The sequence below is a fragment of the Shewanella sp. SM74 genome (assembly GCF_025653725.1).
Lineage (GTDB): Bacteria > Pseudomonadota > Gammaproteobacteria > Enterobacterales > Shewanellaceae > Shewanella > Shewanella oncorhynchi.
In genome coordinates this window covers 173,015-230,685 of sequence record NZ_JAKKRZ010000001.1, presented here as the reverse complement: position 1 = coordinate 230,685, position 57,671 = coordinate 173,015, and the positions used below count along the sequence as shown (strand labels likewise).

Here is a 57,671-nt window from a genome sequence, read left to right as displayed (position 1 = left end):
ACTATTTTCAAGGATATTAATTGCAGTTTGTACTGCCACTAAGCTGTCACCCCCCTCCTCTAAGACTTTTGAGCCTTTATCGACCGCTTCCTTTAACTTATCTTTGTAGGCTTGGCGTTGTTCAGGGGTGAGATTAGCTTTAGAAATCGTCCCTGCGCCGCCGTGGATCGCAATGGCGAACGGTTTATCATTGGCAAAGGTGTTATGTGACATAAAAAGTAGGCCCGAAATAATTAAACTAAAGGTGGCTAATTTTGTTTTCATTCTTTACATCCCCTTAAAAAGTAGCGTCCTTTGTAACCATTTCATCGTGTAATTTCAATCATCTCCTTGCCTGTTGGTTTTATTCTGGCGACAATGATGCCAAATCACAGGGACTATAAAGTGCAGCCATTTTTGCAAATCACCTCACATTACATTCGTCTTTGCTTGTTTCTGAGTCTGATTTCAGTCACATCAGTCGCGGCAGCAGATGATTTTATCAAATTATCTGTTACAGGCGTGAATGAAGCGCTTCGAAGCAACATAGTTGCTCACTTAGGCGCTTTACCTGAATCTGAGGTGCAGCGCCGTGCCTTTTTGTTTAATGTCGATGACAATATCAGCACCGCCTTAGAATCCATGGGCTACTATCACGGTGAAGTAGAAGAGAAGCTGATTGAGCATGACAAGGGACCGTGGGAATTAAAACTTGAAATCAGCCCCGGCGAACCAACCATTGTTCAGTGGGTCGATATTAATTTTAGTGGTGAAATGCTTGATGACCGAGCCTTCGATCAATGGCTCGCAAAGGTCAACATTAAACCCGGCGATGTGTTAAATCACGGTGTTTACAGCGACGTAAAATCGCAACTCGTCACCTTAGCCTTGGCACGAGGTTACTTCGATGGCGAATTTACTGAATCACAAATTAAAGTTAACCGCGATATTAATACCGCACAGGTAAGTTTGCATTTTGATTCAGGCAAACGTTACCGATTTGGCCAAGTCAGTTTCGATGGCCATAACTTAGAACCCGATATATTAGAGGATCTTATCCCCTTTAAAGAAGGTGCTTCATACTCAACTCGCCGTGTAAGCGCCTTGAATCGTCAGTTATTAGATACTGGTTATTTCGCCAATATCAAAGTGATCCCGCAAATCGATAACGTCGAAGATAACCATATTCCAATGCGAGTCGAATTAACGCCTAAGGCAAGTCACGCAATTGAACTTGGTTTTGGTGGCGATATTGGCAAAACAGATCAAGCCTTTGATCCGAGGGTGCGCGTGACTTGGCGTACACCACAAATCAATAAATACGGGCATTCCCAAGAAACCAGTCTCGAATGGTCGCCCGATAGACCAAAGTTATTAACCACTTATACGATTCCGCTCACACATCCCTTAGACGATCAATTGAAGATCCGCCTCGGTTTACTGCGGGATAAATATGGTGTGACTCAAGTATATGATGCCGAGAATCGTGATTTTAGTAACACAGGCCAGCTCGAGTCGACTAAGTACCTTCTGGGGCTATTACGTCAGCAAAGACTAGAAAATCAATGGCTAATGAGTTATTCGTTGGAGGCCATACGCGAAGAATATACCCAGTCTGACGTCGATTATATGCCGTCGTTTTATCTGGCAGGAATTAACTTTTCTCGGACTAGCCGGGGTGATAACTCACTGGATCCTAAATCCGGGTTTAGACAAATTTACAGCCTAGACTATGCCGATCCCTATTTAGGATCAGAAACCCGCCTAGCCCGCTTGCAAGCTAAATTTAAATGGATTGATACCTTCTTCGATAACCACAGAATCGTCGCTCGTATTGATTTAGCTGCCAACTTAGCTAACGAGAATGATCTTGCCTCTATCCCACCATCACTACGCTATTTTGCCGGTGGCGATCAGAGTGTCCGCGGTTATGGTTATCAAGAACTCGGCCCCTATTTAGACTATGTTGCTGACGATGGAAAAACCAATCGCGAGGTTATCGGTGGCCGCTATTTAATGGTTGGTAGTTTGGAATATCAATATTATGTGACCCCCACTTGGCGGGTCGGCACATTTATCGATGCGGGTAACGCCTTCGATAATAATCAATTTGAACCTGTCGTATCTGTCGGTGGCGGTATCCATTGGATCTCCCCGATTGGTCCAATCAAATTAGATTTAGGGGTCGGATTGAAAGAAACTGAGACCATTGAAAGATCATGGCGAATTCACCTAACCATGGGGACAGATCTATGAGCCAGCCCCCAGAGCATAATAAGCCAAGCGAACAAGATATCGTTGATAATCCCATCATTGAAGCCAGTGAAGCCGAAGCCACTGAAACCATAGTGACCTCTGTCACCCCATCGGTGTCATTCATTCAAAGACTGTGGCGGCAGTTCAAACTCTGGACTCGGATTATTATCTATGTGCCATTAGGGCTTTTAGTGTTAATCGCCCTATTACTCGGCACTGAATTTGGCTCGCGCATTACCGTGGGTTTAGCCGATCAATTTGTACCCGATCTTGAACTGACTTATACCTCTGGTTCCATTAACAAAAACTTAGCCCTATCTCACGCGGCTTGGTCTATGGCCGGAATGAACGTGCAACTTGAGGATCTGCATTTACTGTGGCAACCCGCCTGTTTACTGCAAAAACGCTTATGCGTGAATAGCTTATCTGCGGCTAAAGTCGATGTCACTATTGATACCCTAGCGCTTTCTGCAGACTCAAACGAAGCGCCAGTCGCGCCACTTGATGAAGAACCCAGCGAGCTTCTATTACCCTTTGATATTGTTTTAGATTCTGCTGAACTCAATGGTGTTAATATCCAAGTGGATGATATGCAATTTACTGCTAATCGTCTTAACGCAGAAGCACAATGGTTTACCGAAGGTTTGTCGGTTAAACAGCTATACAGCGAAGGATTATTCATACTGATCCCTGCATCAACCGATGTAGCAACGCAAGCCAGCACGGCAGCGGTAACGAATGCAGCAGATCCCAGCACTGCTACGAATACAACACCGACACCATCGGCCAGTCCGTCGCTAACAAAAGAGGCTGAATGGGCTTTAGCACAATTGCCACAAGTATTTATGCCTTTCCCTGTGACGGTCAATGCCCTAACGCTAGACAACACCACGCTGCAAATCGGCGATCGTAAAGATGTTTTTAGCCATGCAGAACTACAAGGCAGTTTCCGTGAATACCAATTGACCTTAGACCATCTCGCCATCAGCCACACCGATGGCAGCGTCGATATCACAGGCAGCCTAACACTTGATAAAGATTATCCACTCGATTTAGAGGCAAATCTCACCCTTAACCAACTAGTCGAATTGCCAGATCTCACTCATCAAGTATTAACGTTAAAGCTGAGCCAAAGTTTAGGGCAACTTCAGGTGAATGCCGTCGCCAAGGGCGATGCCGACTTTACGCTAGATGGCCAAATAACACTGCAAGACCCTAACCTGCCCTACAAGGTGAAACTTGAACAGACACGGCTTCAGTGGCCACTGAAGAACCCTGAATACTCGGTAAGCAATGCCACGCTCGATAGCCAAGGCGACCTCGTTCGGCAAGAGGCGAGTCTTACTGGCCAACTGATCACACCCTTTCACAAAGTGCTCGACATAGACACTGACATCCATCATCAAGATGCTAAGTTAACTATCAATAATCTTGATGTAATGGGCGCGATTGGTAAGGTCAAACTCACGGGCGAACTCGATTATCAAAAAGCCATTAGCTGGAACGCCAATCTCTGGATCAATGACATCAAATTACAAGAAATACAGCTGCCACAAACGGATACAGCGCAAAGTACAACGGGTTTACCGGACAGTTTGATTTCAGGAAAATTACGCACTAAAGGCTCATTTGCAGACCCCCGTTGGCAAGTATCCCTGAGCGATACTGAGCTCACTGGCACTTTGCAAGGTTATCCCTTCGACATTACAGGGGATATCAGTGTGAATGACTCCCTGTATGTCAGTACTAAAGGGCTGAACGCCAAAGTACTAGGTTCAACTCTGGCACTCAAAGGCGAAGCCAATGCCAATTGGGATCTCCAAGGTGAATTACAAGTGCCCGACTTTGGCCTATGGTTACCTAAGGCCAGCGGCCAACTACAGGCGCAGATCAATGTCACTGGTGACGAGAAACACCCCCAGGCCGAGCTTACAGCGCAGCTGGCAGAACTTTACTATCAAAACATTAAACTGCAGGAATCTAATTTAAAGGCCTATTACAAGCCGCTAGATCAACATGAGTTTGCTATCTCGCTAAAATCAAAAACCTTGCAGATTGCAGAACAAAATTTAGATACAGTGACACTCGGGGCGAAAGGTACCATTAACGCTCAAAAACTCACCCTCAATGCCACGGGCGATCTTGGGCTCGATGCAACGATGAGCAGCCAATACGATGTGAAGAAGTCACGACTACAGCTCGATGTTGATCGTTTAAATCTCAACACGCCCGTAGGCCTATGGCAGCTCGATAACACCATTAATCTGGCTTGGGACCAAATCAAGAATCAAGGCAGCATTACGCCCTTTTGCCTCATGAATCCCAATAGCCGTATCTGCCTAAACAGTAATACACCAATAGGTAAAAAAGGCAGTGCACAGGTGAGCTACTCAGGTAATCCAGGGCAATTACTTGTCACAATATTACCAACAAATATGCGTTGGAATGGCCCTGCATCGCTATTAGCCAATGTTGCATGGGCTGCTGGCCGTAAGCCTACTGCCGATGTGAACTTTGATTTTGCCCCCGGCAGCATTATGCTCAAACGGGATAAAAATCGTGAAGTCACCATTAATTACCAAAACCTGTCATTAAAAGCGACCTTAGATGCAAAACGGCTGGCGACGGTTTTAGATTTTGAATCAGAAGGCGTGGCCAGTTGGCAGAGTGAGATTAACGTCAATGTCACACCCGATCGCACCCTGTCAGGTTATGCCAATATCAAGCAAATCAACTTGCAGCCACTTGGAGAGTTTTTTCCTCAATTAAATACAGTGCAAGGTTTGCTGACGAGTCAACTTAACTTTGCGGGTAGTCTAGATGCGCCCGAAGTATCGGGGAGCATGGCCTTAACTGAGGGCGCCTTAGCCCTAACAGCAAACCCAACATTAATCGACAAAATTGACATGTCGATGTCATTTGCGGGTCAACAAGCGCAGCTTAAGGGACGCTGGATGATGGGCAATGGTTTAGGCAGAGTGAATGGTCAACTGCAATGGCCCCAAGGTCAATTTAGTGGCGAGTTAGCCCTCGAAGGCGATAAGCTCGCCGTGATCCAACCACCACTGGCTATTCTCGATGTCTCCCCCGAGATCAACTTAACCTTCAACAGTAAGCAACTAGCAGTAAAAGGAAAAATAGCGGTGCCTTCTGGCAACATTAAAATTGTGCCATTAGCGGAAGGCGGTGTCGCAGCCTCCGAAGACGTGGTATTTGACGATTCCATTGCCGCCACTCAGCCTAAAACTAGCCCCTACGCCATCGTTGCAGATCTGAATATCAGTGTGGGGAACGAACTCAGAATTGATGGTATGGGTCTCAAAGGTAAACTCCAAGGGACCTTAAAGCTACAGCAGCAAGCTTTCCGTCCTCCTTTGCTCTTCGGTAATATCAAAGTCAATCAAGGTAGCTACAAGTTTATGGGCCAAACCCTAAAAATCCGTACTGGTGAAGTGCAATTTGTGGGGCCAACGTCATTACCAAACCTGAATATTGAAGCGATACGGGAAATTAAGACTGAAGACTTAGTGGCAGGTGTACGCGTCACAGGCACGCCATCACGCCCAGTGGTGACCTTATTCTCCAATCCCGCCAAAGAGCAGGCCGAAATCTTGTCTTACATTATCAAAGGCAGTGGCTTTAACAGCGCCAACAATGAGCAAAATAACTCGCTGATGATGGGCGCGGCACTCGGTTTAGGCTCACAGGTGGGCGGTGGCGCAATTAACAACCTAGGGAATACTGCGACAGGACTCATTGAAGAATTTGGTTTCTCTAACGTGCAACTCGACACTAATGATGAAGGGCGTGTGGCGATCAGTGGCTTTATCGGCGATAACTTAATGGTGAAATACGGAGTAGGTGTATTTAACCCTGGTTACGAAATGACAGTCAGGTATTACTTGCTCTCACAACTCTATCTAGAAACCGTGTCAGGCACTTTAGGCCAATCACTTGATATCTATTACAACTTCAATATCAAATAACCATATGAATACCAAAATATTGATACTACAAAATTAGCATCCAATTACTCTAGCCAAACAACCTCAAAATACGAGTTACAGTATGTTGAGGTTGTTTGGGTAAAGCCTAAGTGTCTACCTATAAATACAAACAACTAAAAATCAGCCACAAAAAAAGCGCCCTTAGGCGCTTTTTGCTTCAGTTACGACAATTAAGCGTAAACGAAGTCAACATGTTCAATGATTGGCTTGAACACGTGGCGTTGCATAGCTTGTGCACGAACACCCACTTCTTTACCATCAACAACGATAGTCAGAGTAGAAGTGTAGAAGTCAGCATTAGCTTGAATGTTAATGATATCTTTGTGATCAAAAACAATAGAAACTGGCTCTTTGCCTTGGCCATAAATAACAGCAGGTACTTTACCAGCATGGCGTAGGCGGCGGCTCGAACCTTTCCCTATTTCAGTGCGGGTTTGTGCTTGGATAGTGTAAGACATGTGTTTCTCACTTAAATTTAGAGTAAAAAGTTGCCGGCATTTTCGACCAATGACGGCTCATATAAAGCGCGCGAATACTAACATAGATACCCAAGGCGCACAAGAATACCGCAAGCCCTCTATTTATCGGCGTCAGCGTTAGCAAAACAGACCGCTATTTATCAAATTGAGGAACTTGTATCTTGGCTGTTACGGCAGAGAAAAGGCTTTGATCTCAAACAAAAAACACGAGATCTAGATCACACTGGGAAATTGAGAAGCCTGTTAAGCTCGGGCAAATTTCGATAACTGCTGTGTCAAAAAATGCGTCATGCGCTATACCAGTTACAACAAGAAAATAGACTTTCATGCCAACTGGCCCGTGAACTCGTCTCTCTTATCGAAACCGTTCCTTATCAGCAAAATACCCTCGAATTAAAATTCTTAGAATTGCTTGCCTGCACCCAACAAAAAAACCGCAGCTTGATCTTACTTATGCAAATTATTGAGTCTGTCGATATTGAGTCGCAGAGGCAAAGACAATATCAATTTTCACAACGTCTCAGCCTATTGATCTGTGATTGGCAACAACATAGAGAAATGAACAAACTCAATCAACAATTTATCCCGCTGCTCAGACATTACTTGATCGAATCGCAAGCCTTGGAACAAGATTTTTATCAGCAGATCCAACAACAGATCATTGCTACCAGTGCCTTACCGGACCACAATCGACGTGCACAAAACCAGAATTAGGATAATAACCCACACCACCGAGTTTCAGGGATAAAGCCGCTTCTCTGAGGGTTTTTAGTTTAACGCTAGGGATCGCTATGTCCATCGCCATGCCGCGCATGTGATAACTCTTCTTAGCAACTCCGCCACTGTGGCTCACGAGCATGGCATTGGTTTTTGGTGAACGGTAACCGGAAATCACATGGATTTCATCGTTGGTATTCAAGGTTGTTTTGAGCGAGTGGAGTAAATCAAATAAGCGCTTATCCATAGGTGCTGCCACATTCTGACGATGATCCCGCAGCAAATGATTAAAATTGTCTAACACCTTGCTCTGATAATGACCATCTACCCAGTAACTACCATCATCGCGCTCGCCAGTATGACGATTAAACAAACTTAACTCGCGGATCCCTTTGGTTGAACGACTGGCAACCGCTTTTGAGGGAATAAAGGAACATAATGCCACACCACTAAGGCCTAACAATAACTGCCTACGGGCAGGACATATTAAAGTCACATGATCACCTTTTGTATGCTTTTTGGTCACTAGTAAGGCAAATTATACTGAATAAGCCCTAAGATCAAGTTTTGCCAACCCCATTCTGAGTAGGATTTCAAAATGCCAAGCGAGTTCAGATGGTTATCTTGCTCAGCTTTACAGCACAAAAACGTTAATGTTGTTCCAAAACCGTGGCAGGCACAGCATTCGTCAGCTCAGGTTCCAAATGATAAATATCGCGACGGTATTGCTCCTGCCCACTATCGTCTAACCATGCAGTCCAGTAAACCAGATGCACGGGCAACTTTTCGGAAAGTGAAAACCACTGAGGTTCAGTAATACCAGGGGCTAACTTGTCCCATAAACGTTTGTCTTTTACTAAATGCTCTTTAAACCACTGGGCTAATTCAGTGGCTTTTTCAATACGAATACACCCAGATGATAGTGCCCTATCGTCCTTTTTAAAGAGACTTGGCTCAGAAGTTCCATGTAAATAGACACTGAAACTGTTATCAAAGTGAAACTTATATTTACCTAATGCATTCTTCGCCCCAGGGCGTTGTACAAGCTGATAGGGAAACGAAGCGCTGGCTAAGGCCTGCCATTCCTCTGGCATGCGTTGTACCCGTTGACCGTTATAATCGTACACATCAAATTGACGTTCATTAAGATAATGACCATTTCGCTGAATTTGCGGCAGAATGTCCCGCCGTAAAATGCTGCTAGGCACTCGCCAACTAGGGTTAAGCACCACGCTAGAAATCTGACTGTCCAAAATCGGTGTTTGCCGAGAAGATTTACCCACAATGACCTTGGAACTTAACACTGGCGTACCATTATCGACCAACGTCATCTCAAAAGCGGGCACATTAATCAGCAAATAACTCGGCTCTAATTTACGTTCAAACACTCTTTGTCGAATAGTGTTTTTAGCTAATAGTACCGCCCTCGCCCTTGGCGATTGGTTCACCCAAAATAAGGTCTGCTTACCTATCACCCCGTCCTGTTTTAGCCCATGCTTTTGCTGAAAGCGCTTAATGCCAATCATAAGTTCTTCGGTATAAACTTGATTCACTCTAGGCTCAGTGGCTAAGTCTCCCAATATCCACATACGCTTTGCTATGGTATCAACGATCTGATGACTCATTCCTAAGGTTAACTTTTCATCTAGCACTAAAGTTTCCCATGGTTCAATTGTGTCCAATTGCACTAAATGGGCGATTTGCTTAAGCACCCTTTGATATTGGGGATCCACTGGAATAACGGATGAAACCGTCCCTGGGGCTCCAGCGTTGTTACATTCAGCGGATGTCATCACATAATGCCAGTAACCGGTAACATCAGCTTGGATTCGTACTAAATCAGCAGTAGATAAGGTATTAGGAGAAAGTGTTAAGTCACGATAATGCTGGCCAAATACTGGATTAACGCCGGCGAGATCCAATAGCAACACCTCTGGCACTAAGGCCGCAAGCGGCAGCACAGCAGTAAGATCTTCAGCTTTACCCTCAAGATTTGGCTGCGCAGCAATACTCGAATTTGATGTCAGGGATTGAGCGCCATCAGCTGCACCTACCTTTGACACTAAAATTATTGGAATACAGAAAAAAAGACTGAGTAATAGTTGCGCTAGATAACGCCTCGTCGGCATCGGGTTAATCTGCAATGCTTTCAAGTTCGCGATGTGGAACTCCTGCTCTATCAATTCGAGTTCTCTCACGTTTAGCGTTACACGCATGGATGGGGGCAAATAGCGAATGATCTTTTTCAATATCATAAATACTCCCTTAGCTATTTTTAAGGTCACCTGAGAGCCAGCGGTTATATCAGTTAACAACACTGTTAAATGACTATTCCATGGAGATCAATTAATTACTAGGGGTTAACTCCAGATAATGAAAAGAAAAATGCCACTGAGGTCGTCAGTGGCATTGATATCAAACAAACTCGCATAAATATGCTGAGCAAGTGCTCGTTAGCAAAAAGACACGAGATCTTCTTCGACAAATTGCTCTGGTAATTTCTGTAGGCTACGTAACATCAAAGGATTTGCCAACACCATCGCCATTTCTTGACGATTGAGTAAAGCTAATGCGCTCTGTTGACAACGAGCTTCATGCACCTTCACATGCACTATGGCTTCCATCGCTTCAATTGGTGTACCCGCAGCACGCAAAGGCTGTTTATCCACCATGGCTAAATGCAATTCCATCAACGCAGGGTCTTTAAGTACCTGTGCTAACGTCCAAGGCTCAGCAATGTGTCTTTGGTAAGCGGCGCGCGCTTCTTGCGCTTGCAGACAAATTTGCGCAGGGTTACGTTCTTCTGGTGTTGCAAGAATACCAGCACGCTTGAACACTTCGCCAATTTTAACTGAACCTGTCCATGCCGAAATAGGCACAGCAATCCACAGACCGATCAACGCCGGACTCATCCAAGCTAACAAAGTCAAAGAATCCAAAATAGCCGCATAACCTAACATCACACCTGCCAGCATATGCCAGCGGTGACGATAGATTAACGTCATCCAAGGCATACTGCCGTCATCACGACGTTGCGGCGACCAACCACTGTCACGCCCCATCAGAATTGACATCACAGCACCACAATGGATAAACATCATGATAGGTGCAATCAGCGCTGAAAGTATAACCTCAAAGATCACACTGAATATCGCTTTAATTCGACCACCAACACTGCGAGCAAACTCACCGTCTTTAAGCAGCAACAAGACACCGAATACTTTAGGGCCAAACAAAACCCCCATAGTAATGTAGAACAATCTTAATGCCCTATCCGAGTCCATGATGGGCCAAGTCGGGAACAGTGAAAATTGATCGGTGAAATATTCAGGTCGAATAAAGTGTGCCTGCAGGGCTAACATCAAACCAGTCAAAATCAACATCAACCAGAAAGGAGATGACAAATAAGCCATGATACCCGTCAGTAAATGTAAACGGCTTACCCAGTGCAAACCTTTAGTCGGCAAAATACGCGAATGCTGCAAGTTACCTTGGCACCAGCGACGATCACGCACGGCTAAGTCGATAATCGACGGTGGACATTCTTCGTATGAACCCGGTAAATCATAGGCAATAACCACACTCCAGCCCGCACGGCGGATCAGCGCAGCTTCAACAAAGTCATGGCTCATGATATGACCACCAAAAGGTGGCTTACCCTTAAGGTTGGGTAATCCCGCTGCGGTCATAAAGGCTTCGGTGCGGATAATGGCGTTGTGGCCCCAGAAGTTACCTTCTTTTTGTACCCACCAGCCTAACCCGGTACCAATTACCGGACCATAAATACGCGCCGCAAATTGCTGTAAACGGGCCATTAAAGTGGTGCCATTGATCAACGACGGAATCGTTTGGATCAAACCCGCATCAGGATCGGCCTGCATGCGCTGAGCTAAGCCAGTGATGGTTGAAGACTCCATCAAACTGTCGGCATCAAGCACTAACAAGTGATCATAGCGCGACCCCCAACGACGGCAAAAATCGGCTACGTTACCCGCTTTACGGGCGACGTTTTTACGACGGCGACGGTAATACACCCGCGAATGCTTATGGGTTTCTTGACGTAACACCAGAAACGCCTGCTCTTCGAGCAAAGCAATATCGGGCTCGGTAGTATCACTTAAGATAAACCAATCAAAAGCATGACCATGACCCGTTTGCGACAAGGTTTCAGCCATTACTGAAACCGCCGAGAATACCCTATCAGGAGATTCGTTATAGGTCGGCATCAAAATCGCGGTTCGCGTATGCAGTTCAGTCACTTGCAAATCTTTTGCCCGCGGTTTTCGCAGTAAAATTAAAAAACCTGCAATACCGCTACAAAACGCCAAAGCAATCCAGCAGAAGTTAACCGCAAACAGCACTAGCACTAAATATTCCAGAGGAGTAATTCCGCCAATGCTAAATACCGCCCCCATTTCATAGATAGCAAACAAAGATAATAATAAAGCCCCACCCACCACAAACACACGACGGTAGGTACGCGAGCGTACCCCATCAGCCACAGTGCTACGGCGAGGGAATCCCTCTGGCATCTTACTTAAATTTTGGGGTTCCATAGCGCCAGGCCGTTCATTTGGCATAGCACTACCACCCACGAGGACTTCCGTCTCGAGTACCGAGTTATCGGATACAGTCATATCATGTTGCTCCGTCATGAACCTTAAAGCGTCCAGCGATAGAGCCAGGTTTCAACCTGACGAGGAGTTGGGAACTTAAGTTCAGCGCGCAGTTCGATAAGATCTTTATCTTCTGGCTCTAATTCAAAAGCTAAGCGATAGCCATTTTTAGCGGCATTACGGGCAATCACCACGTTCGTGACCACACCACCAGAAGCTTCAACTTTAGCGACTGGCATTTCATCTGTCATCGGACCTTCAACTTGATAGTCGACCACAAATAAACGTCTTGGAGTCGCCTTAGCAATATCGGCACGACCACTGGCAGAGCGAGAAATATGTACGGCACCGACTTTCGCAGCAGGTTCTTCACCCCAACTCATGCGATAGGCAAAATGAAATTCACCGCCAGCAGGAATAGGCTGACGTGGTTTCCAATAACTAACAATGTTGTCATGAATTTCAGACTCTGTCGGAATTTCAGTCAACACCACTGAACCTTGCCCCCAATTACCCACAGGCTCAATCCATAGGCTTGGGCGACGTTCGTAATGGGCTTCTAAATCTTGATATGACGCATAGTCACGCTCACGTTGGATCAGACCAAATCCCTGAGGCGAGTTGTCAGAAAACGCACTGACTTGTAACTGACGTGGATTAGCCAATGGGCGCCATAAATGCTCACCACGACCATTTAACATCAATAAACCATCAGAATCATGTACTTCAGGTCTAAAATCATCGGTGTCGTGACGACCATTGAGTGAATGTAAGAACATGCTAGTGCTGGGTGCTAAACCAACTTTGCTAAGCTCAACTCGAGGAAACAGTGTCGCTTCTACATCAATCAAGGTGTTATCACCGGGACGGACAGAAAAAGTATAAGCACCTGCTACGCTTGGGCTATCTAGCAAGGCATGCACAACAATCAAGTTGCTGTCATTGTGTGGACGCTCAACCCAGAAGGCGCGAAATATCGGGAATTCTTCCCCTTCAGCGTCAGCCGTTTTTAACGCCAAACCACGGGAAGATAAGCCATAGGCGTTACCTTTACCTAAAGCGCGGAAATAACTCGCACCTTGGAATACCATAAGCTCGTCAAATACACCATTCGTATTCAATTGGTTATGAATACGAAATCCTGAGTAGCCAATGTCGTCATTCGGCAGCGCTTGAGTAATCACTTCACCCGCGGTGAAATATTTAGGCTCATAGGCTAAGTGCGTTGCATTCTGACCTTCTACAATCGCAATCTCGATCAGATCTTGAAAATAGAAACCACGGTGGAACATTTGCATTTGAAATGGCACGCCCTGATCACGCCAAATAGACGCAGTCGGGTTAAAACGAATATCTCTGTACTCATCGTATGACAGTTTAGCAAGGCCAGCTGGCAAAGGATCTTTGAGGGTCACATAAGGTTTCGCTGCCAAACGTTTTGCAATCTTCACGACAGTTTCGCTATCAAAAGCGCCTGTCTTAGTGAATCTGATTTGATTTTTTGTACTGGGCTGAGAAATCACTTTCGGTGGAGTAACCACAGGAACTGCCTCGGCGGGTTTTGTCTCTTCAGCGTACGCGACACCAGACAGGGCGACTACAGCGCCTAGCGTCAGTGAACATATGAGTGACGAATAAGGTTTGGACGATGGGCAACGCAACAAGCTAACCATAGATAGGTAACCTAAAAAATAAACTAAGAAATCAATGTTTTTTATGTATACAGTGAATTTTTTTCACTCTGATTTAGGGATGAAAAAAAACAGTTGCTTACATATCGCGAAAGATATCAGAAGGAGAAAAAAACTCATAAATAAAGATGCAGTTAACCCCTTCTACACAATACTATTTGAGAATAAGCTTATACCAAAAATGAATATTAAAATAACATTATCATGCTTATTTCTGTTTTCAAAGTTACAAAAACAAATTAAGTGATCCAAATGCTACATTATTGAAAGTAAAATGAGCCTTTTTACACCTCAACTAAGTGTTGATGATCATAGATGAAATATCACAATAAGCGAATCAATCCGTTGGTAAGCCTAAGGATTAACACTAAGACAGCAGGAAAATTCAAAATTTTACCCGCTTAAATGTATCAAAACAACTGAGCTGATGTCACTGAAACTGCGGATCTATTTTAACATTTCATTGCCTGAACTATTTTGGCAGAAAAAGTGTCACAGATAATCCACCTTGATCCCTAGGCGCAATCACTAAACGACCTTGGTGCAATTCTATGATGTGATAGCAGATAGACAAACCTAATCCCGCGCCTATGCCTTCATTTTCATTCACACGATAAAAACGTTCTGTCGCATTGGCAATCTGCGGCTCTGTCATGCCTTGGCCTCGATCCGCGACACAAATACAGATTTCATCATCCAAAGCATGGGCCGACACTGAAATCTCCGATTCCTGTGGACTGTATTTACAGGCATTTTCGATAATATTCTTCAGTACAAGTAGCAAATAAAAACGATCACAGGTCACCGTTAGATTGGATGCGATATCGATATTCCATTCATAATCTGTGATTTGTGGCATTAATTGATTAAGCGCATCTTCGACCATAGGCAAAATGGCGTGGGATGACACATTAAGCTCATTAATCGAGTCCACCCTTGCTAATACGAGTAATTGTTCAACGGTATGACTCATGTGCACTACGCCAGCATCTATCGCAGCTAAATGGAATTTCTGCTGCGGATCATCATCAATCAGACTCTCTAAGCCATGTTGATGTAATTTAATCACAGATAATGGCGTTTTAAGCTCATGGGCCGCATCGGCGCTAAAACGACGCTCACGGGCGATAAATCGCGCGATACTATTGATATATAAGTTCAATGCGCGCCGAACAGGGACTAATTCTTTAGGCAATGACATAGTCAACGGGGTCAAATCGTTGGGCGCCCGTCCAATTAATTCTCTTTCAAAGGTTTTTAATGGGCGAAACAAGAGATAAAACAAGAAGCTAACAATAATTAATGTTAAAGGCACTACCATTAAAGGCACAATAACGGCGTTATGCATGATTTGCGATACGAGCTCTTGGCGTACTTCATCCTGTTGAGCTGTGACAATCCAAACATGATTTTTAACCGAAAAAAAACTGAACACATGCCAGAGTTCTCCTTCGAACACTTTCTTATGATAACCCTGTACGAATCGACTGATAGGTTGATGACCAATATTATCCGATAAAACTAAGGCTTCACCCGCCTCACTCCAGATTTGAAACGCCAATTTATGCTCATAGGCCAGTTTCAGCGCATCGGCCTTTTCGGCAAAGGAACTGATCTGGCTATCGGGAACGTGGAGCACTTGGGGTATGACGAGATCCTGAGCTGTTGCATTGGGCTCAGTATGATAGAACAACTCCAACATTTTAGCGGTTTGGAGCATTTGCGCATCGAAGAGTTCTTCGATTTGATGCTTAGAATCCCGAGTGCTCAACCAGCTAGACACAGCGACGGATACTGAAATACCTGACAAAATTAATAATGTCAGTACCAAACGCAGTGAATACACATCTAGCCCCTTTAATCGAATCACTTCTTTTTCCTAACGACTATGCTTCAAGTCATCACTGCGTTATCAGTACCCACAAACGTGGAGCTTGTCACTTAACTCTTCAAATTAATTTATTTCAATCAAGGTATAGCCTATTCCACGCACGGTTTTGATTAATTCATTGGCAAGTTTTTTGCGCAGATGGTGGATATGCACTTCTATTGAATTACTGCCGACTTCATCCCAGCCATAGGTTAACTGTTCTAACTGGCTGCGGGTCAATACACGCCCTGCCGACTGAGCGAGTTCGAGCAGTAATTGAAATTCACGCCGTGAAAGCAGCACATTTTGATCGCGAAAGGTCACTTCACGGGTATTTAAATCAATGCAAAGCGCACCAATAATCAAACTGTTGTGATCGAGCCCATACTGACGCCTGACGATAGCACGAATGCGCGCGGCTAGTTCACGCACATCAAAAGGTTTACCGAGATAATCATCGGCGCCCATGTCTAAACATTCGAGCTTAGTGTCAAAATCCGTATTCGCGGTCAAAACTATTGTGGGAATTGACACTCCCTGCTGGCGCCAAGCTTTAAGTAACTCTTTACCATTACCGTCAGGCAATCCCAGATCGAGCACTATGGCACTGAAGCTTTCATTTTTAACCCCCAGCAAGGCTTGCTGATAACTATTAAGGTGATCAACTTGCATACCCAGCTTTGCCAAACTCAAGCAAATCCCTTGGGCTAATAACTCATTGTCTTCAACCAACATAATACGCATTCAATGTCCTTAACAGAGCCCTAACGGAAAATACTGAACTTAACATCTTGTTGCTGTAAAAAATCTTCCGCGTCTCGCCCCTGCAGCATAGCCATAGTGGCGAGCATACCTGCAGTCACGCAGTTTGGCCCTAACACAGTCACAGAGCGCGGCGCATGGATAACGGGATAGCCAGTGCGTGGGTCGACAATATGGCCGTAACGCTTTCCATCGACTTCAAAAAATCGCCGCGTATCGCCACTGGTCGCTAATGCACCCTGACTAATCGCTAGTACACTCGCAGCATGATCGAGGTGTCGTGGGTCTTCAATTCCCACTTGCCATGGCGTCACTTTGGACACGGGACAAGCGATATCACCGCCAAAATTCACTAACACTGGAATGTCTGGATAACATTCGGCTAACTCATAGGCGACTCTGTCGACCGCATATTCTTTTGCGATACCACCAAAATCCAATTTCATTCCTGTTGGCATCTCAATATGGCGCGAATCAAACTCGATACGCTCAAACCCCACTAAGGCTTTCGCGGCAAGTATGCGGTCATGTTCGGGCAATTGGGCTTTGGGATCAAAGCGCCACAGTTCCATTAACGGCCCAGCAGAAATATCAAAGAGTCCATCACTGAGCTGAAAACATTGTTTAGCAAAAGCTAATAACTGCCAGGTTTCTTCATCGATAAGCTGCTTATGACCATTGGCATGGTTTAATTGCCACAGACAATTCTGCGCGATAAAGCGACTGTACTTATGTTCGATACGCAGCGCCTCAGTGACTACCATGTCCAACATATCGTCTGCAATATCAAGTTGATCGCACCCAATGAGTATTTCACAGGGACTCGCCATGGCTCTAAATTCACCCACATAACCCCAATCACGGCGCTGCAACGAATAAGGTGCGGTCTTTAGGGACGATGTCGACATCATAAATCACCTCTTCACATGGCATCCCACTGGGATTGCGATTGAATAAGTTCAGGGGTAAATTGAGTATGGGTAGCTAAGCTACCCATACAGTTTAACGCCTTGCTATCTGAGCCAGTAGCATTATTTCGTATTAAAAAGAATAACTAAACTGTGCTGTAATTGCCTTCTGAGTCGGAAATAGATCGAAGTTTTGCAGCTCTCCAGGAATCGTAGCGCCGTTATTTTTCGGATCCTGTTGGTAATACTCTAAGCGATACGACATTTCATGACCGCCCGATAATCTATGGCCAAATTTAACCCCAATCGTATAAGCCGACATATCACCGATACGATAATCGGCACTGGCAAACTCTGGCAGTGGCGTATCAGCCATCAAGAAAGGTTGATAGAAGTTAGCCGCAGTTTGTTGGTAATAGCGCAGATGTAATTGACCATAGAAATTGCCGGTAAAGTAATACCGATAATGGGTTTCTAAGGTATGCGATGTGAGGTCCCAGTCATCGGTATTATAACGATAGGAAAAATCCACCACACCCGCATCTAATGCGCCTTTGGTCATCACGTAAAAACTGTGCTTCAAGCGCGAATCGGGGCGGCTCTCATACAATAAATCCTGAGTAATGCCGTTGTTATCCACCACACTGAGCATCTTGTAGGGATCCGTTAAATAGCCATTCACACTCGACAAGCCGTAATTGGCCTGCAACAACCAGCGCTGACTAAGCACTTGGGTGATACCTAACATCACATCCGCGGTCTGCTTATTATCACTGCCACCTTGACGGGTCGCATCGAATGCGCTGCGATAAGCTTCCTCACTGGTGAAGTTATCGCGAATGACCATCGAAGATAAATCCACCGGACGACCGCCAACGGGGTCAACCACATCGAAACTATAAGCCGTACCTAAAAATAAAGTGGTGTTGTCTTTATTAAACCCTCGCTCAATTCCGGCATTGATGCCCATTGACATATAATCAAACTCTTTCGAGCCATATGCGCCAACATTGAGTTTCCAATCAGGTGTTAGCACTTCACTCCAACCGACATTGGCTTGTACGCGAGTATCGTGAAAGGTGTCATCTAACGGCGTTTCCCCCGCTGAAACATGATATTGACCATTACCAGATGGTCGAGTAAACGTTTGGCTGGTACTTTGGGCCACAGCGCCCGATGCTGAAGGACCCGTTAGACTGTCAACCACGAGTTTGAGATCCAGCACACTGTCATCGCCAAAGGCTTTTTGCGCTGTGCCTATGGCTTCGATGGCTTGTACTCTATCTTGCTCACCGTAATACATTAACGCAGCATCAATCTTCCAGTCGTCAGCTTTTTTAGATAATTCAGTCGCATGGCCACTTGTTGCAAACAGTCCACAACTGGCTAATGCGAGAGCACCCGCTATCTGCTTCGATTGTCTTGTATTTATTTGGTTCTTTTTTTGGGTCATAGCTGACAACACCTGTAGGTCACTTCAATCTATTCAATACCGCGGGATTTCGCCCCAGATTTTAGAACATCTGCTCGTCACATTTGTTTTAGTACGTCTGTTCATTACATCTGTGCGTTACATTTATTCGTTACATCTAAGGGCAAATAACACCAACGGAGAGTTTAGTTACAGCCACATCCACCACCGGCAAATGCACGACCGCCGCTACTGCCTTCTTTACTAAAATAAATATGATCATCGAGTGCAAGATCGAGCTTTTCACTGTCGAGCGCCATATCGCTGCGGGCCAACTGGCCTTTCTCCCACGGCTGCACTCCTAAACTTGAACATCCACTCAAACCTATGATGAGCGTTACTGCGACTAATGCGGGTTTAAGCATAAATTACTCCTTCAGTAAATTGACGAGCTCTTGCTCGTATTCAGCGGTTTTATCGGCATAAAAGCCAACATGATGCTGTACTAACTGACCTTGACGATTGAACATAAAACTGCTCGGCATGCCCAGCAAATCGAAACTGCGAGCGACATCACCTTCGGGGTTAAAACGCACTGAAAAATTGGCTGGGACTTGTTTTAAGAATTCCTGGGCTAACTCGTTATCTGTATCTAGGTTGATTGCCACGACAGCTAATCCCTGATCTTGATACTTTTTTTGTATTTCATTCATCCAAGGAAACGATTTACGGCAAGGGCCACACCAGGATGCCCAAAAATCGACATAGACGACTTTGCCTTTAAACTCACTCAGGGAAACGGCTTGGTTTTGCGCGTTAAACACTTGATAGTCCAGCGATGGCGCGGCTTGTACGCCTGCGGTCAATAAACTGAGTAACAATAATATTTTCTTCATAGCATATTCCGCGTTAACGATTACGTTTGAATCTATTAACTGAATCTTAAGGTTTTCTTAAACAAGCTTATATAAGTGTAATTAACCTGCTCGCCCAGACTCACCACGCGAATGAACCATAGTTATCAGCATTACCTTAATCACATGAGTGCTGATTAAGTGACCGATTTCATCCGAAATGGCAAATGTGAGACATTTTGTCCCATTAGAAAAAGTGAAATTAGATCTGTGTCATGTTAATTAAATGTCAAAATCAGTTCGGTCACATCTCTTAAAAATTCTTGATATACATCAATAATCTTTACACTCCAACGGCCTAAACTGACACTGTCAATTATGTAAACCCTTACCAATTTACATTTAAATAACAAAAAAGGTTGACCCATGGACACACATGCAGCCCTATATGAACAGGGAAAGGCGCGCTTAGATGCGTTACGCCAATTCGCTCCCCGTCAACAACAATCGCTGATTGAAAAAATGCAACAGCACGGCATTAGTCGCCGTGATTTTATGAAGTGGAGTGCCATGGTGACGAGCATGCTCGCATTACCCCTCCCCTTTAGTAACTTAGTGGCCGAAGCTGCCGAATTAGCCGATCGTGTACCCTTAATCTGGTTACATATGGCCGAATGTACTGGCTGCTCCGAATCTTTAATTCGTACCGATACCCCCAATCTAGACTCACTGATTTTCGATCATATTTCCTTGGAATATCACGAAACCTTAATGGCTGCAGCGGGTTGGCAAGCCGAAGAAAACCTCGAACATGCACTCGAAACCTACAAGGGCCGCTATTTACTGGCCGTTGAAGGGGCGATTCCGACTGCAAATAACGGCAGTTTCTTAACTGTGGGTTGTAAAGGCCACACAGGGTTAGAAATCATCAAGCATGCTGCAGAAGGCGCCGCCGCGATTATCTCTGTTGGCACTTGTGCGGCGTTTGGTGGGGTGCAAGCCGCTTATCCAAACCCAACGGGGGCAAAAGGCGTGCATGAAGTGGTCAGTAAACCCGTGATTAACTTAGGCGGTTGCCCACCGAGTGAAAAGAACATAGTCGGCACTTTGATGTACTTCATCATGTTCGGAAAATTACCTGCGCTGGATATGTTTAATAGACCTAAATGGGCTTACGGCGCACGGGTACACGATAACTGTGAACGCCGCGGCCGCTTCGATGCTGGTGAATTCGTTGAAGAATTTGGCGATCACGGTGCGAAAGAAGGCTACTGCCTTTATAAAGTCGGTTGTAAAGGCCCTTACACCTACAACAACTGCCCAACCGAGCGCTTTAACCATCACACTAGCTGGCCAGTACTCGCTGGACACGGTTGTATGGGTTGCTCAGAACCTAACTTCTGGGACGATATGGCTGACTTTGAAAAACCCCTTGGCCGTCAACTCCTCCATGGATTGGATGCGACCGCAGATACTATTGGTGCGGTGATTTTAGGCGCGACTGTGGTGGGCATTGGAGCCCATGCCGTTGCCAGTATTTTTGCCAAACCGCTGGAGGAATAACCCATGAGCAAGCGCGTTGTTATCGACCCTATCACACGTATCGAGGGTCACTTACGTATCGAAGTCGAAGTTGATGAAAATAACGTCATCAACAAGGCTTGGTCATCCTCCACACTTTGGCGCGGTATTGAAGTCATTCTCAAAGGCCGCACGCCTATGGATGTTGGCCTTATTGTGCAACGTATCTGTGGCGTATGTACCTATTCCCACTACCGCTGCGGTACTGAAGCGGTTGAAAATGCGTTAGGAATTCAAATTCCATTGAACGCAAGATACTTACGTTCATTAATGCAAACCTCTTTATACATGCATGACCATATTGTGCATTTCTACCATCTACACGGCTTAGATTGGGTTGATGTGGTTTCTGCACTGAGCGCCGATCCTGCTAAAGCGGCACAAGTTGCCCTGAAATACACAGACCATCCCATAGCGGCGGGTGAAGGTGATTTAAGAGCCGTGCAAGAAAGAGTCAAAGGCTTTGTCGAAACGGGAAAATTAGGTCCATTTGCCAACGCTTATTGGGGCAACGGCACCTATAAATTTACCCCAGAGCAAAACCTTATCGCGCTATCTCACTACCTTAAAGCGCTTGAAGTACAACGTGTTGCGGCAGAAATGCTGGCCATTTTTGGTGGTAAATCACCACATCCACAATCCGTTGTTGTCGGTGGTGTGACTTCGGTGCGCGACATGCTCAGCCCTGCTCGCCTGCAGGAATGGAAGCAAAAACATGCGACCGTGACTGACTTTATTCTGCGTGCCTATCAAGCAGATATCGTGATGGCGGCCGAAGCCTTTGGTACTGAACCTAGCGTGTTGGGCGGCGTAAACGTGAAAAACTTCATGGCGACCGATGACTTTGTGTTAGCCAATGGCGAATACATGTTTAATCAAGGCGTGATCATGAATGGCGACCTTGCCGGCGTCAGTGATGTGAATCCAGATCTGATTGCCGAAGACGTCAGCCACGCTTGGTATAGCGCCGATGCACCGCAACATCCCTATGACGGTACAACGATTCCTAATTACACTGGTTTTGTTGAACGCGACACTGTCTACGGCAAATTGCCAACACTGGATGGTGATGGCAAATACTCATGGGTGAAATCTCCCCGTTATCAAGGTGAACCTGTCGAAGTGGGTCCACTCGCCTGCCTATTGGTGAGTTATGCCCGCGGTAACAAGGTGGTCGTGGATTCGGTCAATGGCCTGCTCGCTCGCACAGGTCTACCCGTAGCGGCTCTATTTACCACTTTAGGTCGCACTGCAGCCCGTATGTTACAGACAGTCATCGTCGCCCAAGAAGGGTTAAAAACCTTTGATGCGCTGCTGACGAATATCCAGTCCGATGAATCTACCTATGTAAAACCTAATATTGATCCAAATAAAGAGTATGTAGGTCACGCCATGATCGAGGCGCCACGCGGCATGTTAAGCCACTGGATCCGCATTAAAAATGGAGTGATTGAGAACTATCAAGCCGTGGTACCGACGACCTGGAACGCAGGTCCTGTGGATGCCAACGGTAAAATGGGTCCCTATGAAGCCTCTTTAATTGGCTTGAAACTGGAAGATCCTACTAAGCCCCTTGAGGTGATACGTATTATTCACTCATTTGACCCTTGCATGGCGTGTTCTGTACACGTGATGGATTTCAAAGGCCAAGCATTGAGCGAGTTCCGTGTCAGTCCCAATGGTCAATAATCGAGGGAGGGAACGCAAAATGAACCATTCTGCAACCCGCATTCGGACACTGATTTTTAGTCCGGCAATACGGATTTTTCACTGGCTCAGGGCACTATCAATTCTGGTGCTAGTGATCACCGGATTCTATATTGCTTGGCCGTTTCTTGTGGCGCCTGAAAGTACGGACGTACTCGTACAAGGCTGGATCCGCTTCGCTCATCTGATTTGCGGTTTTGTACTAACCGCAATCACTTTAGTGCGCTTCTACCTGTATTTTTTTAGCCGAAGCGACATTGAGCGGCGCTCATTTCGCGATGTCATGAGCGTAAAAAGCTGGATCACTCAGCTGAAATCTTACTTATGGATGGGGCACTTACATAAAGCCGGTGTCTATGGACCGCTGCAATTTGTGACTTATGTAGCAATCTCACTGGTCGCTCTTGTGATATGTATAACGGGTCTGGTGTTGTATGCCAATGTGTATCACCAAGGTTTAGGTGGCATGCTTTGGGGCAGCGCCGCTTGGATCACGGCACAAATGGGTGGACTAGCACAAGTTAGGATTTGGCATCACTACCTCACTTGGGCATTTGTTATCTTTGTGGTTATCCACGTCTATATGGCGGTTTGGTCAGGGATACGCTTCAAACATAACTCAGTTGACTCGATTGTCTCTGGCTATGACTACCCAAAGCCAGACTCACACCACTAGGAGTCCAATGAAGATATTGCTACTCGGTATTGGCAATGTCCTGTACGCCGATGAAGGCATCGGCGTACATTTTGTCAATTATATAGCTGATAATTATCAGTTTACCCATGAGTCCCACCAGCTAAAGCTGCTCGACGGCGGCACCTTGGCTCAGGGACTTATCCCTATTATTTGCCAATACGATTATTTAATCGTGGTCGATACAGTTAATGCCAATGGCGTAGAAGCGGGCGAAGTCTATTTCTTCGATTTTGATAAAGCGCCGAAGGAAATCGACTGGCAAGGCAGCGCCCATGAAGTCGAAATGCTGCAAACCCTCAATATGATGGAAATGGTTGGCGACAGGCCTAAAACCTTCGTGCTTGGCGTCACCCCAACCGTGCTCGAACCTATGGTGCTAGGCTTGACCCCTAAAGTCGCCGCCGCGGTACCGTTAATGGAATCAAGCTTGTTATCCCACTTAGCCTCCCTTGGGTTCACTGCGACGCGTGTTGCCGAGCATAGTATCGACTCGCTGATCCCTGACTCTTATAAACGTGGCGTTACTACTGGTGAAAGTATATAGAAGATGAAAAACATCAGATTTGATTTTACCTGCTCACGTCAGGTGCCTTTGTATGCGCATTTATGTAATCAATATCTAAATTACGATGAGCTAAATATCAGCATAGGCTGTGATGGTCAACATAGCTCAGGTCAATATAGTGCTGGCCAACATGACTTTGGCCCTCAAAGCTATTTTATTGAAGCTCAGGGCGAGCAAAACCAACTAGAACAATTGGCCGATGCCATTGCCGCGGACTTTTTGATTTCCGCTTGGTTGATTGACTCTAGTATTAAAGTCATCGACGAGCCCAAAGGCAGTAAAACCTTACTGCCCTTTCCACAGTCTGGATCAAGCCCTGCCATAGTGCCTTTTTGCCAGCATTGTTATCCGTTGATTGGCGATAATCAGTCGGCTAAGTTTGGCACACTCGATTTAATTTGCCCTTGCTGCAAGGGCGAAACACAATTAACGTCCGCACAAAAAGCGTTAACCTTGTCAGATATTAAAGCCATGGCACAGGGACTGCTGACACAAGGCCCACTGACATTAGCGGCCGCCGATAATCTGCAAATCAGCCTGACACCGTTTGAGCAGCCCTTAAGCGAGCGGCCACAACTGTTAATTTGTAATCCCAATACGCTGAACGCCCATTTTTGTCTGAACGATGCGCAGGTGCTCGCGCTTTCGAGTATTGAAAAGCCACTTATCTGCGCGAGACCCACGCAAGAACACGACAAACTCAGTGCGCCACTGTACGACATTTGCTTTGCCTACAGCCGAGTGATCTTAGTGCTCGGGGAAGTATTACGACAAAAAGGGGTCGATTGGGTTTACATTAAAGGGCCGCATAATAGGCCAAAGCTAGCTTGGGTCGATGGTGCTTGGGCACAAATCGCCAGTCACGATTTAAGCTCAACACAGGTTCAAACCAAGCACTTTATCGCTCCAGAACCCTTAAGGGAAAAAGTCAGTCTTCACGGTTATCAAGCCCAATGGCAGGCGCCGAAACGTTCACGATCGCACCAAGGCGAACTGAGTGTGGCAGTATTAACTCAAGTACCGTCAAGTGAAGACAGTGATATTCATTGCACCAGTATGCTAAGCGATAATAATCAAAATACAGTCAACACAGAAAATCACACCCTTGCAGACGCAGCGCTATTCAGTGCGCTGCTCAACGGTAAGTTTACCAGTCATAAACAGGCAAAAAATGCCGCGGTCATTTACTTAAGCCATACCCATACGAGTCAAATTGTCACCTGTGATAATAAGGGCGACACTGAACTTTTCTTCGCCCTGCCCGAGCTGCCCGATAACGGTTACGAAATCTTCCATCAACTGGACAGCAGTCCCCAAAAAGCCGTAGCGCAAAAATTTAAGAGCCTGTTCCCCGAAGATTACCTAAAACTTTTAAGCCTAAAGCTTCACGGCAGACGGGACAACTTACAAAGCCTGTGGACGATTGCTGCCATATTAATTGGCCTTAATACACAAGAAGAGACTCAAAGCCAAGCAAGACTCAGCGATGCACTGATGGCCGCCGCCATGTGTTACCACGGCGCCAATGCTCCGCGTATCGATTATCCCCTGACCAAAGGTGAAGCCCACCGCAGCCTGAATTGGTGTAAAACCTTAGGCACAGTCTTGAGTTTTCGTATCGCAGGGAATAACGATCCGAGTCAACTCGCCTTTGCGATGCAAGACTCGCTGGCAGATTATCTTTCTAACTGGTTAGAACATATCGATTTAAATATCGGCGTACACAATGTTGCCTTAGCGGGTAATGAGTTAACGAATGAAACCCTGTGTAAACGCATCAGTTTACGCTTAGGCAAGAACTTCCCCTTAGTGGTCAATCGTAGTCTAGATTTAGACGGCGATAACTTAGCCGTTGGCGCACTTTACGTTAAGCAGCGCCAACTCAATGCCCATGATTAGGAGGCCAAAAGTTAAGTCACAACGCATGCAGCCACATAGACATAATAGTCGCCACAAAAAGCACAGTGATCTGCAGATAAAGCGCAGGCTGGCATTGGAATACCTTGTCCACAAGGGCGCCGCGCTAAAGCGTTGTCAGCTACACGTCACTGGCATAGTGCAAGGGGTGGGATTTCGCCCCTTTGTCTATCGTTATGCCCTTGAATTTCAACTGACGGGCACAGTGCTCAACAATGCCAAGGGCGTGACCATTGAGCTGCAAGGCACGGAAGAAAACCTCACGCAATTTATCACAACGCTCAATACCACCCCGCCGCCACTGGCCCGTATCGACAATATCACCCAAACACCGCTGCCGATTTTGCTAAGCGAAACCACATTTGAAATTATAAAAAGCGACAGCCATGAGGACGATGATCCAAGTTCATCAATAGGTGCGCAGGTGGCAGTATCGGCGGATAAAAGTACCTGCCAAGATTGCTTGAACGACATGCATAATCCTGATGATCGCCACTTTGGCTATGCCTTTACCAACTGCACAAATTGTGGCCCAAGATATACAATTATCAATGCCTTACCCTATGATAGACACAACACTGCCATGGCCGATTTTGACATGTGCCCCGAGTGCGCCAAAGCATATCAAAACCCACTCGACCGCCGCTATCATGCCCAGCCTGTCAGTTGCCCAGTTTGTGGCCCCATACTCAGTTTAAAAACACCCCTAGGGGAATACATCATTCCCAATACCTCAAATTTCAGCACACCTGAATTGAATACGGATTTGGCGGTACTAAAAGCGGCGGCTGACAGGTTACACCAAGGACAAATTCTGGCAATTAAAGGATTGGGTGGATTTCACTTAATCTGTGATGCCCGAAGTGACAATGCCGTCAACACTCTTAGGCTGCGAAAACAGCGCCAAGCCAAGCCGCTAGCGGTGATGATGGCTGATATCCAGATGGCGCAGCACTATGTCACAGGTACGGATGCTGAGTGGCAAGTACTGAGTTCGCAGGAGCGGCCCATAGTGCTGATGAGCAGCCGAGCCGAACATGATCTAAGCCCAGCGGTCGCCCCCAATCTGAATAAACTCGGGGTATTTTTGCCCTACACACCACTGCATCATTTATTGTTAGGTCTCTTCAAAGGGCCATTGGTTGCGACCAGCGCTAATGTGTCAGGTGAGCCTATCATCACAGATTGTGATGAGCTTATTAGCCACTTAAGCCATGTGGTGGATGCGATAGTCGATCATAATCGGCCGATTATTAATGGCTGTGATGATAGTGTGGTGCAAGTGATCCAGCCGCAACTTGATTCCTCCGCAGAGGTGCAAGTATTGCGCCTCGCCCGCGGCTATGCACCGTTAAGTTTCCCCTTAGAGATACCGCTGACCCCATCGATTTTGGCCGTGGGCGCACAGCAAAAAAATGCCATCGCCTTAGGCTTTGGCAATAATGTGTTTTTAAGTCCCCATATTGGCGACCTGTTCAGTGTCAGCGCCGAGCAGTATTTTGAGCGCACCTTAGCCACTTTTGCTCGGTTGTATCACTTTACGCCAAATCTTATTATTTGCGATAAACACCCAGATTATGCCCCTTCACGCTGGGCTGAAATGCACTCAAACTCGAGTGTAAAACTCAGCGATACCCGTCAAAATCAATGTTTATCGGTGCAACACCACCATGCCCATGTGCTCAGCGTAATGGCAGTTAACCAATATCGAGATCCCGTATTGGGCTTTAGTTTTGACGGTACTGGGCTTGGCGACGATGGCAGTTTATGGGGCGGTGAAGTGCTATTAACTACGCTCGATAAAGCGCAGCGACTGGTGCACTTTGAGCCTATAGCCCTGCTAGGCAGCGAGCAAGCCATTAAGCAACCCGTGAGGTTGTTACTGGCATTATTGTTCGAGCAAATGAGCCTCGATGCTGTGCTCGCATTGCAATTACCTATATTAAACAACATGCGCCCAAACACTCTGACTAACTTACATAAGATCTGGCAGAACGGCAGCGCGATAAAAACCTCCTCTGTCGGGCGACTGTTCGATGCCCTCGCCTGCGCCTTAGGCTTAATCGAAACAACACTGTTTGAAGGCCAAGCGGGCATGGCAATAGAAGCCGCGGCCAATCGCGCCGATACATTAGCCCTTGAAGTCATTTCGCTTAACTTACCTCTTGACATCGACCAGTGGCGCAGCAGTGAGATGTTCAAGCAAATTGTTGAATTGATTACAGCACAACCGCTAACAGACAATAGATGCTATGCCATCGCCCGCGCCTTTTTACACACCTTAGGTGATGCTATTTGTGATTATGCTGCCCAGTATCAACACCTCCCAACCGTGCTCTGCGGTGGCGTATTTCAAAATAAATATCTATTGGAATACTGCCTGAGCAAACTCAGCGCCCAAGGAAATAAAGTGTTATCCAGTAAACAGATACCCATAAATGATGGCGGCATCGCCCTAGGCCAACTTTGGTATGGCATTCATCAGAGTCAATAACCTTACTTATTTGATAAGCCATGATGTTCGCTCGCCATTTTTATCCCCATAAACCTGACGAACATCAAAGATCCGTAGCGCAATTTGTATCACACTCAACATTAGCGTAACCAAATTAACGATTCGTACATCAATCATTATTTGTCAGGCAAAGTCCTCGTACTCTGCCGATACAAGGAGAGGTAAAATGTGTAAAGACTGCGGCTGCTCCCTTACCCGCCACGACCATCTAGGCGCGCATGCCCATAGCCATGAGCATAATCATGACCATTCACATACTCATGAGCATAGCCATCAAGAGTTACACACAAATCCTCAGTTAAACGATAAAAAAACCTTGTCAGTCATCCACAAAATTTTAGATAAAAATGATGTCGAAGCTGGACATAACCGCGCCCACTTTGAGGCACATAATATTACTGCCTTCAACATCATGAGTAGCCCGGGCAGTGGCAAAACCACCCTATTAGAAAATCTCAAAGAATACACGCAGCTCAACTATGCAGTGATCGAGGGCGACTTAGAAACCTCCCGCGATGCCGACCGCCTCATCGCTAAAGGCATTAAGGCCTATCAAATTCAAACGGGCAGCGCCTGTCACCTCGACGCCTTTATGGTGCACGGTGCCCTACATCATCTGCCGCTTGAAGGACTCGATATTTGCTTTGTCGAAAACGTCGGTAATCTCGTCTGCCCAGCCAGTTATGATGTGGGCACTCACAAAAATATCGTGCTGCTATCAGTGCCAGAAGGTGATGATAAGATTGAAAAATATCCTGTGATGTTCCGCCGCGCCGATGTAGTTTTTATCACTAAGTGCGATCTACTGCCCTATTTTGATTTCAAGCTAGACGAAGCCAGAGCGCAGCTTAAAAAACTCAATCCAGCAACTCAAATTATTGAAGTCTCAATTAAAGACGGCGACTCCATGCAGGCTGTAGCCGCTTGGCTTAAAGACAACATTCGAGGTGCACAATAATGTGCTTGTCCATACCTTCCCAAGTGGTGGCGGTCGATATTGAGCGCCAGAGCGTCACCGTCGACACCTTAGGCGTGCGCCGCGATGTCAGCAGTCATTTAATGAATGAGCCACTGGAGATTGGCGACTATGTACTTATCCACATTGGCTTTGTAATGAATAAAATCGATAAGGAAGATGCGCAGCAAAGCATTGATCTATACAAAGAAATCGTCACTAAGCTTGAAAATGAAGCCATACACTGACCATCAGCAGTGCAGGATTAAGTCGCAAGGTGCACCCCTATCGAGTGCACCGAGGAAAAAGCATGCTTGAACTAAAACACCTCTATCAAGGCTTTCGCGATCCCCAAACGATTGCCAATTTAGCACGGGATATTCAGTTAACTGCTAAATTGGTTAAGCAACAAATCAATATCATGGAAGTCTGTGGTGGCCATACTCATACGATTATGAAATACGGCTTGCTAGATTTACTGCCGGATAATATTGAATTTATCCATGGTCCTGGCTGCCCAGTGTGCATTATGCCTAAAGAGCGCATTGACCAAGCCGCGGCGCTTGCCTCCCAAGAAAATGTTATTCTTGTGACGCTGGGCGATATGATCCGCGTGCCCGGTTCTCAAGGCTCTTTAGCCAGTTTTAGGGCCAAGGGCTGCGATATTCGCCCAATTTACGATCCCTTAGATACGCTCAAAATTGCCCGCGACAATCCCGATAAAACCGTAGTGTTCTTCGCCATTGGTTTTGAAACCTCAACCCCAATGACAGCAATTTTGTTACAACTGGCCGAACAAGAAAAACTCGAAAATCTACTATTTCATATCAATCATGTATTAGTGCCACCCGCAATTGATGCCGTGATGCACGACCCAAAAGCGAGAGTCAACGCCTTTATCGGCCCAGCCCATGTGAGCGTGATCAGCGGCGCCAAAATCTATCGCAGCACAGTCGAAAACTATGGCACACCCGTGGTTGTCGCAGGATTTGAGCCCGTCGATGTGATGGAGTCGATTTTACGGATTGTGCGCCAAAAAGCCGCGGGCAAAGCTGAGCTCGATATCCAATACAGCCGCGCAGTATCGGAGGACGGCAACCTCACGGCGCAGGCCAAAGTAAATCAATTCTTCAATGTCAGACCGCAATTTCGCTGGCGTGGACTAGGCCCAATCCCCAATTCAGCGCTGCAGCTTAAACCCGAATATGCCCACAGAGACGCCGAACTGCGCTTTAAAGACCGCCTACCTGTGAAGGAAATTGACGATCATAAAGCCTGCCAGTGTGGTGATATTCTTCGTGGGCTTGCTAAACCAAAGGACTGTAAAGTGTTTGGCCGCGGCTGCAATCCCGAAACGCCCTTAGGCAGTTGCATGGTCAGCTCCGAAGGTGCCTGTAATGCCTATTACCGCTATCAAGGTATCGATATCAAGGAGCCACATCATGGCTGATACGCTTAAAGATAAATCCATTCAACTCAGCCACGGCGGTGGCGGCAAAGAAATGAATAAACTGATCCGTGATCTGTTTTTTGCCGAGTTTGATAATCCAATCCTTCGCAGCGAAGAAGACGCTGCCAAACTCGATTTGCACGGTGCCAACGCCTTTACCACAGACTCTTTCACCGTATCCCCTTTATTTTTTGCCGGTGGTGATATCGGAAAGCTTGCCATCGCAGGCACAGTCAACGATCTCGCTATGATGGGCGCAGAACCTCAGTATTTGAGTTGTAGTGTGATCATCGAAGAAGGCTTTTATATCAAGGATTTAACTACGATTGTCCGCAGTATGGCGAAAGAATTAAAACACAGTGGTGCACGGATAGTCTGCGGCGACACTAAAGTCGTACCCAAGGGGTGCGCCGATGGTTTATTTATTAATACCTCAGGCATTGGTCGCATCTTGCGTCACAATATTTCCTCGGCGAATGTCACCGTGGGCGATGCCATTATTGTCTCCCGTGATATTGGCTGCCACGGTGCAGCGATTTTAATGGCGCGTGAAGGACTCACGCTCGAATCTGCATTGCAAAGTGACTGCGCGACGCTCTGGCCCATAGTCGAGCAATTGATTGCCGCCAATATTCCCATTCATGCGATGCGCGATGCGACTCGCGGCGGCTTATCGGCAGTGCTGAACGAATGGGCTGTCGCCTCCAATGTTGGCATCACAGTGAATGAAGCCAGTATTCCCGTCAGCGATGAAGTCAAAGGTCTGTGCGAACTCTATGGTTTCGAAGCCATGGATCTTGCCAACGAAGGCACTTTCATCCTCGCCGTTCCCAACGACATCGCCTTAGGTGCGCTCGAGATCATGCAACGCTTTGGGCGCTGTGAGCATGCAGCGATAATCGGCACTGTGAGTGATGATTTAGTGGGGAAAGTCGTGCTAAGAACGCCTTGGAATACTAAACGTTATCTCGATCTTCCCCAAGGTGAACTGCTGCCAAGGATTTGCTGATGCACGAATATTCGATAGTGAGTGCCCTGATTGAGCAATGCGAACAGCACGCGCAGGCCAATCATGCCGATAAAATCACCCGAGTGGATATCAAACTGGGAGTCATGAGCGGGGTTGAACCTAGCCTGCTACAAACGGCCTTCGATACGTTTAAGCTCGATGGGATTTGCAAAGAAGCCCTACTCAATATGCAAATTCAGCCGCTAGTGATACTTTGCCAAGACTGCCAGACTGAATCCGTACTGAGTGAGCGCACGGTCGTCTGCCCTGCGTGTCAAAGCTTTCGTACTCGCGTACTCGATGGCGAAGATATGTTACTGATGCAACTTGAGATGGAACAGAACGAGGATTAATCATCCACGATACGCATGGTTAACGACAGCGCTATTGATAAAACGCTCTATAAATAAAGAGTGCTCAATAAAGAACGCTCTTCAACACAAAAATGGCTTCGAGCAATCAGCGCTCAAAGCCATTTTAAACCACACTATTTCAGTCACGCTACATCAGTTGTAAATAGAAACTTCACCCTCTGGGCGCGTCTTGAGCAACCGCAGGAACCACATATACTGCTCTGGGTAAGCTAAGATAACTTGCTCGACCACTTTGTTCAGTGCCAACGCTTCGTTTTCTTTGCCGACCATGTCTTCGGGCGCAACGGCCGTCATCACAGTGAGATCAAATTGGCGTGTCGCTTGGTTGTAGCCAATCTTTACTGGCAGCACTTGGGCATTACCCGCCTGCGCTAAACGCCCAACAACAGGTAGCGTTGCCTTCACGGTGCCTAAAAAAGGCGCAAACACGCTTTGTTCAGGACCTAAGTCTTCATCGGGAAGATAAAAGAAACTGTTACCGCGCTTAAGCTCAGCCAATAACGCCCGAATGCCCGCCTCGCGCATATACACATGGCCACCACAACTGCTGCGTACACGATTACTAAACCAATTGAATAACCCGTTTTTATGGGCTTTGGCCATAGTCACCATAGGCAACTCAAGGTTAAGGCGTAAACCAGCATAATCGATTGGCCACACATGGGGCATGATAAAAATGATCGGTTGCCCAGCAGCCTGCGCTTTAGTCACATGCTCAAAGCCGATTAAATTGACTCGACGACGTAAATGCGCTTTTGAGCGCACCAGCAATTCGCCCTGTGCTAACAACACCAAAACGAAGTTTTGCACATTCTCACGGATTAACACTTCAATCTCGGCGGTGGATTGCTCAGGAAAGCACGCTCTTAAGTTGGCTCTCGCAACGCTAATGGGCTTTTTGGCAATTGGCATCACTATTTTTGCCAATAATTTTGCAATAGGATCACGCAGCCATGCGGGCATGAGTCCAAAAATCACTAATAGACCAATCACTAACCAAGTGGCCCAGTATCTAGGGTGTAATAAGGCGAGTTTAAAACGACGGTCAAAATGTTTGGGCTGTCTTGACAAAGAATTCACCTCAGACAGTGGATAAAAACAATGGAGATATTGCATGAAAAAATAAACAGGAAAGCCACTCTCTAAGGAGTGGCTTTCCCATCAAACAAACGAAATTACTTCCCCGTGTTTGCTGCTTCTACACGAGTTTTCAGCTTTTGGCCGGGACGGAAAGTCACGACACGACGAGCAGAAATTGGGATATCTTCGCCTGTTTTTGGGTTCCTTCCCGGTCTTTGATTCTTGTCCCTAAGGTCAAAGTTGCCAAAGCCAGATAACTTGACCTGCTCACCACTTTCAAGTGCGCCCCGAATCTCTTCAAAGAACGACTCAACCATCTCTTTGGCGACACGTTTGTTCATTCCGAGTGTTTCAAAAAGATGTTCTGCCATTTCGGCTTTGGTAAGTGCCATACTTTAATCCCTCAACGATGCGTTGAACTCGGACTTAAGGGCAGAAACGACTGAACCAACGGTCTCAGCAATCTCTTTTTCCTCAAGCGTACGAGTAGTGTCTTGTAATGTAAGTGCTATCGCCAGGCTCTTCTTGCCAGGTTCAACACCTTTACCTAAGTATACATCGAACAAGTTTATGCCAACCAACTGATTTTCGCCAACTTTTCTTATCAATTTCATTACATCACCTGCAGATACACTCTCATCTACTACGACTGCGATGTCACGACGATTAGCTGGAAACTTAGATACAGCTTGGGCTAGCGGCAAACTGGTATGCAATAAAGCATCCAATTCCAACTCAAAAACGATGGTTTTACCATTGAGTCCAAAAGGCTTCTCCAAACTAGGATGGATTGCACCTATATGACCGATCACTCGATCATTTCTCAATATTTCAGCACATTGCCCCGGATGGAGAGCAGAATGCGTCGCTCCTCTAAAGCTAAATTCTGATGCGGAAACTGTCAAGCCGATAATTGCTTCTAAATCACCTTTAAGGTCGAAAAAATCAACAGTTTTCGATTCCATAGCCCAATGTTCATCATTTTGGAGCCCAGTAATGACACAAGCGAGCATTGCTTGCTGTCTTACACCGGATTCTGCATTGATATCAGGAACAAAGCGCAGGCCAGTTTCAAAAAGTCTCACGCGACTCTGTTGACGACTTTGGTTGTAGCCAACGGCGGCCAATAAACCGGTGAACATTGACAGGCGCATGGCCGACATTTCACTGGAAATTGGGTTTGGTAACACCATAGCGTCTAAACCAGGATGAACCAGATTTTGCAGTTTTGGATCGACAAAGCTGTAGGTTACCGCTTCTTGGAAACCACGAGCGACCAATAAGGCACGCACGCGTTTTAGGCTTAAGTCAGATTCTTTATGATCTGACATACGCAGCGCGGCAACAGGCGCCGTATTCGGGATATTGTTATAACCGTAAATACGGGCCACTTCTTCGATCAAATCTTCTTCAATCGCCATATCAAAACGATAAGTCGCGGTAGTGACCTGCCAACTATCTTGGCTAACAACGACGCTAAAACCTAAACGTTGTAGGATTTCAACGACATCGCTATCAGGTACATGGTGACCTAAAATTCGATCTAACTTGCTGCGACGTAAAACGATTTGTGCAGGTTTGGGTAAATCAGCCTCTGATTTAGCCTCAACTACAGGGCCAGCTTCACCGCCACAGATATCCAGCACTAAACGGGTCGCACGGTCGATAACCGTGTGTTGCATCTCAGGGTCAACACCACGCTCAAAGCGGTGTGATGAATCTGTATGCAAACCTAAACGACGTGACTTACCCATAATGGCAAGCGGCGCGAAGAACGCACATTCAAGCAGTATGTCTTGGGTCGTGTCGCTCACGCCTGAATATTCACCGCCAAACACGCCTGCAAGGGCTAATGGACGCGCATCATCGGCGATCACTAAGGTATCGCTGGGAATCGTCACTTCGCTGCCATCAAGCAGGGTGATTTTCTCTTCGCCAGTGCCTAAACGCACTTGGATATCGCCCGTTAATTTGGCCAGATCGAAAGCGTGCATAGGTTGACCGAATTCAATCAACACAAAGTTAGTGATGTCTACGATAGGATCGATAGAGCGAATACCGCTCCGGCGCAGTTTTTCCTGCATCCATAATGGCGTAGGCGCTTTCACATTGACGTTTTTAACCACACGGCCTAAGTAACGTGGACACGCAGCAGGCGCGTTAACGTTAATCGTGACCTTTGCATCTGTCGTTGCCGTGACGGCTTGCCACTGTGGCTCAACCACTGTTTGGCGGTTTAACACGCCCACTTCACGGGCAAGACCTGCCATGCCTAAGCAATCGGCACGGTTAGCCGTTAAATCTACATCGATAACGGCATCATTAAGTTGCAGATAATCGCGGATGTCAGTGCCAAGTGGCGCGTCCAATGGCAATTCGATAATGCCATCGCTTTCGACGTTGATGCCAAGCTCGCTGTATGAACACAACATACCTTCTGATGGCATGCCACGCAGCTTGGCTTTCTTGATTTTGAAATCGCCAGGTAATACGGCGCCAACCATAGCCACGGCCACTTTAAGACCCTGACGGCAGTTTGGTGCACCGCAGACGATATCGATAAGTTCGCTACCACCAACGTTGATTTTGGTCACGCGCAGTTTATCGGCATCGGGATGCTGACCACACTCCACAACTTCACCAATCACGACACCGCTAAAATCGGCAGCCACGGCTTCAACGTCATCGACTTCGAGACCGGCCATAGTGATCTGGTGAGATAATGCTTCACGGCTGACTGAAGGGTTTACCCATTCACGAAGCCAAGATTCGCTAAATTTCATGCTATTACAGCTCCGTTATTTAAATTGCTTCAGGAAACGTAGGTCGTTTTCGAAAAACGCACGTAAATCGTTTACGCCGTAACGCAACATAGTTAAGCGCTCGACACCCATACCAAAAGCAAAACCAGAGTATTTTTCTGGATCTATGCCAACGCTGCGCAGCACATTCGGATGTACCATACCGCAGCCAAGCACTTCTAGCCATTTACCATTTTTGCCCATCACGTCCACTTCCGCTGAAGGTTCAGTGAATGGGAAGTAAGATGGACGGAAACGCACTTGCAGATCTTCTTCGAAGAAGTTACGCAGGAAGTCATGCAAAATGCCTTTCAATTCGGCAAAGTTCACATGCTCATCAACCAACAACCCTTCCACTTGGTGGAACATAGGCGTGTGAGTTTGGTCGTAATCGTTACGATAAACACGGCCCGGAGAAATAATGCGTAATGGTGGCTTTTCAGTTTCCATAGTACGAATTTGCACGCCCGAAGTTTGGGTACGCAGCATCAGTTTAGGATTGAAATAAAAGGTATCATGATCAGCACGCGCAGGATGGTGCTCAGAGATATTCAGTGCGTCGAAATTGTGGAAATCATCTTCAATTTCAGGCCCCTGCTTTACCGAGAACCCTAATTCCCCGAAAAAGGTTTCGATGCGCTCAATGGTTCGAGTCACAGGATGTAAGCCACCGATCTCTTGGGTGCGGCCTGGCAAAGTCACATCAATCTTTTCAGCGATTAATTTGGCTTCCAATTCCGAACTCTTCAGACCATCGATGCGCTCAGTTAATTTTTGTTGAATAGCCTGTTTAGCATCATTGACCGCTTGGCCAAAGGCTGGCTTTTCTTCAGGGCTTAAGCTACCCATCATTTTCATCATGTCGGTGATCTTACCCTTCTTACCAAGGTAATCGACACGGATATCATCCAGTGCTTTTAGATCACTGGCCTGGTCAATAATGACTAAGGCTTGTTCTACGATCTCAGTTAACTGCTGCATTTTCTCTTCCACTGCATAGTCGCGCTTGATAAACAAGTGCTATGGGCGCCAAACTTTCAGGCTATTTGGGTGCTCAGGTTATCGGGCGTTAATGCCAGACGCTTTGCTAGCTATAACGAAATAAAAGGATAGAAATTTTACGCGAGCGAGCGGCATATTACTAGGGCTTATTGGGGGTTTTTATCATGCAAATTCATGTGTTACCCCAGTTCAGAGCCTGAGTTTTGCTCAAGGGGAAACCCAAACCTCAATTCTGACGTAAACAACTTCCGCTTTCAGCCACTAGCAGCATTTGTAACTAAACTGTAAACTCACATCTGTACCTTGCCAAAATTGCAGCAAACAACACAATAACGACTGCAATTAGACTACATTAATCATATAAATCATTACAAAACAGAAAACTATAAAGTCTATGGCAAACTGACCGATATAAATTCGGTTTATAGCCCATTTTATCGAGGCACTCATGAAAGAAGTAAAATTTCGCTGGATAGATCAATATCTTATCCATATGACCTTAAAAACTAAATTCGCTATTCTCTCTATCGTTCCCATGTTAATGATTGTCGGACTGGCGCTTTTCCTAGATAACCAATCCCAGCAAACCTTAATTCAAGGACAGCTCAACAGTCTGCAAAATGCTTCACAACAAATCAACCAAGTCACTGGCAGCTTATATAACAAACTACCAGAGCAAGAACGCCAAACTATCCTTAGCCAACTAAGTCGCGAAATTGAAGGTAATGTCAGTATTGTTTCGGTAAATGAAGCCGATAGCAAAGCCCAATCCATCGCTCGCAGTGGTGGTGGTATTGATGATAGCGGTAAGCAACCTAGAGCTGTGAGTCGCGTTAACGATCAAAACCTGATCACGATTATTCCCCTAGACAGCAAAGAAATTGATGCCTTGCTCGCCAACGATAACCTGCTGGTTTATGGCCTAATGGCGGCACTCTTATTTGTGCTATTTTTGTTCAGCTATTACATTTCAACCTTCGTAGGCGGCGCACTTTATACGACAGTGATGGCATTAAAACGGGCCGCATCGGGTGATTTAACGGGGCGTTTAAACTTCTTCGAAGTAAAAGACGAGTTCAGTATCTTAGCTATCAGCATAGATACCTTAGTAGAACGTCAACATACCTTAGTCAAGCAAATCGCAGAATCGACCGCTAAAATACGCGAAGTTGTATCATCGTTTCGTAGCACTGCGCAGCAAGGTCAATCCTTGGCGGTAAACCAGAGACAACATCTGGACTCCTTAGCGACGGCAATGGAAGAAATGACTGCCGCAGTGAAAGAAGTTGCCCGCAATGCCGAACAATCCTCAGCCGAAACCCAAGAAGCCAATCAACAGGTTAGTGCGGGCGGGAAAGATATTGAAACCACAGTTAAGGCTATCGACGTGTTATCAGATGAAATCTCTGCGGCCTCCAATGCGGTGGGTGTACTCAATGATAACGCCAGTAAAATTGATGAAGTGGTATCAACCATTAATGCGATTTCCCAGCAAACCAACCTACTGGCCCTCAACGCGGCAATTGAAGCGGCGCGCGCCGGTGAACAAGGTCGTGGCTTTGCCGTGGTGGCCGATGAAGTACGTACTTTAGCGGGGAGAACTCAGGCCGCAACGGTTGAAATCAAAACCATGATCGAATCACTTCAATCGGGTACTCGCAATCTGACACAAGTGATGTCGCGTACTGTGAATCAAGCTAATGAAGGTAAACAACACGTACTGCAAACGGGTAAAGACTTAGAGTTTATCGCCCACCACAGCAACAAAGTGTTTGAAATGAGTGTGCTAATTGCGACCTCGGCCGAAGAGCAATCGGCAGTTGCCAACGAAATTGCGACTAACTTAATGGAAATTCGCAACCAATCACACGATGTGGAGCAATCGGCCAACCAGTCAGTTTCAGGTTGCGATGAGCTGCAAGCGACTGCGGGGCAACTGGATCAGTTGATGGTGGGATTAAAAATCTAATCGAGCATTATTTGATGGAATTTAAATTCACTTAACACCCAAAATGCACAAGGGAGCGATAATCGCTCCCTTGTTGTTTTCATTCTGACGATCACTTTCCAATCAACAAGTGTCGTTTCAATTAATAAGTTAATTTTCAATCGATAACGCTATGGCAAAATGAATTCACGTCTGTTAATCCACGTCTTTAAGTGGCCATAGCACGATATGATCTTCAATATCCTTCACGCGTCTTTCATCCACCACCTTGCCTTGGATCGACATACCCGCTAAATGCATCGCTTCTTTGGAGCCTGTGAGCAGCGGATGCCAACTCGGTAGCTCACGCCCTGCCGCTAGGCGGCGATAGGCACAACTGTCGGGCAACCAAGTTAACTCATGGATATTATCAATCGTGATCACTGTACATTGGGGGACATGGGTGAAACGGTCACTGTAATGCTGACAGCCTGCCGTTTGATGATCGAGCAAAAGGCAAGCTGCATTTGTGTAATACAAGTCTTCGGTTTCATCATCTATCAACTTGTTTAAACAACATTTACCACAACCGTCACACAGGGATTCCCACTCGGTTGTGCTCATCTGCGCTAATGTTTTACTCTGCCAAAATGCCATGATTAACTATATCTTCTTAATAAAAAACCCGCTCAATGCGGGCTATTTTACACTAATTTGTCGTCAGATACGCAATGCCACTGAGATTAACGAGTGTGGTTTGACGCGCCAGAGCTCATTAGCAGCGTCTTGATGCTACCTGGTTAATCTTTGATCCCAAGGCTCAGCTTATGCTCAGCCAATAAATTCACCTGAGGTGGTGGAATTTGTAAATAAAAGCCATTTTCTGCCATTGCTGCTCTGACTTTATGTATATCTGCCATTCCTAACGCGTCGCGTTTAGCGATAGGAAACACCATCACCAACTTTGGCACGCCAAACATTTCCATCAAAGGCACTGGAACATCGTCAAAACAATCTCTTTTCTTCACAAATAAATAAGTATCAGCCTTTCGGCTACTTTTATAAACGGCACATAGCATAAGAATCAAATATCCAATAGTTCAAACTTGCCAGTCAATGGGGCACACTATAACATGGTCGCCTAGTAATTTAATTGTAAAATCAGCGAACCGACTGATGATTTCTGGAGAATAGTGCCGGGATGTCAAAACCTAGCTTAGAGTTAAAAGGCGCTTCTTTTACTCTTTCAGTGCTTCATATTAATAGCAGCGATTTACAAGCTGTCATGACTGAATTAGACCATAAGTTGGCACAGGCTCCTCAGTTTTTTCTGGGCGCTCCTTTAGTCGTCAATCTGAGTGCCATTCAGCACGACAGCTTGAATTTAAGTGCGTTAAAGGATCTGCTGATCTCACGTCAATTAGTGATTGTTGGCATAACGGGCGCGACAACCGTACTCAGTAAACAAGCAAAAGACTTAGGCCTTGCCATAGTCAAAGCGGGAAAACAGAGCAGTACCCCGCCGCCGGCCCCGCGCCAAACTAAAATAGTGAAGCAAAATATTCGTTCAGGCCAACAAGTCTACGCAAAAAATGGTGATTTAATCATATTTGGTGCGGTAGGCAATGGCGCAGAAGTCATCGCAGATGGTAGCATTCATATCTATGGCGCATTACGAGGGAAAGCCATGGCAGGCGCCGCGGGCGATACCAGCGCCGTTATCATTGCCCACTCTCTGGAGGCCGAACTCGTTTCAATAGCAGGGCAATATTGGCTCGCTGAAAATCTACAACAACATAGCTCAGATAAAAGCGGCTGCATTCGCCTAAACGGTGAGTCGCTTATGGTTGAATCATTGCCCCTCTAAATGGCAGAACAAAGGATAGAGAGAAACATGGCACAAATTATTGTTGTCACTTCAGGTAAAGGCGGCGTAGGTAAAACCACATCGAGTGCTGCAATTGCGACCGGTCTTGCCATGCAAGGACACAAGACAGTCGTTATTGATTTCGATATAGGTTTACGAAACTTAGACTTGATCATGGGTTGCGAGCGTCGTGTTGTTTATGACTTCGTTAATGTGATCAATGGTGAAGCCAATTTAAATCAAGCGCTGATCAAAGATAAACGCTGCGACAAGTTATTCGTTTTACCCGCTTCACAGACCCGTGATAAAGATGCGCTGACCAAAGAAGGCGTTGGCCGTGTTCTAGACGATTTAGCCAAAGACTTTGAGTTTATTCTGTGTGATTCACCTGCGGGGATTGAGCAAGGCGCTATGATGGCACTGTATTTTGCCGATATCGCCATTGTGACCACTAACCCAGAAGTCAGTTCAGTACGCGACTCAGACCGTATTTTAGGGATGCTGCAGAGCAAATCACGCCGCGCCGAGCTAAACCTTGAGCCAATCAAAGAATACTTACTGCTGACTCGCTATTCACCGAGCCGTGTAAAATCGGGCGAAATGTTGAGTGTTGATGATGTTCAAGAAATTCTGGCCATTGAGTTACTCGGCGTTATTCCTGAGTCACAATCTGTACTGAAAGCCTCTAACTCAGGCGTACCAGTGATTATCGACCAAGAAAGTGATGCAGGTTTAGCCTACAGTGATACAGTCGCACGCTTACTGGGTGAAGATGTACCAGTACGCTTTATTACGGAAGAAAAGAAAGGTTTCTTACAACGGATATTTGGTAGCTAATTATGTCTTTACTCGACTATTTCAAAAGCAAGAAAAAGCCTAGCACTGCGGTAATGGCAAAAGAGCGCCTACAGATCATCGTGGCTCATCAACGTGGACAAAGGGACACTCCCGATTATTTCCCACAGATGAAACAAGAGATCATTGCCGTTATTCGCAAATATGTGCCGATTTCTGATGATCAAGTTTCTGTGCAGTTAGATCAAAACGACGCCAACCTGTCGGTACTCGAGCTTAACGTCACTTTGCCTGACAGATAAGTCGATGACACAAAAAATGTCATCTTCAATTGAAGATGACATTTTGATGTGGATGTTTTTCAGCAATGGATTCAAGTACGAAATATTAAGCACTAGACCTCAAGCTTTGCTAAAGCCTCAGTTGCCAATTCCCCTCGCCAACCGCATAACACTGCTGGTAAATCCCCTTGTTGCTTATCCCAACGCCATTGCAAAAACTCATGGATATGACGTTTAGAACCGAGCATTTCCTGCGGCACATCATGCTTTTCGCATAATTCGACCAAACAGCTTTTAATCGCTTTAAAGGCCGATTTGTAGCCTGATTTTAATGCCAATACATCCACTAACTCGGGTAAATTAACTAAATCCGCAGTTTGTAGCACACGTAATAAATCTTTGCCGTGGATGCGTTTTTCCTGTTCGCTCAAGTCATTGAGCTTAAACAAGTCAGCCGAAGTTTTAGGTTGCTTCTTCGCTAATGCAATAAGACCATGATCTTTGATCACAAAACCTAAGGCTAAATCACGGACTAAGGCTTTTTCAAGGCGCCATTTGGCGAGCACTTTAAGGTAAGCCAATTGAATTTCAGTGAGTTGAAAAGCATTTTTCACTTTCAAATAGGCTGTATCAAGATCAGGATCGGCAAGCCTGCCCTGAGTCATCCTTTCCCCTTCCTCGTATAACCAAGCTAAACGCCCTTGGGCGCTGAGTTTCGCTTCCAGTTGAGGATAGAGCTGATACAAATACAGGACGTCATTGGCGGCGTAGCTTAACTGGGCTTCCGTTAAAGGACGACGGATCCAATCGGTACGCGATTCACCTTTATCGATTACTTCACCAAGGCAAGTTTCAACTAACTTGGCATAACCCACACCGTGGCCCATACCACACAAAGAGGCGGCAATTTGGCTATCAAACAAAGGCGTAGGCTGACATTTGCCATAGTGGGCAAAAACTTCTAAGTCTTCACTGCAGGAATGCACTAGCTTAACGATATTCGGGTCCGATAACAGCGCCCAAAATTGGGTTAAATCAGGTAAAGCGACCGGATCAATCAAAGCTAAGGTTTTACCATCATAGGCTTGGATCAAACCTAACTTGGCATAATAAGTACGAGTACGAACAAACTCGGTATCTAACACGAGTATCTTACTCTGTTTATATTGGGCAACGAGGGCATTAAGGCTTGCTTCATCACTCACATATTGAAACGCTGACAAATTCTTCTCCAGATCCTGTGGGTCAATCACAGTCCATAAAAACAAAAGCCGGCAAATGCCGGCTTCAATCTTACGCGCGCTTAGCTTCGTCTCTAAGCTCTCGTCGCAAGATTTTACCCACGTTGGTTTTAGGTAACTCGTCCCTAAATTCTACCAGCTTCGGCACTTTATATCCCGTTAAATGAATACGGCAGTGCTTAATGATGTCTTCAGCGGTTAAAGATTTATCTTTTGCCACCACAAATACCTTCACTAACTCACCACTGGCGTCGTTTGGCACACCAACGGCAGCCACTTCAATCACTTTTGGATGAAGTGCAACCACTTCTTCGACTTCGTTAGGGAATACGTTAAAGCCTGATACTAAGATCATGTCTTTCTTACGGTCGACAATATAGAAGAAACCTTTCTCATCCATGTAACCAATATCGCCCGTGGCTAACCAGCCGTCAGTGTCGATCACTTTGGCGGTTTCTTCAGGACGTTGCCAATAGCCTTTCATCACCTGAGGACCTTTACCGAACAGTTCACCGGTTTCGCCTTGGGCTAATACCTTGCCGTCATCATTACGGATTTGGATCAGTGTCGAAGGTGCAGGAAAACCAATTGAACCGTTATAACCGTCTAAGTTATATGGACAACAGGTTAATAAGGGTGAGGCTTCCGTCAGACCATAACCTTCAAGTAAACGGGTTTTAGTAATGGTTTGCCATTTATCCGCCACGGCTTTTTGTACCGCCATGCCGCCACCGATAGAGAGTTTTAAGCGTGAGAAATCTAACTGGGAAAAATCATCACTGTTCACTAAAGCGTTAAATAAGGTATTTACCCCAGTTAATGCGGTGAAAGGATACTTTTTCAACTCAGCCACAAATCCTGGGATATCGCGAGGATTGGTGATGAGTAAATTCTGACTTCCTTTGTGCAAAAACAGCAGGCAATTCACGGTCAAGGCGAAGATGTGATACAGCGGCAAGGCCGTTACGACAAACTCACTGCCATCGTTTAAAGCGGGAGAATATGCACCATCGGCCTGCAATACGTTTGCGACAATATTGCCATGGGTCAACATAGCGCCTTTAGAGACCCCTGTGGTACCACCAGTGTATTGTAAAAATGCTAAGTCATCGTTAGTAACTTCAGGTTTGATGTATTGCATGCGACGACCCGTTGATAAGGTATCGCGCATTGATAAGGCATGGGGTAAATCGTATTTTGGCACTAACTTCTTGATGTACTTCACCACAAAGTTCACTAAGGTACGTTTTGGTGCACTTAATTGATCACCTAAACTGGTGATAATCACGCTTTCAACGGGAGTTTGATCGACCACTTCTTCTAAAGTGCGGGCGAAGTTTGACACCACCACAATGGCTTTAGCGCCAGAGTCAATCAACTGATGTTTAAGCTCGCGCGGTGTATAAAGTGGGTTAACGTTAACAACCACCATACCTGCACGCAAAACACCAAACAGTGCAATGGGATACTGCAACAGGTTTGGCATCATCAAAGCGACACGGTCGCCCTTTTCAAGCTTTAATTCATTTTGTAAATACGCAGCGAATGCTCGGCTGCGTTCTTCCAATTTACGGTAGGTTAGCGTGGCACCCATGTTGATAAATGCAGGTTGATCTTCATACTTAGCCACCGCTGTCTCGAACATATCGACAAGCGATGAGTATTGTTCCACATTAATTTCAGCAGGCACATCTTCTGGCAAATGATTAATCCAAGGCTGATCCACTACTCTCTCCTAAATCCCCACAACTGCGGAAACAATATCCATACAAGCGTCAAGACTCGATAAATACCGAGTTAAAATACCGGCTTACATTTTATAGTTATTGATTTACTCGTCATAAATCATACGAGCGTTTTAATTTTGATCATCATCACATAAAAAAAACAAAAAACCTAGCGTCTTTTTTATACCCATATAAGCAACCTATTAAACGAATTTGCGGATCAAACGTGCAACGCCTTCGGCATTGTCCATATGCACATGATGATCGCCCTCAATTATGTGCTCAGACAAATGCTTGAACCACGTTCTGGCCTTAGGTATCGCGCTCTGCAACTGGCTAAATCCCTGTTTGCCACAAATTAATAAGGTTTCGACTTTGATGTCCTGCATCAAGGCATCAACTTGGGCGAAGGTTAATCGTTGGGGTGAATCTAATCTTAATCGAGGATCACTACGCCAACCTATGCCATCACCTTCAGGCTGCATATTACGATCGAGCAACAAACGACACCAAGGTTCGGCAAGTCCTGTTAAATGTGCCCTCGCCCGCACCGCAGTATCTATACTGTCGTAAATCTTTACCTGCCCATGTTTCTGAGTTAAATACTTCTCATGCTGATAGAAGCTTTTTTTCAATCGCGCCTTAGCTTGCGTTGGCAACTCAGACAAGGGGCTTAACGCTTCAATCAATACCAGCTTGTTAACCTTTTCGGGAAACGTCGCCGTATAAGCTGAGGCAATAATACCGCCGAGCGAATGCCCAATCATTGCCGCTGGCTTTTGCGGTAATGCCGTTAACAACGCGTCTAAATCATACAAATAATCAATCCAATGCAGTGGATAGTGTCCCGGCCTATGTGCAGAAAAGCCGTGTCCCGGCCAATCAATGGCGAGCACTTGATAATCGAGTAAATGCGCTGTTAAAGGTTCAAAACTGTTGGCGTTATCTAACCAACCATGTAAGGCAAGTAATAAAGGTTTATCCTTCGCCCCCCATAATCGGCCCGCGACCGTAATATGAGGTAATACAAATTCAATTTGATTTTTGGGGGCGAAAGATTGCCACATAATGCCTCTGATGTCAGGTAATTAAGATGATTTTTTGACAAATTTAAGTGTCATACGGTCACTTTCACCGATCGCTTGGTATTTTTCTTTATCGGTATCACCCAAGGCAAAAGAGGGCGGTAGCGTCCAAACACCTTTGGCGTAATCTTTCGTATCTTTGGGGTTCGCATTGATTTCTGCACTTTCAACTAAGGTAAAACCTGCTTTTTTGGCTAAAGCAACCATAGCCGCTTGATCCATATAGCCAGTGCTGAAGTTCATTCCTTCGTTGGCTCTATGCTCTACCACGCCAAAGATACCGCCGTCCTTCAACACTTTATAAGACGCGGCAAACACGTTTTCCAACTGATCTGTCGATGCCCAGTTATGTAGATTTCGGAAGGTTAATACCAGATCAGCACTACCGTCAGCACCTAAATCCATCTTATGTGGAGGATCGAAGGTAACAATCTTAGCATTGCCCATGACGTCTTTATTGGCCGTCATCCACGCAGCATACTTAGTGCCAGCGTTCGCGCGATAACGATTTCCGGGAGTATCTGTCGCAGGAGCCGTTTCGAAACTGGCTGCGATATATTGGCCCTCTTTAGCAAGATAAGGCCCTAATATTTCACTGTACCAGCCATTACCCGGCCAGAGTTCAATCACAGTCTGTTTTGGAGTAATGCCAAAAAAAGTTAAGGTTTCAGCGGGATGACGATAAACGTCACGACTGGCATTTTTAGCCTGACGAAAATCGCTTTTTAAGACTTTATCTAAGCTTTCATCGGCATAGGTAACACTCGAACATAAACCAGCAAGCAGCAGACTGGCAACTAAGGTGACTTTTTTCATTGTAATTCTCCATGGATACCGAAGACTTAACCTAGCAGCCAATGGCCAAAAATCCAAGGAATAGAAGTCGGAAAACTAAGCTTTAAGCGACATAAGTGGTTATAGCTCAAAGTGATGAGCAAAATCACCTTTACCTAAATCAACAAAGTTCAAAGCAAAAAAACGATGGGGAAAACACTAGACGACTGAGGCATTAAACAAGCTTGAGAACTAACGACTTGCGGCATTATCTACGCGGCGCCACGCAAAATACAAAGCGCAGGCACTGGTTAATAACCATAATCCCACCCAAATCCACGCGGGGATCCAAGAACGCTCGGCCAACATCACTGCATCACCTTGGCCATCAAGCCCGAGCAACACCGTCGGACTCGCAAGCGCATTAAGCATGATCATCAAGCCAATAATACGCAAAAACTGAGTCAACATTTTGTTTTGACTGAGTTTAAGCGGTAACAACAAAATAATAGTCAGCACAGCTAAAATCGCTAACGTGAGAATATCCCTGCCCCAAAGCAAGCCGCTTAGCACCACTAAGGCACCTAGCAAGGCAAAACTCACGCGGATCCCCTTTGGCCAAGTCGCTAATAAATAGATTAAATATCCCCAACAGGCTGCACCAAAATACCCAGCAAAGCCAATAAACATCGGCGAGCCGCCTTGGCTAAAACAAAATCCTGCGCCGTTCGGAAACAACTGAATATGGCTGACCACGCCCGAGCTTAAAATCGTTGCAATGCCATGGGACAGTTCATGAAAATAGCTTTCAAGCCATTTAAACGGCACGCTCAAATAGGGAATTCGAGTTATCAATAAAGCTAAAACTAACTCGATAATAAACAAACCACGGCTTGGCACACCGCTTGTGGCTAAGCCTGTCAGTTTAGAAGAGGAAAATCGCGAGGTTGAACTAGAAGACGTTTTTTGATGCTCAAGCATACAAGTCCACACCCACCATTTGCTGAATTTCATCGCGTTTGGCGGCATGTTGAGTTTGTAAATATTGGGCAATCGCTCCCTGATGGCCGCGAGTATCTTGCTCATACTCGAGGTGCGCACCAAGCCTTGACTGTAAATTTCCCGCTGCGTTTTTACTTTTAGGCTGAGTTTCTAAACTAAGGGCTTCGACGGCATCTTGCTCAATCACTGGGCGTGACGATTCAGGCGCGGTTAGCCCCTGAGCGATAGCGGGTCTATTGCTCGCTACGGCATTCGTCAAACTCATTTGATTCACATTAACTTGCATCAAGAAGCCTTAAGTTTGCACTATCCATCGTTAAGCCATTCATAGTTAAGAATGCTTAGCAGTAATTGCCTGAGATTCTATCGCAAATACTCAGGCAAAGAACAGCTTATTCACGGCCGGGTAACTTTCTCCATGTGACTGTATCACGTAAGTACACAGGTTCAAGCTCATCGACCGAGGTTGTCAGTCCAGCTTTTATGCCTGCTTCAGCCAATATCAGCATAGCCCTTGCATCGGGATATTTCACGGCCTCGAGAGCTAAAATCCCCTTGCCGAGTGCCAGCAAATCGGGATAAGCATCAAAACCTGTGCCGCAGCCCACAATTGGCGCTTGAGTATCGAGCTGAAGTTGTACGTCCGCAGGCGCACTGACCACTTCTTTACCGACAAGCGTTGCAATACCGTCAACGGCCACAAACTGGCCCCAATACACTTCCCCCATGCGCGCATCAATGGCGCACAAAACTTGCTCGGCTTGATGCTGGCTAATCGCCATTTGTGCCATTGCCGCTAAGGTTGAAATACCAATCACAGGCAAATCTAACCCCAGTGCCAGACCTTGCGTCATGCTAGTGCAGATACGGATCCCCGTAAAACTGCCAGGGCCTCGTCCGTAAGCAATCGCAGTCACTTTATCTAAGCGAATGCCCGCTTGCTTGAGCACTGAATCGACCATAGGCAGCAGACGTTGACTGTGTTCACGCGGCGCATCGGCAAGTTCAGCATAAATCTGACCTTGGTATTGCAGCGCAGCTGAGCAGGATTCGGTACAAGTGTCTAAGGCAAGAATACAAGCAGAGTGTTCATGTGTTATTGTCATTTCAAAACCGGATTAGCGGGCAAGATTTCGCATCAAATTTACATAATCTGTATTGCGCGAATATGCCATGAGAAAACTGGCGCGAATAATAACATCAAATGCCCGAAAACAAAGGGCTAAGCAAGCAACTCAGCAAAAATAGCGCTCGCATGATATTCAGTCGCAAATCTGGACGAGATGGATTTATGTGATCTAAGTCAATGATCAATAAACTCATTAATGAATATAGCTCGCTTGGGGAAACTTTTTCAACTTTGATTGTCAGAGCAGAAAAGTAAGGGGCGAATTTATCCCTTGCCATTCCCTTAGTATTGTACGATTGCTTTAACCCGCCTTCGATAAGGACATTTCATGTTAAACACGCCTCCATTGCGTCGCCTAAGACGCTTACGTAATTCAGAAGCAATGCGCGATCTACTGCGCGAAACCCATATTTCGCTGAGCGATCTTATCCATCCCCTGTTCATTGAAGAGCACATCACCCATGCCGTGCCCATCTCCACGCTACCTGGTATCAGCCGCTTACCTGAGAGCGCACTGGCGGGTGAAGTTCGCGAGCTTTATGCCCTCGGGATCCGCTATGTGATGCCCTTTGGGATTTCCCACACTAAGGATGATAAGGGCAGCGATACATGGGACGACAATGGTTTACTCGCCCGTATGGTGCGCACCATTAAAGCTACCGTGCCTGAGATGATGGTAATCCCCGACATTTGTTTTTGTGAATACACAGATCACGGCCATTGCGGCGTAGTTCACAATAATGAAGTCTGCAACGACCTCACCGTCGAAAATTTAGTTAAGCAATCGATAACAGCCGCCAAAGCGGGCGCTGATATGTTAGCACCATCGGCCATGATGGACGGTCAAGTAAAAGCCATTCGCCAAGGGCTCGATGCCGCAGGTTTTGAACATGTGGCGATTCTGGCCCACTCGGCAAAATTCGCCTCTTCCTTCTACGGTCCTTTTAGAGCCGCGGTTGATTGTGAACTCAGCGGAAATCGCAAGGGATATCAACTGGATTATGCTAATGGTCGTCAAGCCCTGTTAGAAGCCTCATTAGATGAAGCCGAAGGCGCCGATATCCTGATGGTTAAACCCGGCACACCCTACTTAGATGTGCTCAGCCGTTTAAGACAAGAAACCCACTTACCACTCGCCGCCTATCAAGTCGGCGGTGAATATGCGGGCATTAAATTTGCCGCCCTTGCGGGCGCGTTGGATGAGCGTGCGGTGGTGACTGAAACGTTTATCGGCTTAAAGCGGGCGGGTGCAGATTTGATTGTCAGCTATTACACCAAACAATACGCCCAATGGTTAACTGAAAGCCGATAGTTGCGTCGGTAGCTAATCAAAAGTTACGCTAATCGTTAAACCGATAGCTAAGCGGCTTGTTAAGAGAACAACTAGGTTTTGCACTTTAGAAACCCCATAAAAAAACGCCACCTTTATCGGTAGCGTCTTTGTATTTAACACCCTGTGCTAAATCGCTTAAGCCTTCTGCAATCTTGCAAACAAGGCTTTCACTTTTTCCACTTTAGGACGCACGACCATCTGACAATAGGGCTGCTCACCGTGTAAAGCGAAGTAGTCGTTGTGATAATTTTCAGCGGGATAAAAAGTATCAAACGCTGAAACTTGGGTCACTATCGGCGCATCAAAAACCTTGGCTGCTGCTAACTGAGCAAGCATAGCGGTAGTTTGCTCTATCTGCTCAGCATTATGGGTAAACACCACGGAACGATATTGTGGCCCCTTATCATTACCTTGGCGATTAAGCGTGGTCGGATCATGGCTCTCAAAAAAAACCTGTAATAGCGTCGTAAAATCAATTTCCTCTGGGTTGAACTCGATATGCACAACCTCTGCATGGCCGGTTTGGCCCGAGCAAACAGATTTATAATCGGCATCATGGGCTTCGCCGCCAGCATAGCCAGAAGTGACATTCACCACGCCCTTTAGGCTTTTAAAAATCGCTTCGACGCACCAAAAACACCCAGCACCAAAAGTCGCAAAGTGATTCGGTGCTTGTTCAACAGCATCATCCATCCCTTTGAAAACCATAGAAACTGAGTTAACACAGTGACGGATATTGTTAGGTGTTAACATTTCACCTTCAAAGACATGCCCCAAGTGACCGCCGCACTGGCTACAAACAATTTCAATTCTGCGGCCGTCAGCGTCTATATGGCGGGTTACAGCGCCGGCAATTTCATCATCGAAGGCAGGCCAGCCACAATGGGCATTAAATTTATGCTCAGAGCGATACAAGGGGGCATGGCATTTTTTGCATAAATACAAACCCTTAGCATCGTGTTCATAATACTCACCACTAAAGGGGCGTTCAGTGCCTTTCTCTTCGATAACATAGCGTTCAAAATCGGTCAGTTTATTCATATTAATGCCCTTTCGACTCACGTCGTTGTGTATTTCGATATTCTTTGATTAAGAAGCTGATTTATAAGGAAGCCAACATAAGACCCACTCCAAGCAAGATTTCTTGCACTCGGCTTCAAAATGCGGCTGACATCAATCCAATCACAACAAATCTAATGCCCATACTAACGGACTTAGTGACTAAAATCTTACCACTCAAGTAAGTACTAATATAAGTGCTCATATTAAGTGCTCATATAAGCGACTACATAAATGACGGAAAATACGGCAGTTGATCCAGATCACAGTCGCTGAGTATTTGCACCCACATCAGCGCACGGCTACACTTGCAGCGGGTCAAATTACAACTAAATATAACAAGTAGAAACCAAAATGAAATTAGAAACCATTGATTACCGCGCTGAAGACAGTGCCCAGCAATTCGTTGAATCACTTCGGGAAACTGGCTTTGGTGTTTTATCGAATCATCCGATTGATAAGCGCTTAGTTGAAGACATCTACACCGAGTGGCAAGCCTTTTTTAATTCAGAAGCCAAAAACGACTATATGTTTAAAAAAGAAACCCACGACGGTTTCTTCCCTGCATCGATTTCTGAAACCGCCAAAGGCAACACAGTCAAAGACATTAAAGAGTACTACCACGTGTACCCTTGGGGCCGTATTCCCGATTCACTGCGTGCCAATATTCTCGCCTATTACGATAAAGCCAACGCACTGGCTGCAGAACTATTAGAGTGGATCGAAACATACTCACCAGAAGACGTAAAAGCCAAGTTTTCGATGCCATTGCCAGAAATGATCGCCAATAGCCAAAAAACCTTGCTGCGCATTCTGCATTACCCGCCGATGACGGGCAGTGAAGAAATGGGCGCCATTCGCGCCGCGGCACATGAAGATATCAACCTGATCACAGTGTTACCTGCAGCCAATGAGCCTGGATTGCAAGTGAAAGCCAAAGATGGCACTTGGTTAGATGTCCCAAGCGATTTTGGCAACATTATTATCAATATCGGTGACATGTTACAGGAAGCCTCTGGCGGCTATTTCCCATCGACGTCACACCGCGTCATCAATCCTGAAGGTACGGATAAAACCAAGTCACGGATCTCTTTGCCGTTATTTTTACATCCAAACCCTGCTGTAGTGCTATCGGATCGCTATACCGCCGACAGTTATCTGATGGAAAGATTGCGCGAACTTGGGGTGATCTAAACCTTAATTCAGCCTATTAATCTCAGTGACAATCGCAAGAGACAGTCAAGGATTAAGCGATTAAAGCGCCTTAGGGCGCTTTTTTTATGACATTCGCCACCTTCAAGGTAGAATAGCCGTTCTTTAAGTTATTTAGGACAAGGCGTTATCATGGCAATTCAGTGGTATCCGGGGCATATGCACAAGGCACGCAAGGAGATTGAAGAGGCAATGCCTCAAGTCGATCTTGTTATCGAAGTGCTGGACGCGCGTATTCCCTACAGTAGCGAAAACCCCATGGTGGCTCAGCTTCGAGGCGACAAACCTTGTATCAAACTGCTCAATAAATCTGATCTGGCCGATCCAGAGATCACCGCACAATGGATTGAATACTTAGAGCGTGAGCAAGGTGTCAAAGCCACGGCGATCACAACACTGCAAGCGGCAATGGTGAAAAAAATCCCTGATCTCTGCCGTAAGCTAGTGCCAAGTCGCGATAAAACCGAAAAAGACATTCGCACTATGATCATGGGGATACCCAACGTTGGGAAATCTACCATCATCAATACCTTAGCTGGCCGTGTTATCGCCAAAACCGGTAACGAACCTGCGGTAACCAAAACCCAGCAACGGATCAATTTACGTAACGGTATCGTGCTGTCGGATACCCCAGGTATTTTGTGGCCCAAAGTGGATAACGAAGCGAGCAGCTATCGCCTTGCCGTCACTGGCGCGATTAAAGATACGGCGATGGAATATGAAGATGTGGCCCTGTTCGCCGCTAAGTATTTCTTAACCGCTTATCCAAAAGAGATTTGTGAGCGCTATAACTTAAGTGAATTACCCAAGGATGATGTTGCACTTCTCGAGGAAATCGGCAGTAAACGTGGTGCGCTGCGTCCCGGTGGTCGCATCGATATGCACAAAGCATCAGAGTTATTACTGCATGAATATCGCTCGGGGAAAATAGGCTTACTCTCGCTAGAAACGCCTGCGATGGCAGAGCTTGAAAAGATTGAAGTCGCCCGTATCATGGCCGAAAAAGAAGCCGAGAAAGAAGCCAAACTGGCAGCAGAGAGACTTAAACGTTCAGGCAAACGTCATAACGACTAGTCAGCCCGCCACTCTGCATTTGGAATATAAGGCGCAGAGTTTGTTAAAGACGTTAAAGACAAGACGCTGATGACTTTTATATTCCAGCTTATGGCGCTCATTCATCAAGTTTAAAATTAAAGCCAGTATATTGAATATACTGGCTTTTTTATTAATAGAAACGGAAAGCTTGCGCTAAAAAACACTTTTTCGCCAATGACTTCTGCGTGCCTGATATAAGCTCTTAATATCCGCCATTCATCATCCTCTTAGCACAATACACCAAGGAACCATCTTGGGTTTGACTGCACAGCAAAGGTGCTTTAGTCGCGGGATAGATCTACCACTTCTTTCAAGTTTTCTAATGGTACCCACCCTGATTCTTCACTAACAGCTTTTATACACCATACCCAGCCATTCAACATTCGTGTGCCAATGAGTTGTTCCCCTTCATGCACATTAAGTTCTCTTGCCGTATAGTCCTCAAGCGCCAGCCCGTTGGCATTTTTTAGGCGCTGAATCACTTGACCAGGAACCCAACCAGCATCTTGCCCCAGCGTAGTGCAAAGAAACCAGAGATCCCAGCCTTCAGGACCTGCATATTTTTCTCCAACGATAAGAGGATCACCTTTTTGAACGTAATGGGGTTAGGAAACTCACTTTCATGTGGATTGACAACGATATATTTCTTAGTAGTCATGTATTCAGCTAACCTTTTGATAAATATTCGTAAAAATTAACTTTGTTCGCTTATTAAAGCACGCCCAATTAACGCTCGGTTTGAGTGAAACTTATCAGTTTTCTATCAAACATACTATGCGACAACACACGCATGCACAGTTTTCAAACCAATTATCAGCATAAAAACTGTAATATTTTGATTTTAAATACGATGACAATAAACTGCATTGTGAGTAGGAAAATGCCAGTTAGCGTAATATGAAGGTATATTCAGTTAGCCAAAAACCGCGCCAATTTGCACGCGGTTTTCAATGGAAATTAACAGCAAGCTAATGAATAATTACAACTTTTTAACTTATTTTAAGGTCTTCCAAAACATGATCTGCAGCCTGGAATGCCAACGCTGCCAAAGTGAGGGTTGGATTACCCGTTGCAACTGTTGGAAACACTCCGCTACCGACTAAAAACAGATTGCTATGATCCCAAGATTGCTGACGAGGATTCACCACCGACGTATCTCTGCAGTCCCCCATTCGATACGTCCCCACAATGTGTCCAGCACCGTAAAACGTAAAATTATGACCCTGATATTCAAAATTATTCGACGTTACTTGACTCTTATCACCATAAAATACTGGCGCAGGTGGAGCCTTGGTATATTCCCGCGCATCAAGGGCGTCAAAAAGTTTGGTCGAAATATCTTTAGCCGACACGAACGCATTGCGCACATAATCCTCGCGTACACGATAGGTTAATTTGGGGCGCGGCAAACCTAAGTTATCTTTCAGCGTCTCCGACAACTCGACACGGTTTTCCGGATCAGGTAATTGTTCAATTAAATAGCCCATACGAATTTGCCGTGTGTAAATACCATTCAAGGTATTCACCAGTGAGGCACCAAATAAGGCGCTATTCGCAGACATGGCGGGATCAAACCGTAATGGAATCCCCTGCTGATTGACAGAATCCCCATTTAATTGCGAATTATTTTGTCCAAATACAAAATCAGCTAAGGTCGTGAATGGATCATTTGCTGCCCACTGCCAACCTTCATTGCCGATTTCAATACGATAGGCGGCACGGTCTTTACGAAAGGCGCCATCACGTAAACTTTCGATACCCGCAGTAGATAAAGGCCCCCGAAAACCATAGACAGGATCTTTCGCCAGACCCCAGGCCAAATACATAATGTGATCCATCAAATTACGCCCCACTTGATCGCTATGGTTGGCGACGCCGTTCGGACAGGCTTTATTACGTTTAGACATGAGCAATAATTTTGGCGTCTCAATCGCGTGAGCTGCAATCACATATTTTTTACCCGTAACGGTACCGCCGCCCGTCGCTATCCCCCCGTGAGTTTGATAGGTCACATAATCAATACCAACAACATCCTTTGTGTTTTCATCCACTTGAACATTTGTCGCGACGTGCCGATAAAACACATCAACATTACCGGTTTGCAATGCTCGCCCGAGCGTCACAGTGGCATCGTATTTGGCTTGGATAGGGCAAATAGGAATACAATTCGTATTCCCCGCACATTGACGGCGTTCACCCGGTAATGAATTGCGCCCCTGAGGGGTTGGCGTGACTGACAATTGAATATTGTCATACACCATATCGCTCACCGCTTGTTCATATTGTAGATCGACTAAAGATGAAACAATGCCAGGCATGGGATAATCGTAATTCGACCCATAAACACCATCTGGTGAAACATTAAAGCCGCGATAAAGCTGATCCATCGCCTCTTTGTCACCGGCGACGCCAATCTCATTGGTCGCCTGTTCATAGTAAGGAACCAGCGCCTGATAAAATTGTTTTCCACCGGGCCAATCCACACCCTGCTTATACTGGGTTTGCAACTCAAAATCATTGGGCAATAAATGCAAACTGGTTCCTAGCCAATGCCAAGTTGTGCCGCCGCCAATACGCTCATAGGAACTCGCAAAAGCAAACTTTGCTTCAGGGCTGTCAGGTTTCAAATGCTCTGGTTGCGGCGTGTAATCGAAATAACATTGCTTTGGATTGCGCCATGCGCCAATTTGCAACACGGTATAACGCGGCACATTTTCCTTCGCAGGATCAGGCAGCCCGAGTGGATTATCCGCCGTCGATGCCGCTGGATTTTGCGTGGTTGGAGGATAAGGTGACTCTGGTGTTTTGGCATTGGCTTTAAAAAAGGTTTCCATGTAACCACTGCGGTCAACAGGCACTTCCTGCCCTGCTTCGAGGATTAATACTTTTTTCCCCGCCATCCCCAATTGATAAGCCATGATAGAGCCGGCAATACCTGATCCCACAATAATGACATCGTAATTGGTTTGAGTGCTCATACTGCACCTCCTTGATGACCCGTATATGCCGACAGTGCAGCGGGTGGTTTCGCCCAATAGCCATAGCGATAATTTGAATCCCCCATCGGATGAGCCTGCATAACTTGCCAGACTAAACCTGTGGTATAACTTTTAGCCGAAATCATATCGCTAACCGTGGTTTCCGGCTCTGTATCCGTCGCGGGAATAATGGTTGGCCATGCACCTGAGTACCACATAAAAATCAATTTACGACAGGCCAACACAAAATTAGCCCCGTTGTCTGGCACCAGCATTTGCGTGCCAATTTGTTGATCTGATAATTGCTGCGCTTTTAACGCCGCAAATTTTTGCAGAATAGTTGTAACTAAAGTTAGGTCCTTCGATTCTTCGGTTATTTTTTGCGTAAACACGGCTAAGTATTCGGATTTAATATCCACGGGATCCAATGTAGGGGCAATAATACTGGTAGCAAAGCCGGTTAATACCGCGCTCAAACCAATAAAATTATTCATAGTATCGGCAGTCGCGCCTGTAATATCAGTCATGATGAGTTCCTTTCGTAAATTATTGCGCGCGTTGCAGCAAGTAAGTGAAATCTGCAAAATTACCGTTAGTGGTTGCCGCATTATTGTGACAAGCCATACAGCTGCTTGATGTTTGCTTTACCGAACCTTGGATATAAGTTTCGAGCGTGGTGTTCGCTAAAAATGAGGGAGCAGGCACGCCCGTTGGATCGGTGGGATTTTTGGCATCGGTAGGCCATTGCGTGCTGATCAATTCGTAGTTCTTCCATACCGATCCCGGCACGACAGCGTCGAGTGCAGCGTGATAACTGGCATTTAAGGCTTTAGCATCGGCAGTGATAGGAATAACGCGTTCAACTTGAGTTGGTTTAGTGTGCGGGTTTGCCGGATCCCACGGGCGTGCTGGTGGTTCATTCACTTTGCAGTCAGTACATTTAGCATCGTAAAAATTATATGC

The 57,671-nt window shown here is 45.9% G+C and carries 51 protein-coding genes (2 of these 51 running past the window's edge); 21 read left to right on the top strand and 30 right to left on the bottom strand.

The window, feature by feature from the left end; translation table 11 throughout:
- Nucleotides 1–264, bottom strand: the 5' end (the start) of a protein-coding gene (locus L5M49_RS01040; RefSeq protein WP_168824061.1) for an isoaspartyl peptidase/L-asparaginase family protein. It extends 768 nt beyond the left edge of the window; the window shows 264 of its 1,032 coding nt (coding positions 1–264); its start codon is at nt 262–264; the stop codon falls past the left edge of the window.
- Between the two features lie 120 nt (nt 265–384).
- Here L5M49_RS01040 and L5M49_RS01035 point away from each other — a divergent pair, with 120 nt between their 5' ends.
- Together L5M49_RS01035 and L5M49_RS01030 are read left to right on the top strand one after the other, a co-directional pair.
- A complete protein-coding gene (locus tag L5M49_RS01035; RefSeq protein ID WP_028760161.1) occupies nt 385–2,235 on the top strand; it encodes an autotransporter assembly complex protein TamA in 1,851 nt (616 codons plus the stop codon).
- A complete protein-coding gene (locus tag L5M49_RS01030) occupies nt 2,232–6,221 on the top strand; it encodes a translocation/assembly module TamB domain-containing protein (RefSeq protein ID WP_263265279.1) in 3,990 nt (1,329 codons plus the stop codon). The genes L5M49_RS01035 and L5M49_RS01030 overlap by 4 nt, the downstream gene beginning before the upstream one ends.
- Nucleotides 6,222–6,412: 191 nt before the next feature.
- Here the strand turns inward: L5M49_RS01030 and rplY are convergent, their stop codons facing one another.
- Nucleotides 6,413–6,700 (bottom strand): 50S ribosomal protein L25, encoded by a 288-nt coding sequence (gene rplY / locus L5M49_RS01025; protein WP_028760163.1) that lies wholly within the window; start codon nt 6,698–6,700, stop codon nt 6,413–6,415.
- Nucleotides 6,701–7,003: 303 nt separating this feature from the next.
- Between rplY and L5M49_RS01020 the strand changes: the two genes are divergently transcribed.
- A complete protein-coding gene (locus tag L5M49_RS01020) occupies nt 7,004–7,435 on the top strand; it encodes a hypothetical protein (protein ID WP_028760164.1) in 432 nt (143 codons plus the stop codon).
- Here L5M49_RS01020 and L5M49_RS01015 read toward each other — a convergent pair.
- The 10 genes from L5M49_RS01015 to L5M49_RS00970 all read right to left on the bottom strand — a co-directional run bounded on the left by L5M49_RS01015 (nt 7,386) and on the right by L5M49_RS00970 (nt 19,592).
- A complete protein-coding gene (locus L5M49_RS01015; RefSeq protein WP_028760165.1) occupies nt 7,386–7,934 on the bottom strand; it encodes a DUF882 domain-containing protein in 549 nt (182 codons plus the stop codon). The two genes, L5M49_RS01020 and L5M49_RS01015, sit on opposite strands and share 50 nt — an antisense overlap.
- Nucleotides 7,935–8,088: 154 nt before the next feature.
- On the bottom strand, nt 8,089–9,567 hold the full coding sequence (locus L5M49_RS01010) for a L,D-transpeptidase family protein (RefSeq protein WP_411569094.1): 1,479 nt from the start codon (nt 9,565–9,567) through the stop codon (nt 8,089–8,091).
- A gap of 324 nt (nt 9,568–9,891) precedes the next feature.
- Nucleotides 9,892–12,075, bottom strand: a complete 2,184-nt coding sequence (mdoH, locus tag L5M49_RS01005) for a glucans biosynthesis glucosyltransferase MdoH (RefSeq protein ID WP_263265277.1) — start codon at nt 12,073–12,075, stop codon at nt 9,892–9,894.
- 23 nt (nt 12,076–12,098) lie between these two features.
- Nucleotides 12,099–13,727: a glucan biosynthesis protein G gene (locus L5M49_RS01000; protein ID WP_049821716.1), complete on the bottom strand. Its 1,629-nt coding sequence runs from the start codon at nt 13,725–13,727 to the stop codon at nt 12,099–12,101.
- 490 nt (nt 13,728–14,217) lie between these two features.
- Nucleotides 14,218–15,615 (bottom strand): ATP-binding protein, encoded by a 1,398-nt coding sequence (locus L5M49_RS00995; protein WP_173245233.1) that lies wholly within the window; start codon nt 15,613–15,615, stop codon nt 14,218–14,220.
- A gap of 84 nt (nt 15,616–15,699) precedes the next feature.
- On the bottom strand, nt 15,700–16,359 hold the full coding sequence (locus tag L5M49_RS00990) for a response regulator transcription factor (RefSeq protein ID WP_028760171.1): 660 nt from the start codon (nt 16,357–16,359) through the stop codon (nt 15,700–15,702).
- 20 nt (nt 16,360–16,379) lie between these two features.
- Nucleotides 16,380–17,288 carry an FAD:protein FMN transferase gene (locus tag L5M49_RS00985; protein ID WP_263265276.1) on the bottom strand — a complete coding sequence of 303 codons (909 nt, stop codon included), beginning with the start codon at nt 17,286–17,288 and terminating at the stop codon, nt 16,380–16,382.
- Nucleotides 17,289–17,418: 130 nt separating this feature from the next.
- Nucleotides 17,419–18,738, bottom strand: coding sequence for a DUF3570 domain-containing protein (locus tag L5M49_RS00980; protein WP_263265275.1), 1,320 nt, complete (start codon nt 18,736–18,738; stop codon nt 17,419–17,421).
- 164 nt (nt 18,739–18,902) lie between these two features.
- Nucleotides 18,903–19,121 carry a DUF4266 domain-containing protein gene (locus L5M49_RS00975; RefSeq protein ID WP_028760174.1) on the bottom strand — a complete coding sequence of 73 codons (219 nt, stop codon included), beginning with the start codon at nt 19,119–19,121 and terminating at the stop codon, nt 18,903–18,905.
- Nucleotides 19,122–19,124: 3 nt separating this feature from the next.
- Nucleotides 19,125–19,592 carry a TlpA disulfide reductase family protein gene (locus L5M49_RS00970; RefSeq protein WP_263265274.1) on the bottom strand — a complete coding sequence of 156 codons (468 nt, stop codon included), beginning with the start codon at nt 19,590–19,592 and terminating at the stop codon, nt 19,125–19,127.
- Between the two features lie 384 nt (nt 19,593–19,976).
- On the opposite strand from L5M49_RS00970, the gene hyaA reads away from it, so the two are divergent.
- The 11 genes from hyaA (at nt 19,977) to hypA (ending at nt 32,299) form a co-directional block, all read left to right on the top strand.
- Complete coding sequence (hyaA, locus tag L5M49_RS00965; RefSeq protein ID WP_028760176.1) at nt 19,977–21,113, top strand: nickel-dependent hydrogenase small subunit; 1,137 nt, start codon at nt 19,977–19,979, stop codon at nt 21,111–21,113.
- A 3-nt stretch (nt 21,114–21,116) separates the two neighbouring features.
- Nucleotides 21,117–22,820, top strand: coding sequence for a nickel-dependent hydrogenase large subunit (gene hyaB, locus L5M49_RS00960; protein WP_263265273.1), 1,704 nt, complete (start codon nt 21,117–21,119; stop codon nt 22,818–22,820).
- 19 nt (nt 22,821–22,839) lie between these two features.
- Nucleotides 22,840–23,514, top strand: coding sequence for a Ni/Fe-hydrogenase, b-type cytochrome subunit (gene cybH / locus L5M49_RS00955; RefSeq protein WP_028760178.1), 675 nt, complete (start codon nt 22,840–22,842; stop codon nt 23,512–23,514).
- Nucleotides 23,515–23,521: 7 nt separating this feature from the next.
- Nucleotides 23,522–24,079 carry a HyaD/HybD family hydrogenase maturation endopeptidase gene (locus L5M49_RS00950; protein WP_028760179.1) on the top strand — a complete coding sequence of 186 codons (558 nt, stop codon included), beginning with the start codon at nt 23,522–23,524 and terminating at the stop codon, nt 24,077–24,079.
- 3 nt (nt 24,080–24,082) lie between these two features.
- Nucleotides 24,083–25,999 (top strand): NiFe hydrogenase, encoded by a 1,917-nt coding sequence (locus L5M49_RS00945; protein ID WP_263265272.1) that lies wholly within the window; start codon nt 24,083–24,085, stop codon nt 25,997–25,999.
- Nucleotides 25,992–28,511: a carbamoyltransferase HypF gene (gene hypF, locus L5M49_RS00940; protein ID WP_411569093.1), complete on the top strand. Its 2,520-nt coding sequence runs from the start codon at nt 25,992–25,994 to the stop codon at nt 28,509–28,511. Before L5M49_RS00945 ends, hypF begins: the two co-directional genes overlap by 8 nt.
- 187 nt (nt 28,512–28,698) lie before the next feature.
- On the top strand, nt 28,699–29,490 hold the full coding sequence (gene hypB / locus L5M49_RS00935; protein ID WP_263265271.1) for a hydrogenase nickel incorporation protein HypB: 792 nt from the start codon (nt 28,699–28,701) through the stop codon (nt 29,488–29,490).
- Nucleotides 29,490–29,735, top strand: coding sequence for a HypC/HybG/HupF family hydrogenase formation chaperone (locus L5M49_RS00930; protein ID WP_028760183.1), 246 nt, complete (start codon nt 29,490–29,492; stop codon nt 29,733–29,735). The genes hypB and L5M49_RS00930 overlap by 1 nt, the downstream gene beginning before the upstream one ends.
- Before the next feature lie 62 nt (nt 29,736–29,797).
- Nucleotides 29,798–30,937, top strand: a complete 1,140-nt coding sequence (gene hypD / locus L5M49_RS00925; RefSeq protein WP_131525472.1) for a hydrogenase formation protein HypD — start codon at nt 29,798–29,800, stop codon at nt 30,935–30,937.
- Nucleotides 30,930–31,946, top strand: a complete 1,017-nt coding sequence (gene hypE / locus L5M49_RS00920) for a hydrogenase expression/formation protein HypE (protein WP_263265270.1) — start codon at nt 30,930–30,932, stop codon at nt 31,944–31,946. The genes hypD and hypE overlap by 8 nt, the downstream gene beginning before the upstream one ends.
- Nucleotides 31,946–32,299, top strand: a complete 354-nt coding sequence (gene hypA / locus L5M49_RS00915) for a hydrogenase maturation nickel metallochaperone HypA (RefSeq protein ID WP_168824038.1) — start codon at nt 31,946–31,948, stop codon at nt 32,297–32,299. Before hypE ends, hypA begins: the two co-directional genes overlap by 1 nt.
- Nucleotides 32,300–32,452: 153 nt before the next feature.
- Here the strand turns inward: hypA and lpxM are convergent, their stop codons facing one another.
- The 4 genes from lpxM to pheS form a co-directional block, all read right to left on the bottom strand.
- Nucleotides 32,453–33,391 (bottom strand): lauroyl-Kdo(2)-lipid IV(A) myristoyltransferase, encoded by a 939-nt coding sequence (gene lpxM / locus L5M49_RS00910; RefSeq protein ID WP_263265269.1) that lies wholly within the window; start codon nt 33,389–33,391, stop codon nt 32,453–32,455.
- 104 nt (nt 33,392–33,495) lie between these two features.
- Nucleotides 33,496–33,792 carry an integration host factor subunit alpha gene (gene ihfA / locus L5M49_RS00905; RefSeq protein WP_006081370.1) on the bottom strand — a complete coding sequence of 99 codons (297 nt, stop codon included), beginning with the start codon at nt 33,790–33,792 and terminating at the stop codon, nt 33,496–33,498.
- A gap of 3 nt (nt 33,793–33,795) precedes the next feature.
- The gene (gene pheT, locus L5M49_RS00900) at nt 33,796–36,183 is read right to left on the bottom strand and encodes a phenylalanine--tRNA ligase subunit beta (protein ID WP_263265268.1); all 2,388 of its coding nucleotides are present in this window, start codon (nt 36,181–36,183) and stop codon (nt 33,796–33,798) included.
- A gap of 15 nt (nt 36,184–36,198) precedes the next feature.
- A complete protein-coding gene (gene pheS / locus L5M49_RS00895; protein ID WP_006081368.1) occupies nt 36,199–37,182 on the bottom strand; it encodes a phenylalanine--tRNA ligase subunit alpha in 984 nt (327 codons plus the stop codon).
- A 469-nt stretch (nt 37,183–37,651) separates the two neighbouring features.
- Between pheS and L5M49_RS00890 the strand changes: the two genes are divergently transcribed.
- Nucleotides 37,652–39,172: a methyl-accepting chemotaxis protein gene (locus L5M49_RS00890; protein WP_263197042.1), complete on the top strand. Its 1,521-nt coding sequence runs from the start codon at nt 37,652–37,654 to the stop codon at nt 39,170–39,172.
- Between the two features lie 174 nt (nt 39,173–39,346).
- Here L5M49_RS00890 and L5M49_RS00885 read toward each other — a convergent pair whose 3' ends face one another.
- Nucleotides 39,347–39,787, bottom strand: a complete 441-nt coding sequence (locus L5M49_RS00885) for a YcgN family cysteine cluster protein (protein WP_131525467.1) — start codon at nt 39,785–39,787, stop codon at nt 39,347–39,349.
- Nucleotides 39,788–39,930: 143 nt separating this feature from the next.
- Nucleotides 39,931–40,209: a YcgL domain-containing protein gene (locus L5M49_RS00880; RefSeq protein ID WP_028760191.1), complete on the bottom strand. Its 279-nt coding sequence runs from the start codon at nt 40,207–40,209 to the stop codon at nt 39,931–39,933.
- Nucleotides 40,210–40,331: 122 nt separating this feature from the next.
- On the opposite strand from L5M49_RS00880, the gene minC reads away from it, so the two are divergent.
- The 3 genes from minC to minE are packed head-to-tail and all read left to right on the top strand — an operon-like array spanning nt 40,332 to nt 42,094.
- Nucleotides 40,332–40,997, top strand: coding sequence for a septum site-determining protein MinC (minC, locus tag L5M49_RS00875; protein WP_006086392.1), 666 nt, complete (start codon nt 40,332–40,334; stop codon nt 40,995–40,997).
- A 27-nt stretch (nt 40,998–41,024) separates the two neighbouring features.
- Entirely contained in the window at nt 41,025–41,834 is an 810-nt protein-coding gene (gene minD, locus L5M49_RS00870; RefSeq protein ID WP_006086391.1) for a septum site-determining protein MinD, read from the top strand.
- Nucleotides 41,835–41,836: 2 nt separating this feature from the next.
- Nucleotides 41,837–42,094 carry a cell division topological specificity factor MinE gene (gene minE / locus L5M49_RS00865; RefSeq protein WP_028760193.1) on the top strand — a complete coding sequence of 86 codons (258 nt, stop codon included), beginning with the start codon at nt 41,837–41,839 and terminating at the stop codon, nt 42,092–42,094.
- A 92-nt stretch (nt 42,095–42,186) separates the two neighbouring features.
- Here minE and rnd read toward each other — a convergent pair whose 3' ends face one another.
- From rnd to tsaB, 7 genes are all read right to left on the bottom strand, one after another.
- Nucleotides 42,187–43,296 (bottom strand): ribonuclease D, encoded by a 1,110-nt coding sequence (rnd, locus tag L5M49_RS00860; RefSeq protein WP_263265267.1) that lies wholly within the window; start codon nt 43,294–43,296, stop codon nt 42,187–42,189.
- A 70-nt stretch (nt 43,297–43,366) separates the two neighbouring features.
- Nucleotides 43,367–45,040, bottom strand: a complete 1,674-nt coding sequence (fadD, locus tag L5M49_RS00855; protein ID WP_028760195.1) for a long-chain-fatty-acid--CoA ligase FadD — start codon at nt 45,038–45,040, stop codon at nt 43,367–43,369.
- Between the two features lie 204 nt (nt 45,041–45,244).
- Nucleotides 45,245–46,108, bottom strand: a complete 864-nt coding sequence (locus tag L5M49_RS00850) for an alpha/beta fold hydrolase (protein WP_263265266.1) — start codon at nt 46,106–46,108, stop codon at nt 45,245–45,247.
- A 21-nt stretch (nt 46,109–46,129) separates the two neighbouring features.
- Entirely contained in the window at nt 46,130–46,942 is an 813-nt protein-coding gene (locus L5M49_RS00845; RefSeq protein ID WP_028760197.1) for a class I SAM-dependent methyltransferase, read from the bottom strand.
- A 210-nt stretch (nt 46,943–47,152) separates the two neighbouring features.
- The gene (locus L5M49_RS00840) at nt 47,153–47,881 is read right to left on the bottom strand and encodes a M50 family metallopeptidase (protein ID WP_219233714.1); all 729 of its coding nucleotides are present in this window, start codon (nt 47,879–47,881) and stop codon (nt 47,153–47,155) included.
- Nucleotides 47,874–48,188 (bottom strand): hypothetical protein, encoded by a 315-nt coding sequence (locus L5M49_RS00835; RefSeq protein WP_168824022.1) that lies wholly within the window; start codon nt 48,186–48,188, stop codon nt 47,874–47,876. Before L5M49_RS00835 ends, L5M49_RS00840 begins: the two co-directional genes overlap by 8 nt.
- 106 nt (nt 48,189–48,294) lie before the next feature.
- On the bottom strand, nt 48,295–49,008 hold the full coding sequence (tsaB, locus tag L5M49_RS00830; RefSeq protein ID WP_263265265.1) for a tRNA (adenosine(37)-N6)-threonylcarbamoyltransferase complex dimerization subunit type 1 TsaB: 714 nt from the start codon (nt 49,006–49,008) through the stop codon (nt 48,295–48,297).
- Between the two features lie 351 nt (nt 49,009–49,359).
- Between tsaB and hemB the strand changes: the two genes are divergently transcribed.
- On the top strand, nt 49,360–50,343 hold the full coding sequence (gene hemB / locus L5M49_RS00825; RefSeq protein WP_263265264.1) for a porphobilinogen synthase: 984 nt from the start codon (nt 49,360–49,362) through the stop codon (nt 50,341–50,343).
- Nucleotides 50,344–50,499: 156 nt separating this feature from the next.
- On the opposite strand, the gene L5M49_RS00820 is transcribed toward hemB, so the two are convergent.
- Nucleotides 50,500–51,405 (bottom strand): bifunctional methionine sulfoxide reductase B/A protein, encoded by a 906-nt coding sequence (locus tag L5M49_RS00820; protein WP_263265263.1) that lies wholly within the window; start codon nt 51,403–51,405, stop codon nt 50,500–50,502.
- A 372-nt stretch (nt 51,406–51,777) separates the two neighbouring features.
- Between L5M49_RS00820 and L5M49_RS00815 the strand changes: the two genes are divergently transcribed.
- Together L5M49_RS00815 and ylqF are read left to right on the top strand one after the other, a co-directional pair.
- Nucleotides 51,778–52,617 carry an isopenicillin N synthase family dioxygenase gene (locus L5M49_RS00815; RefSeq protein WP_263265262.1) on the top strand — a complete coding sequence of 280 codons (840 nt, stop codon included), beginning with the start codon at nt 51,778–51,780 and terminating at the stop codon, nt 52,615–52,617.
- 150 nt (nt 52,618–52,767) lie between these two features.
- Nucleotides 52,768–53,709, top strand: a complete 942-nt coding sequence (gene ylqF / locus L5M49_RS00810; protein ID WP_263265261.1) for a ribosome biogenesis GTPase YlqF — start codon at nt 52,768–52,770, stop codon at nt 53,707–53,709.
- Nucleotides 53,710–54,208: 499 nt separating this feature from the next.
- On the opposite strand, the gene L5M49_RS00805 is transcribed toward ylqF, so the two are convergent.
- The 4 genes from L5M49_RS00805 to L5M49_RS00790 all read right to left on the bottom strand — a co-directional run.
- Complete coding sequence (locus L5M49_RS00805; RefSeq protein WP_263265260.1) at nt 54,209–54,388, bottom strand: hypothetical protein; 180 nt, start codon at nt 54,386–54,388, stop codon at nt 54,209–54,211.
- 331 nt (nt 54,389–54,719) lie between these two features.
- Nucleotides 54,720–56,708, bottom strand: coding sequence for a GMC family oxidoreductase (locus L5M49_RS00800; protein ID WP_263265259.1), 1,989 nt, complete (start codon nt 56,706–56,708; stop codon nt 54,720–54,722).
- Nucleotides 56,705–57,235 carry a hypothetical protein gene (locus L5M49_RS00795; RefSeq protein WP_219250513.1) on the bottom strand — a complete coding sequence of 177 codons (531 nt, stop codon included), beginning with the start codon at nt 57,233–57,235 and terminating at the stop codon, nt 56,705–56,707. Before L5M49_RS00795 ends, L5M49_RS00800 begins: the two co-directional genes overlap by 4 nt.
- A 19-nt stretch (nt 57,236–57,254) precedes the next feature.
- Nucleotides 57,255–57,671 carry the end of a hypothetical protein gene (locus tag L5M49_RS00790; RefSeq protein WP_263255678.1) on the bottom strand. The gene runs 900 nt beyond the window's last position, so only the last 417 of its 1,317 coding nucleotides appear in the window; the start codon falls outside the window, past its right edge; it ends in the stop codon at nt 57,255–57,257.

Coding starts and splice junctions, on each gene's coding strand:
- L5M49_RS01030 (WP_263265279.1), top strand. CDS start 2,232: ATGAGCCAGCCCCCAGAGCATAATAAGCCAAGCGAACAAGATATCGTT.
- rplY (WP_028760163.1), bottom strand. CDS start 6,700: ATGTCTTACACTATCCAAGCACAAACCCGCACTGAAATAGGGAAAGGT.
- L5M49_RS01020 (WP_028760164.1), top strand. CDS start 7,004: ATGCGTCATGCGCTATACCAGTTACAACAAGAAAATAGACTTTCATGC.
- L5M49_RS01010 (WP_411569094.1), bottom strand. CDS start 9,567: ATGCCGACGAGGCGTTATCTAGCGCAACTATTACTCAGTCTTTTTTTC.
- mdoH (WP_263265277.1), bottom strand. CDS start 12,075: ATGACTGTATCCGATAACTCGGTACTCGAGACGGAAGTCCTCGTGGGT.
- L5M49_RS01000 (WP_049821716.1), bottom strand. CDS start 13,727: ATGGTTAGCTTGTTGCGTTGCCCATCGTCCAAACCTTATTCGTCACTC.
- L5M49_RS00990 (WP_028760171.1), bottom strand. CDS start 16,359: ATGCGTATTATGTTGGTTGAAGACAATGAGTTATTAGCCCAAGGGATT.
- L5M49_RS00985 (WP_263265276.1), bottom strand. CDS start 17,288: ATGATGTCGACATCGTCCCTAAAGACCGCACCTTATTCGTTGCAGCGC.
- L5M49_RS00980 (WP_263265275.1), bottom strand. CDS start 18,738: ATGACCCAAAAAAAGAACCAAATAAATACAAGACAATCGAAGCAGATA.
- L5M49_RS00975 (WP_028760174.1), bottom strand. CDS start 19,121: ATGCTTAAACCCGCATTAGTCGCAGTAACGCTCATCATAGGTTTGAGT.
- L5M49_RS00970 (WP_263265274.1), bottom strand. CDS start 19,592: ATGAAGAAAATATTATTGTTACTCAGTTTATTGACCGCAGGCGTACAA.
- hyaA (WP_028760176.1), top strand. CDS start 19,977: ATGGACACACATGCAGCCCTATATGAACAGGGAAAGGCGCGCTTAGAT.
- hyaB (WP_263265273.1), top strand. CDS start 21,117: ATGAGCAAGCGCGTTGTTATCGACCCTATCACACGTATCGAGGGTCAC.
- cybH (WP_028760178.1), top strand. CDS start 22,840: ATGAACCATTCTGCAACCCGCATTCGGACACTGATTTTTAGTCCGGCA.
- L5M49_RS00950 (WP_028760179.1), top strand. CDS start 23,522: ATGAAGATATTGCTACTCGGTATTGGCAATGTCCTGTACGCCGATGAA.
- L5M49_RS00945 (WP_263265272.1), top strand. CDS start 24,083: ATGAAAAACATCAGATTTGATTTTACCTGCTCACGTCAGGTGCCTTTG.
- hypF (WP_411569093.1), top strand. CDS start 25,992: ATGATTAGGAGGCCAAAAGTTAAGTCACAACGCATGCAGCCACATAGA.
- hypB (WP_263265271.1), top strand. CDS start 28,699: ATGTGTAAAGACTGCGGCTGCTCCCTTACCCGCCACGACCATCTAGGC.
- L5M49_RS00930 (WP_028760183.1), top strand. CDS start 29,490: ATGTGCTTGTCCATACCTTCCCAAGTGGTGGCGGTCGATATTGAGCGC.
- hypD (WP_131525472.1), top strand. CDS start 29,798: ATGCTTGAACTAAAACACCTCTATCAAGGCTTTCGCGATCCCCAAACG.
- hypE (WP_263265270.1), top strand. CDS start 30,930: ATGGCTGATACGCTTAAAGATAAATCCATTCAACTCAGCCACGGCGGT.
- hypA (WP_168824038.1), top strand. CDS start 31,946: ATGCACGAATATTCGATAGTGAGTGCCCTGATTGAGCAATGCGAACAG.
- ihfA (WP_006081370.1), bottom strand. CDS start 33,792: ATGGCACTTACCAAAGCCGAAATGGCAGAACATCTTTTTGAAACACTC.
- pheT (WP_263265268.1), bottom strand. CDS start 36,183: ATGAAATTTAGCGAATCTTGGCTTCGTGAATGGGTAAACCCTTCAGTC.
- pheS (WP_006081368.1), bottom strand. CDS start 37,182: ATGCAGCAGTTAACTGAGATCGTAGAACAAGCCTTAGTCATTATTGAC.
- L5M49_RS00890 (WP_263197042.1), top strand. CDS start 37,652: ATGAAAGAAGTAAAATTTCGCTGGATAGATCAATATCTTATCCATATG.
- L5M49_RS00885 (WP_131525467.1), bottom strand. CDS start 39,787: ATGGCATTTTGGCAGAGTAAAACATTAGCGCAGATGAGCACAACCGAG.
- L5M49_RS00880 (WP_028760191.1), bottom strand. CDS start 40,209: ATGCTATGTGCCGTTTATAAAAGTAGCCGAAAGGCTGATACTTATTTA.
- minC (WP_006086392.1), top strand. CDS start 40,332: ATGTCAAAACCTAGCTTAGAGTTAAAAGGCGCTTCTTTTACTCTTTCA.
- minD (WP_006086391.1), top strand. CDS start 41,025: ATGGCACAAATTATTGTTGTCACTTCAGGTAAAGGCGGCGTAGGTAAA.
- minE (WP_028760193.1), top strand. CDS start 41,837: ATGTCTTTACTCGACTATTTCAAAAGCAAGAAAAAGCCTAGCACTGCG.
- L5M49_RS00850 (WP_263265266.1), bottom strand. CDS start 46,108: ATGTGGCAATCTTTCGCCCCCAAAAATCAAATTGAATTTGTATTACCT.
- L5M49_RS00845 (WP_028760197.1), bottom strand. CDS start 46,942: ATGAAAAAAGTCACCTTAGTTGCCAGTCTGCTGCTTGCTGGTTTATGT.
- L5M49_RS00840 (WP_219233714.1), bottom strand. CDS start 47,881: ATGCTTGAGCATCAAAAAACGTCTTCTAGTTCAACCTCGCGATTTTCC.
- L5M49_RS00835 (WP_168824022.1), bottom strand. CDS start 48,188: ATGCAAGTTAATGTGAATCAAATGAGTTTGACGAATGCCGTAGCGAGC.
- tsaB (WP_263265265.1), bottom strand. CDS start 49,008: ATGACAATAACACATGAACACTCTGCTTGTATTCTTGCCTTAGACACT.
- hemB (WP_263265264.1), top strand. CDS start 49,360: ATGTTAAACACGCCTCCATTGCGTCGCCTAAGACGCTTACGTAATTCA.
- L5M49_RS00820 (WP_263265263.1), bottom strand. CDS start 51,405: ATGAATAAACTGACCGATTTTGAACGCTATGTTATCGAAGAGAAAGGC.
- L5M49_RS00815 (WP_263265262.1), top strand. CDS start 51,778: ATGAAATTAGAAACCATTGATTACCGCGCTGAAGACAGTGCCCAGCAA.
- ylqF (WP_263265261.1), top strand. CDS start 52,768: ATGGCAATTCAGTGGTATCCGGGGCATATGCACAAGGCACGCAAGGAG.
- L5M49_RS00805 (WP_263265260.1), bottom strand. CDS start 54,388: ATGACTACTAAGAAATATATCGTTGTCAATCCACATGAAAGTGAGTTT.
- L5M49_RS00800 (WP_263265259.1), bottom strand. CDS start 56,708: ATGAGCACTCAAACCAATTACGATGTCATTATTGTGGGATCAGGTATT.
- L5M49_RS00795 (WP_219250513.1), bottom strand. CDS start 57,235: ATGACTGATATTACAGGCGCGACTGCCGATACTATGAATAATTTTATT.